The sequence below is a fragment of the Marinobacterium zhoushanense genome (genome assembly GCF_014641945.1).
GTDB lineage: Bacteria > Pseudomonadota > Gammaproteobacteria > Pseudomonadales > Balneatricaceae > Marinobacterium_D > Marinobacterium_D zhoushanense.
In genome coordinates, this window is sequence record NZ_BMIJ01000003.1 from 226,395 (window position 1) to 282,729 (window position 56,335).

Consider the following 56,335-nt stretch of genomic DNA (forward strand, 5'->3'; position numbering starts at 1 on the left):
TGCGGGGCATGCTCGACAAGGCACTTAAGGATCCCGAGCGCGGTCTGGGGGCAAGGAACCTGCAGTTTGATGAGGGGGTAATCGATCAGCTGGTTGTAGCCGCTGACGGTGACGGCCGGCGAGCGCTGAATCTGCTGGAGATCGCGGCGGATCTGGCGCAGACGCAGGGCCAGGTTGAGCGGGTCACGGCGGATGTGTTGGCTGAGGTGCTACAGGCCGGAGGACGGCGCTACGACAAGGGTGGCGATCTGTTTTATGATCAGATCTCTGCGTTTCATAAGTCGGTACGAGGGTCCTCGGCGGACGGTGCGTTGTACTGGTACTGCCGAATGCTCGATGGCGGCTGCGATCCGCTCTATATCGCCCGGCGGCTGGTGGCGATTGCGTCAGAGGATATAGGCAATGCTGATCCCCGCGCCATGCAAGTGGTGCTATCCGCCTGGGATGCGTTCGAGCGTGTCGGGCCGGCAGAGGGGGAGAGAGCCATTGCTCAGGCGGCTGTGTACTGCGCACTCGCACCGAAAAGTAATGCCCTTTATCGTGCCTTCAATCAGTGTCGTGCGGATGTGAAGACCGATCCGAGTTACGAGGTGCCGGCGCACCTGCGCAACGCGCCTACATCGCTGATGCAGGACATGGGCTACGGTGCCGAATATCGTTATGCGCATGATGAACCCGGCGCCTATGCCGCCGGAGAGGCGTATCTGCCAGAAGATATCGCTGAGCGACGCTACTACCAGCCGGAAGCACGAGGCCTGGAGATCAAACTGGGCGAAAAACTGGAGCGTCTGCGGACGCTTGACCAACAGAGCGCACGCAAACGCTACGGCCAGACCAACAGATAAGGACGGCGGATGATTCACTGGATACTGGTGGCACTGGGGGGCGCAGTGGGCGCGATGGGGCGCTACTGGGTCAGCGGGGTGTTAAATAACGCTGAACACAAGCTGCCCCTGGGTACCCTGACGGTCAACGTATTGGGTTCGTTTCTGATGGGGGTTTGTTTCGTGCTGGTACTTGAGCGAGCCAAACTGTCGCCCGAGATGCGCCCGCTACTGATGACAGGCTTCATGGGCGCCTTCACCACTTTCTCAACCTTCTCCCTCGAGGCGGTCGCGCTAATTCAGGAGGGGCATATAATGTCTGCCCTGATTTATATATCATTGAGCCTCCTTTTGTGTCTGGCTGCGCTATATGCGGGGCTGGTGCTGACCCGTCTTATTTGACACGGCGGGCTCGGCGGTTAATCGATTATCTGAACATTAAGGTACCTTTTCTCCATGCTTGATCCGAAACTGGTCCGGGCCAACCCAGAGGCGGTGGCTGAGGCGCTAAACAAGAAGGGTTATGATTTCCCTGTCGCGCTATTTATTGAACTGGACAATAAGCGTAAGTCGATCCAGGTCGACACGGAATCGCTGCAGAACGAGCGCAACACCCGCTCGAAAAGTATCGGAAAGGCGAAAGCATCGGGAGAAGATATCCAGCCGCTGCTGGACGAGGTGAAATCACTGGGTGACCGTCTGGATGCGGCCAAGGCGGAGTTGCACCAGGTGCAGGCTCAGCTGGACGCTCTGCTCATGGGGGTGCCCAACATGCCGGACGCATCGGTACCCGAGGGCGAGACAGAAGATGACAACGTTGAGGTTCGCCGCTGGGGTACGATACCTGAGTTTGCATTCGAACCGCTGGACCACGTTGCGCTGGGTGAGCGAAACAAGGAGCTCGACTTCGAGACTGCCGCCAAGCTGACCGGGTCGCGCTTTTCGGTGATGAAGGGCGGTATTGCGCGCCTGCACCGCGCCCTGATCCAGTTTATGCTCGACACCCATATTACCGAGAACGGTTACAGCGAAGTTTATGTTCCCTACATGGTCAATGCAGAGTCTTTGGAGGGCACGGGGCAGCTACCCAAGTTCGAAGAGGACCTGTTCAAGCTGCCATTCGGTGATCGTTATTACTACCTGATTCCAACCGCGGAAGTACCGGTAACCAACATCGTGCGTGACGAGATCGTCGAAGCAGGGGAGCTGCCGATGCAGTTCGCTGCGCACACCCCCTGTTTCCGTTCCGAGGCCGGCTCAACCGGCCGCGATACCCGCGGTATGATTCGCCAGCATCAGTTCGAGAAGGTCGAACTGGTGCACATCGTCGAGCCGTCCAAGTCCTGGGAGGCGCTGGAGGCGCTAACCGGCCACGCCGAGGCGATCCTGCAGAAGCTGAATCTGCCGTACCGCCTGATTACGCTGTGCGGTGGCGACCTGGGTTTCAGTTCCGCCAAAACCTACGACCTGGAGGTGTGGCTGCCGGGGCAGGGCAAGTACCGCGAGATCTCCTCCTGTTCCAACATGCTCGACTTCCAGGCCCGTCGTATGATGGCGCGCTGGCGTAACCCTGAAACCGGGAAACCGGAGCTGCTGCACACGCTGAATGGATCCGGTCTGGCGGTGGGCCGCACCCTGGTGGCGGTGCTGGAGAACTACCAGAACGAGGATGGCAGTGTCACCATACCCGAAGCGCTTCTGCCCTATATGGGCGGTATGACCAAGCTGGGCTAAACCTGCGGCCGAATCGACGAAGCCCCGTGAATTCGGGGCTTCTCTTTTTAAGCCAATCGGCCCGGTTGCTGCAGCGTTTGACCTGTCACAAGGTTTCATTTCGGTTCTGCAGTATACTGCGCGCAAACCATGAGTAAGGGTTGGGAATGAACCAGCGGTATGATGTTTTGATTGTCGGTGGCGGTATGGTCGGATCGACCATTGCGTGCGCATTGGCTAACAGCGATCTATCGGTTGCCGTAATCGAGCAGCAGTACCCTCCCGCCTTTTCGCCCGAGCAGCCGCATGACCTCAGGGTGTCGGCGCTGAGTCTGGCCTCGGAAAATATCCTGCGTAATGTAGGCGCCTGGGATGGCATCCTGTCCCGTCGCTTGTGTCCCTATCGACGTATGCGGGTATGGGAAGCGAGCGATGAACGCGCGGCAACTGAGTTTGATTCATCGCGGATCGATCACCCCTATCTGGGCAATATCGTCGAAAATCGCGTGGTGCAGCTGGCGCTTTTGGAGCGCTTGGGACAGATAGACAATGTGGACCTGATCTGCCCTGCGCAGATCGAGTCTATCGATTATTCGCCCGGCGCCAGCCTGGTTCAGCTCAGTGACGGCAGGGAGCTGGTAGGGAGGCTCCTGGTGGCCGCCGATGGTGGTCAGTCACGTGTTCGCGATGCGGTCGGCATCGGCACCCATAAATGGGATTATGACCAGTATGCGCTGGTGGCATCCGTTGAAACGGCCTATGAGCAGCAGGACATCACCTGGCAACAGTTTACCCCGACCGGTCCCCTGGCGTTCCTGCCGTTGTCCGGACACAACGCTTCACTGGTCTGGTATAACACGCCAAATAACGTGCGCAGGCTAATGGAGTTGTCGGAGCGGCGCTTCATGGAGGAGCTGGTCGCGACCTTCCCGGAACGGCTGGGTCAGATCGACCGCTTGCTCGAGCGTGGCTTTTTCCCGTTGCGACGCCAGCATGCTCAGCGCTATGTCGGCGAAGGCGTGGCGCTTGCGGGCGATGCGGCGCATATGATCCACCCGTTGGCAGGGCAGGGCGTGAATATCGGCCTTCTGGATGCGGCAGCATTGGTTGAGGTAGTGCTGAACGCCAAGGCGGCTGGCGAGGCTTGGGATTCGTTAGAGGTGCTGCAGCGGTATGAGAGTCAGCGCCGGCGTCACAACCTGCTGATGATGCAAACCATGGATGCGTTCTATCGGGTATTCAGCAACGACTCCGCGCCACTCAAGCTGGTGCGCAATATCGGCTTGGGCTTGGCTGGCAAGCTACCTTTTGCCAAGGACAGGGTGATGCAGTTTGCGATGGGACTCGAGGGTGATTTGCCTCAGCTTGCCCGCTGACTACACGTGCTGGAATAAAAGCGCTCTGAAAGAAAAAATGGCTGCCATAGGGCAGCCATTTTTATTAGAACTCGGCGTCGATCAAGAAGCAGCGGTAGTTGCTGCGCTGGCCTTACGCGGAGTGGATTTAGCAGCGGCTTTCGGCTTGGCTGCATCCGGCATGTAGTTGCTCGGATCAAAAGCGGACAGATCGAACTTGGGCAGATCGAACTTGGGCATATCACCAAAGTAGGAGGGCATTTCAATCTCAGAAACGCTTTTCTCAATCAGAGCGGTCAGCTGCTCTTTGGCTTCGGTCAGAACAGCCACTTCTTTTTCGGCGGTGCCAGTGATCTTGCTTTCCAGCTCTTTGACGTATTTAACCTGAAGTTCAAACGCCTCTTTCGGCTCTTTGACTTCGGTCAGAGCTTTAACCTGAGCCAGTCCGCTGGTTACGAAATCGGAGAAGTACTCAGACTGCAGGGAGATCAGGGTCTCAGCAGTCTTTTTATTGATTTCAGCCATCTCTACAACCGGCGCCATCTTGTCTTTCATCTCTTTCAGCATGTCGTCGTACATGTTTGCATCCTCAGATAAATTTTATTTGGGTGGCGTTTGTGCAGTGCATCAATTCAGCCACACCTTAGTCGTGGAATACCCCGAAGTCAAGCACTGTTGGTGCGATGCACAATAAGTGATTGATCTCGAAATTGCTTAGTATTGGGGGTATCCGTCCCCGACCATTAACAGCGATCCCGCATTGCAAAAAAGATGGCCGACTAGCGGCCATCGAACGGATTGACTACTGGGTAGAGCAGGGAACCCGATCGTCTCCGGATTACTTCGCCTTGATATCCATCGGCTTCATGAACTTCTGGAGTTCAGCGAAGTAAGGAGAAGTGCTCAGCTCACTGGCAGCCTTTTCGATGATGCTGGTCAGCTCTTCCTTGGCTTCGGTCAGCGCAGCCATCTCTTTCTCGGCAACGTCGGTCAGCTTGGCTTCAACTTCTTTCAGGTACTTAACCTGAGCTTCGAATGCAGCCTTAGGCTCCTTGGTGGTGCTCAGGGCCTTCATTTGAGACAGGCTGGAGTTGACGAAATCGGAAACGTACTGAGACTGCAGAGCGATCAGCTTCTCAGTGGTTTTCTTGTTGATCTCGGCCATATCCATAACCGGTTTCATCTGGTCTTTGATCTCTTCGTACATGGTATGTACCTCTTGAATTGTGGTGGAGTCGTTTATGTTGCGTTGCAGCATTTATGTTCACTTTATGACCACGGGCGACAAGTGTCAATCGCTTTTTTGTGCACTGCACAACAATTATTTTGATCGCCCTGAGGGTGGTGATTGATTTGATTTATCAGATTCGGTGGATCGATATTGTGCAGTGCAGCATGATCTGCAGAGCTGGGATCCCGCTTGCTGTGCTGGAAAGGGGGGAGCGAAAGGATACAATGTGGGCAGAAGCGGTGCGAGCCACTGCGCCCAGATCAGCAATCGGAGTGAAGCCATCATTATGCAATCCGTATCGAGTCATCCAAGCTTTCGCTTCCTGCGTACTCAGCAGATCCACTCGCTGAATGTTGAAGTACAGGAGTTTGAACATATCGCCACCGGCGCCAAGCACTACCATATAGCAGCAGAACGTGACGAAAACGTGTTTCTGGTCGCTTTTCGCACGGTGCCGGAAGACTCCACCGGTGTGGCCCATATTCTTGAACACACGGCGCTCTGCGGCAGCGAGCGCTACCCGGTGCGCGACCCGTTCTTCATGATGACGCGCCGTTCGCTCAACACCTTTATGAACGCTTTTACCAGCTCCGACTGGACCGCCTACCCCTTTGCCAGCCAGAACCGCAAAGACTTTTTCAACCTGCTTGACGTGTATATGGATGCGGCGTTTTTCTCCCGCCTCGATCCGCTCGACTTCGCGCAGGAGGGACATCGCGTAGAGTTCGCCGAGGCCGGTAATGCGGATTCGGACCTGGTCTATAAAGGGGTGGTGTTCAATGAGATGAAGGGGGCGATGAGCTCTCCTGTCTCGACGCTTTGGCAGACACTGACCCGCTACTTGTTTCCGACCACCACCTATCATCACAACAGCGGTGGTGAGCCGAGCTGTATTCCGGATCTGAGCTACGAGCAACTCAAGGAGTTTTATCGTAGCCACTATCACCCCAGCAATGCGGTGTTTATGACCTTCGGCGACATCGACGCGCAGGAGCTGCAGCGCCGCTTCGAAGAGCTGGCCCTGCATAAGTTTCAGCGCAGTGAGCATGAGATCCATGTCGAAGATGAAAAGCGTTATTTTGCGCCCCTGAGGGTAGAGGAAGCGTATGCGCTGGATCAGGAGGATCTCAGTGGTCAGACTCATCATGTGCTTGGCTGGCTGCTGCCGAAGTCGATCGATCTTGACGAACTGATGCAGGCGCATCTGCTGTCGCGTGTGCTGCTCGATAACTCCAGCTCGCCTCTGCGCGGTGCTCTGGAGTCCTGCGACCTGGGCAGTGCGCCGTCGCCGTTGTGCGGTTTGGAAGACTCCAACCGCGAGATGAGCTTCATGTGCGGTCTGGAGGGAAGCGACCCGGAACACGCCGCCGCCTTCGAACAGCTGGTTCTGGATACGCTGGAACAGGTTGCCCGCGACGGCGTACCCCAGGATATGGTCGAGGCTCAGCTGCACCAGTTGGAACTGAGCCAGCGTGAGATCACCGGTGACAGCTATCCTTTTGGCCTGCAGCTGATCCTGGGTGCGCTCTCTGCGGGTATCCATCGGGGTGACCCCCTGGCGGCTTTGAACGTGGATTCGGCACTGGAGAAACTGCGCGAGGCGATCAAGGACCGAGACTATATCCCCTCCCTGATTCGGCGCTGGCTGCTCGACAATCCGCACCGAGTCCGCTTGACCCTTCGCCCCGACAACGAACTGGCTGTTCGACGTGATGCCGCCGAAGCCGAAAAACTGGCGGCGATCAAAGCGGCGATGAGTGACGAGGAGAAGGCAGAGGTCATCGATCTGGCCAGCAAGCTGGAAGCACGCCAGATGCAGAGTGACGATGAGTCGATCCTGCCGCGGGTAACCCTTGAGGATGTGCCGACGGAGATGCATCTACCCAAGGGTGAGCCGATGAACCTACCGAAGCTGGATGGTACCTGGTATTCGGCCGGCACCAACGGTCTCGTCTACCAGCAAGTGATCCTGGACCTGCCGACGATGACTGATGACGAGCAGGAGTTGATGCCGCTCTATACCCACTGCCTGACGGAACTCGGGTGTGGCGAGCGTGACTACCGCCAGAATCAGGCCTACCAGAGCCAGATTACCGGTGGTTTCTCCGCGTACACTTCGGTGCGGGGGCGCCCGGACAATGAGCAGGATGTTACCGGTTACCTGGTGATGTCGGGTAAAGCGTTGGCGGTCAATCGCGATGCCTTGGCTGACCTGATGCTGGAGACGCTGGATGGCGCTCGCTTTGATGAAACCAAGCGTATACGCGAGATAGTGGCGCAGATGCGCAGTCGTCGTGAGCAATCGATCACCGGTCAGGGACACAGCATGGCGATGCTGGCCGCCTGTGCGGGCTTTGCCCCCTCTGCGCAACTGGCACATAACGCGCGCGGCCTGGAGGGGGTGCGTCGCATCAAGGCGTTGGATAAGTCCCTCGATCAGGCGGAGGCACTGGATCAGCTGTCGCAGCGATTGATCGCTCTGCACCGAAAACTGCAAGGCGCACCGCGCCGTTTCCTGATGGTGGGTGAGGATGAGTATCGTGAGGCGCTGACCAAGGCTGTCGAACAGCGCTGGGTGGATATGAGTGTGGCAGAAGGGTTCAAGGCGTTCACCCTGCCGCAAACGCGCAAGGGTGTCAGTCAGGCTTGGCTTACCAGTACCCAAGTCAACTTCTGCGCCAAGGCGTTCCCCACCGTCACCGTGGATCACGCGGATGCAGCACCGTTGACGGTGCTCGGTGAGTTCCTGCGCAACAACTATCTGCACCGCGCCATTCGTGAGCAGGGCGGCGCCTATGGTGCCGGCGCCTCACAGGATAGTGGCGATGCCGTATTCCGTTTCTTCTCCTATCGTGATCCGCGTATCGGCGGTACGCTGGACGACTTCGATGCCTCGGCACGCTGGATCAGGGAAACGGAGATCGATCCGTTGAAGCTGGAGGAGGCGGTCCTCGGTGTGATCAGCTCTATCGATAAGCCGGGATCGCCCGCAGGGGAGGCGAAGCAGACCTACCATGCGAGCCTGTTCGGCCGTACCCCTGAGCAGCGGCAGAAGTTCCGCCAGGAGATATTGGGTGTCGGCATCGATGATCTCAAACGTGTCGCTCAGCTCTATCTGAAACCGGAAAACGCCAGTGTGGCGGTGGTCACCAGCAGCAAGGGGGCGGCGGAGCTGCCGGAGAGTTTCGCACGGATCGAGATTTGACCCGGACCCCCTCCTGAGGAGACCTTTCCAGCGCCGCCCCACCGATGTGGGGCGGCGTCATTATTGGAGCAGCGATTGAAAAACTCATTGGTAACCGCCGCGCTTTTTGTTGTGCTCGCCGAGTCGATGCTGGTTGGCAGTGGTCTGATCATCCGCCAGGTCAGTGATCAATTGCCGACACTGGTGATCGTGTTCATGCGCAACCTGATGGGGCTACTGATCATGATGCCGATGATGTTCAGAGCGGTTGACCAGTTGGCGACGGCGAATATCCACCTGCACCTGATGCGTGCGATCGTCGGCATCAGCGCCATGGCCTGTCTCTACTACTCCTGGTCGGCGTTGCCGCTCGGGCAGGCGGCACTGCTGAAGCAAACCGCACCCTTCTTTGTGCCCCTGATCGCGTACTGGTGGTTAGCCGAGGGGGTTTCCAGACGGGTGAAATTTGCGTTGGCGGTTGGATTTTGCGGAGTGGCATTGATCCTTAATCCACAGCAGGGCGTCATCGAGTTTGGGATACTGATAGCGTTGCTCGGCGCTGCACTCAGTGCGCTGGCCAAAGTGACCGTACGCAGGATGCATCTGACCGAGCCCCCCAGGCGTATTGTGTTTTACTTCGCTCTTTTTGGCGCCCTGTTTTCGGCGCTGCCGGCGGCACTGAATTGGGTCACTCCGGGCGCTGTCGAACTGCTATGGCTGCTCGGGCTGGGCGCGACCTCGACCGCAGCGCAACTGTCGATGAGTCGCGCCTATACTATGGTGCCAGCGGCGCAGCTGGGGCCATTTACGTACAGCTCCGTGGTGCTGGCCGCAGTGATCGGTTGGTGGCTATGGGATGAAAGCATCGCGCTGATGACCGTCGTTGGGATGTTGCTCGTATTTGCCGGCGGGATGCTAACCTTAAACCGGCCCGGCAAAAACCGGAGGGCCGACCCGGAAGTCAAGGAAACAGAGGAAACAACGAGAGTAGTGTAATGCGCAGGCTGATCTTATCTTGGCCCTTAGTCGTGGCGGTCTATTGCCTGCCGGTCGCTGCAGCTGAGCCGGTGTTGGAAGGCGAAAGCGCCGGCATGCGGTTCCGTGTCGAAGCGCTGGTCCAGGGCGGCGGTGTTCCCTGGGGGATGACGTTTCTGAACCGACACCGGCTGCTGTTTACCCGTCGTGAGGGGGGCGCGGCGATCCTGGATATCGACAGCGAAACACTGACCGAACTGACAGGTACTCCGAGGGTGATGAGCGGCGGTCAGGGCGGATTTCTCGATGTTGCCGTGCCGCCGGGGTACACGGAAGGTGGATGGCTCTATTTTACCTGGGTGAAGAACCGGGCGGGTCAGGGTGTAACCGTCCTCTCCCGCGCCCGCTTACAGGATACGCGCCTGACCGATTGGCAGGAGCTGCTGGAAACCAAGTCCGCCACCGACACCGGTCGACATTTTGGCAGTCGAATCGCGTTCGATAATGGCGGGCATGTGTACTTCACCGTCGGTGACAGGGGGCATCGCCCCAACGGGCAGGATCTGCAAACGCATGCCGGCAGTGTGCTGAGGTTGAAGCTGGATGGGACTGTACCGTCCGATAATCCCTTTGTCGGTCGCGCAGGGGCGCAGCCGGAGATCTGGAGCTACGGCCACCGCAATTCCCAAGGACTGGCCTGGGACGCCGAGCACGGTCGACTCTGGGAGATCGAGCACGGTCCGCGTGGGGGGGATGAGATCAATCTGATTCTGTCAGGCGCTAACTACGGCTGGCCAGTGCTCTCCTACGGCAAGGAGTATTGGGGGCCGTTCGATGTGGGTGAGGGTACCGAACGGGCGGGGATGGAGCCCCCGGTGAAGGTGTATATTCCCTCAATCGCGCCGGGCAGCCTGCTCTATTACAGCGGAGATGCCTTCCCCGCCTGGCGGGGTAACCTGATTGCCGGTGCGCTTAAATTGACGCACCTGAACCGCGTGGAGCTTAATGAAAAGGGAGAAGCGGTTGCCGAGGAGCGACTGCTAGGCAGTCTGGGAGAACGGATTCGGGCATTGATTCAGGGCCCTGAGGGCTGGCTCTACTTCTCCACCGACAGCGGTCGCATTCTGCGACTCCGCCCTAAATAGCGCTAGCGTGCGCGTTGCTGGATCACCAGCGCGATACCACCGAGAATCGCCGCAGACGCCAGCAGCAACCTGAGACTTAACACCTCATCCAGCAACAGGACTCCGGCGATGGCGGCGATAACCGGGGCGCTCAGTTGCACCGTGGCAGCATTGGTCGCGCTGAGGTGCGGCAGTGCCGTATACCAGATCCAGTAACCCAGTGCCGATGCCAGTGCGCCTGATGCGACAGCCCAGAGTGTGCCAGGCAGGTCGGCGTTGAGCATGCCTGCTGCCCACCCAAGAGCTAATAGCATCAGCGCGAATGGGATCGAGCGGATAAAGTTTCCGGCGGTGGCCAGTGATGGATCGCCGGCGCCTTTTCCGCGTAGTGAATAGACCCCCCAGGCAAACCCGGCAGCCGCCATCAGCAGGGACGCGGCCAGCGGCGGCGCCGTGAGCCCCGGCAATACCAGGCCGACCAGGCCGGCCAGCGCCAGAAACAGGCCCAGCCATTTCAACCCGGTAAAGCGTTCTCCGGTGTAAAGGCCGTAGCCGATCATAGTTGCTTGTACCGAGCCAAACAGAATCAAGGCGCCGGTACCGGCCGCCAGATCGATATACGCGAAGGAGAACAGCGCCGCATAGGCAAAGAGCGCCAGCGCGGAGGGCCAACTACCGGAATGGTTACGCTGCTGCCCGCGTATTACCAGCATCATCCAGAGCATTAACGCGCCAGAGAGCAGTCGCACGGTAGTAAAACTGGCCGCGTCGATATCGGTTTCGCGCAGTGCCACACGGCAGAGCAGGGAGTTGCTGGCGAACGCGATCATGGCGACCACGGTCAACAGTGCTAGTCGCCCTAACGACATCCTTGTAGCTCCATAGTTGCTAAGAATTAGTTGCCGAACACCTGCTTCAACAGATCGGTACTGCGGGCCAGCGGCTGCTCGCGGATCTTTTTCTCCTCTTCGGCCAGCATCAGAAACAGGCCGTCGAGGGCTTTGCCTGTGACATGATCGGCGAGGTCCAGATTCATATTGCCCAGCATTGGCAGCTTGGAGCCGGCGGAGTCGACCAGTAGCTGATAAGCACTGGTGACACCGTACTGCGCCATAGACTCCTCGATACGAGGCTTGAACTTCTCGCCGAGGCGGTCGTAGGTTTTGGTTTTGAAATACTCGGTTGCGGCGTTGTCGCCGCCGTTGTATATCCGGCGCGCGTCGTCGATCGTCATCGCTTTGACCGCCTCGACGAAGATCGGGGTGGCTTCAGTAACCGCTGCTTCTGCTGCGCGGTTCATGCTCAGCTCGAAGGTGTCCACCTGATTGCCCAGGCCAGCCGCTCTCAGCAGGCCGCTGGCGGTTTCTATATAGCCGGGCATAGGGATGCGCACTGACGGGTTGCCGAGATAGCCATCCTGTGCCGACAGGGTCTCGACGGCACGTTGTGTGCCTATCTCCAGTGCTTCGCGAAGTCCGGCCGAGAGAGTGTCGGTATCGAGATCCGTAGCGGTGGAGCTGCTACTCTGAGGTTGAGTGCTCTGCTTGATCAGTTCCTGCCCTTGGTTAAGCAGGTCTTTTAGGCCCGCATGAGCCGGGGACCCTAGAAGGGTGGTACAAATGACCATGACGGTCACTGAAAACTGGCGGGGCATGCGTCACTCCATTGTCGGGTAGCGAATCAGTAGAGAGAGTATAGTGAATCCATAACTTTGGAGCGGTGGAATTTTTGCCCAAGAGGTTAATCGAGGTTTGAAGAACCGGACATGAAGACCTACAGAATTCGCCACAGCACCTGGTATGGCTTCAATGGGGAGGTAAGACTGCAGCCCCATCGGCTGAGAGTGCGTCCGCGGGAAGATCACGACCAGCGGATACAAAGCTCTCAACTGGAGGTACGCCCGCTACCGCAAGAGGTACGCTGGTACCGCGATGTCGAGGATAACTCGGTAGCGACATTGCTGTTTGATACGCCCTGCAGGGAGCTTGAGATATTGAGCGAAGTGGAGGTTCAGCAGTTTGACCAGGCACCACTGGACTTCATGGTTGAAGAGTATGCGGTGAACTATCCGTTCAATTACATGCAAGACGATCTGGAGGTGCTAGGGCCGTTTATGAAGCGAAAGCCCGCCTCGAATGAGCTGGCCCGATGGGTGGCTGGATTATGGCAGTCCGATCGGACAATTCAGTCATATGCGCTGCTCGATCGAATCTGCCGTTCAATAAGCACTGGATTTAACTATCGGGTGCGCGAGGCTCCAGGGGTGCAGAGCGCCGAGGACACACTCGCCATTGGCAGTGGCTCCTGTCGGGATTTCGCCAACCTGTTTATGGAAAGTGTACGCTACCTGGGTTTCGCCGCCCGTTTCGTCAGCGGTTACCTGTATGTGCCACCCGGGCCGGAATCCTTTGGTACCACTCATGCCTGGGTGGAGGTGTATATACCGGGCGCTGGCTGGAAAGGGTTCGATCCTACCGGGGGCGAGGTCGTCGGCATCAACCACATACCGGTTGCGGTGGCGCGCAGTCCCGAGACGGTGACACCGGTCGAGGGGGCTTTTATCGGGCCGGAGGGTGCCGAGTTGAAAGTGGGTGTTTGGGTCACGCTGCTCGATCCGCCCGGATAGCTCAACGCCAATTGATCCAGTAGCTGTATTCGATGCGACTGGAGTTGCGCAATGTCTGTTGAAACTGTGCACTTGGAGTCACCTCGCACTGTACGCTCTTGAATTCCGCCTCGCTCCAGCCGCTCATGCTGTCGATAAACTCGCGTCGGTATCCCCAGCGTCCGCAGGAGAGCACGTTGTCATACCCCTGATTGCGCTGGCAGACGACGCAGGTCTCGAAACTCACGTCGATATCCTCGCCTTCGATGCCGAAACGGGCCGATACGAAAGGGGTGTCGTAAATCGCCACGGTGGAGGCCCTGATCGGTCGCCCGCTCCAGGGCTTGTCGCGATCATCCTCCGGCGCAAGGTGGGTGCCGTAGCCATGCTCCAGCCCGGGGTTGTCATAAAAGGGGCTGTTGAAACCTTCGGGTACATCGATCTGTACCGCCTCCTCGCCGTCAAATAGCCGCGCGGTTGTCTTACGAACCTGAAGTATACGGTAGCGGTCGCAACTGGCGCTGTTCTGGCCCTGTATATTGCCCGTCGCGTTGGCCAAAAAATGGATCTCCAGTCCCACGCCAGTGGAGTTGTCGCCGGGTATGTAGCGCGCGTCTTCGCGAGCGCTGTGATACCACTCTCTTGAGAACGCCAGTATGCCGACGCTTTGCTCGCGATAGAGGACAGGGCAGATTTTGCCGACAGTAAGCTCCTCCGCCTCCGCGACGGAGGTCGAGATATTGATGGAGCAGGCCGACAGCAGACTGGCAGGGAGGAGAATCCATTTCATCGCCGTTCCTCGTAAGGTGAACAGGATCGGCTAGCAGCAGCTTTCTCAGTATAGACAGGGGCCCGCCCATGTCAGAAAAACTTCTGAACGGTTACAGGTCGAGTTTGCACCGCGGTGGCGACCACTTCTATGGTTATTGAAAGCTCATTCGGGAGAAAGATTATGGCACTGCGCAACCAGGTACAGCTGATCTGCTATCCAAACCGGATGGGACGCAATCTCAGAGATCTGATCGGCATACTGGATGTTCATCTGAAAGACGCCATCGGCGGCGTACATATCCTGCCGTTCTACCCCTCCAATGCCGATGCCGGCTTCTCTCCGTTAACGCACAAAGAGGTTGATCCGATATTCGGTGATTGGAGCGATATCGAGTATATCGCCAGCCGCTATGATCTCTGCGTCGATCTGATCCTCAATCATATTTCCGACCAGTCGCAGGAGTTTCAGGATTTTATCGAGAAAGGGCGCGATTCAGCCTATGCCGATCTATTTATCGATGTTGATAAGCTCGAACCGATCAGGCACGACGATCTGGCCAAGATCCATATCCGCAAGGAGAGGGAGCCGTTTAGAGAGGTACGCTTTGCTGATGGAACCAAGGGACGCGTCTGGTGTACGTTTACCGAGCACCAAATCGACCTGAACTACGATGCCGACGTCACCCGAACGCTGATGGGGGATTACATCGCGTTTCTGGCAGCTAAAGGGGTGAAGCTCTTCCGTCTCGATGCCTTTGGCTACACCACCAAGCGAATAGGTACCAGTTGTTTCCTGGTCGAGCCGGACGTCTATCGCAACCTGGACTGGTTCAACAGCGTTGCGCGCATGCACAACGCAGAGCTGCTACCAGAGGTGCATGATCACTGCAGCTATCAATACGCGATCGGTCGGCGCGATATGCGCCCCTACGGCTTCGCACTGCCGCCGCTGATGCTCTACACGATGCTCGATAACAACAGTACCTACCTCAAACACTGGTTACGTATGGCACCGCGCAATATGGTGACCGTGCTTGACACCCATGACGGCATCTGCATCCCGGATGTGGAGGGTGTATTGCCGGACGACAAGATCAACGGACTGATCGATATCGTTGACGCCCATAGCGGCGATCCCATTCTGCGCCGCTCCGCGGTCAACGCGCACAGTGTCGGTGCCATCTATCAGCTGACCTGCACCTTCTATGAGGCGTTGCTGTGCAACGATGACGCTTACATCGCCGCCCGGGCAATACAGTTATTTGCACCGGGTATTCCTCAGGTCTACTACGTGGGCCTCCTGGCCGGACGCAACGATTATGAGCTGATGGAGAGCACCGCAGAAGCAAGAGAGATCAACCGCCACTACTACTCTCTGGAGGAGGTTGATGAGGCGGTCCGAACACCGGTGGTACTACGGCTGTTAAAGTTGATGCGATTTCGCAACAGCCACCCGGCGTTTAGCGGTCGATTTGAACTGCACTCATCGAGCGACAGCAGTGTCTCGATGGGATGGCGCCATGCAGAGCACTACTGCCATCTGTTTGTGGACCTTAACTTCAAGACAACCAGAATAACCTTCACCGACGCTGGCACTGAAAGCACTATGCAGTGCTAAGGCAGTGTGAAGTGGGAGGGCGCTCGTTTCATCTGTTCCCCCAAGGTGGTTTAATCGACGGCGCGTGCTAACGCGTTATCGACTGTATGAAAATAGGAGGTTTCATGCGTCACAGCTTCAAAACCGCTCTTCTATTCGCTTGTGGACTTTCGATGGGAGGCTGCGCCACACCGACAACTCAGTCAGTATCCCTCAACGCTAACCTGACCAACGACGAGATCCTTTATCAGCAGGAGCTGAAGTTGCGCAGGGTAATGGAGTATCAGCAACGGATCGAACGGATCGGGGCCCCGCTGTTGAAAGCGGCACTGCCATTTTGTGAGGACAACAGGACGGGATACCTTGGCTTAAAGGTCGACAACATATCCGCCTGGCCTGATGAGTATCGCAAAATCGCGCTGAAGACACTGGAGCTGGATGAAGCGCTGAAGGTTACCGGTGTTACGCCAGGCTCAGCGGCAGAGCGTGCCGATGTGCGTGTTGGTGATATGCTGCTGGCGGTGGATGGCAAGACGACCATCGGGGGGCCCGGCGCTGTCGATGACTACAAGCAAATGGTTCAGCGAGCGGGCAATGTGTCGATCAAGCTTGATCTGCTGCGAGGGGAGGAGCGGCTGACCCGGGAGCTGAAACCGGATCCCGCCTGTAATTACACCCTCCATGTGGTCATGGATAACGCCATCAACGCATACGCCGACGGGCAGAATGTCATAATCACCTCCGGCCTGATTCGCTTTGCCGAGAGTGACGCTGAGGTGGCTATGGTGCTGGCGCATGAGATCGCCCATAACGCGATGAAGCATCTGGAAGCAAAACAGTCGAATATCTCCGCGGCGAGCCTGCTGGACATCCTGGTTGCGGCGTACGGTGTGAATACTCGGGGGCTGTTCGCCAATCTGGGAGGGCAGGCATTTACCAAAGAGTTCGAGCAGGAGGCCGATTATGTCGGGCTCTATATCCTGGCACGAGCTGATGTGCCGATGAATGGCTTAAGCGATTTCTGGCGCCGGATGGCGGCTGAAAGCCCTGACGCCAATAGCAACTCGATCTTCCGTACTCATCCGATCAGCGCCAAACGCACTCTGGCGATTGAACAGGCGTCTGCCGAGATAGACGGCAAGCGAACAAGGGGTGAACAGCTGCTGCCCAAGGCGCGATAAGCCTGTGAACCGGAGATTAAAAAGGCTCCGCGAGGGAGCCTTTTTAATTGCGGGGAATACTTACTGTGTGAGCCCCATCTGTTTGGGCAGCACGTTCTGCTCAAACTGGGTGTTAACCCCCCTGGCGACCATCGATTTAAGCAGCTGCAGATTGTTGGCCTCAATCTCCTGCGGAGACTCCTGATAGTCCTGATTGAGCCAAATCATCGCATCGCCATCAAAGGTGATCGAACCGTCCCGAGTATCAACCACTTTGACATCGCTGCCGGAGATCAGCGTTACCTTGCTGATCAGGTCCAGCACCTGGACGTTGAACATGCCTTGAGAGATCAATATCAGGTACTTGGCTCCCTGGGCCGCCAGCGCGTCGCGATAATCGGTGGACAGTTGCAGGGGCGGTACCGTCTTGCTGGCGGCAATCGCTTCCGATGCCTTGAGCTGGTATAGCGCTATATCCTTTTGCAGATGTTCGTACTCGGTGGCGCTGAGCAGCTCTTTGGCGACCACGGCATTTACGCCGAGGCGTTTGAACTGCTGCTGATACTCATTGGATATGTCGGTATCGATATCCCAAAGGCCATCAAAGGACACCAGATTGGCGCGGTTTTCGATCCAGAGTACTTTATATACCTGCTCGGTATAGTTCAGCTTCTTGCTCGGATAGAGATAGGCAACGGCCACCTTGCCCTGGTTGAACTCGTTGACCGCTTCACTGGACATCGGCTTGACGCTACCGGCACAGCCGACCACGAGCACAGAGACCAGAAGTAGAAAAAGTGTCCTTATGTTCATCAAAATCATCCCTTTGTCTTGCTGAATTAATTCGGATAGCGCACGTCGATGAGCTTTTCGCTCTTGTCGAACACATAGATTGCCGCAGCATCCTTGAACTGGTATTCACCCGTGTCGCCGGTCGAAATACTGTCCATCTGTGCCGATGCGGGGCCGGTGACGACGGGGACCATGATCCCGGTAAGTTTGGCCTTCTCTCTGTAAGCCCAGTACTCCAGCCCCAGAGCCTCGGACTTGCTGATGTCAGCGGGGAGTCCAAGTACATCCGCGACCTCCTGTTTTGTCGTTTCGCCAACGAAAAAGGAGGTGGTCCGGACATCCTGTTTATTGCCAATGGTGGGGGCACAGGCGGTAAGCAGAAGAGTGCTGCATAGCAGCAATACACGCGGGTTCATATAGCCATTCCTTTGCCAGAAAATGATTTTTAATAATTTTATAAGCGGTGGTGCAATACTAACACAGCGATTATTTCATAAAAGTCAACGCGGCAGCTGAGCTCGGTTACCGTCCTCGCCTTGGCTAGCGAAGGCCAAGACGCTGCATCAGCCGATAGAAGTTGCTGCGGTTGAGCCCCAGGCTGCGGGCGGCGGCCGCCATATTGCCCCGGTGCTCGGCCAGGCGTTGCTCAATCAGTTCCTGTTGGAACCTGTCTGTGGCTTCCTTCATCGCCAGTCCCGCATCCACGGGCAAGGGGAGTGCTGCTGTCATGCTATCCTGACCGACGGGCATCGAGGGTTCCAGGTCGAGGTGAGCGCGCTGCAGGATGACAGTATCGCCCTGGGTGTGCGCCCGCGCTTTCAGCGCGGCACGGCTGAGCAGATGCTCCAGCTCGCGCACGTTGCCGGGCCAGTTGTAGCTCAGTAATGCCTGCTGCGCCTCGGGGGAGAGGCGCAGCGCTCTGATACCCAGTCGCCGCTGACTGGTCTCGAGCAGAAAACCCGCCAGCAGCAGCACATCGCGCCCGCGCTCGCGTAGTGGCGGCACCTCAACTGGGTAGACTGAGAGACGATGGTAAAGGTCGGCACGGAAGCGACCGTCCGCCACCTCCTGCTTCAAGTCGCGGTTGGTGGCGGCGATGATGCGCACATCGACGCTAAGGTGGCGGTCGCTGCCGACCCGCTGGATCTCGCCGCTCTGCAGGGCACGCAGCAGCTTGGCCTGGATCGACAGCGGCAGCTCGCCGATCTCGTCCAGAAACAGGGTGCCGCCGTTGGCGATTTCAAACTTACCCGCGCGGTCGCTGAGGGCACCGGAGAAGGCCCCCTTCGCATGGCCGAACAGCTCGCTCTCGGCGATATTTTCCGGCAGTGCCGCACAGTTCACATAGACCTGAGGCTCTTCCGCCCTGTCTGACTGACTGTGCACCTGGCGCGCTACCAACTCCTTGCCGACCCCTGTCTCACCCTGCACCAGCACCGTCAGGTTGGAGCGGGCGACAATGGCGATCTCCTGCCGCAAACGCTTGATCGGCTCACAGTCACCGATGATCTCGAAACCCTGAGTCTCCTCGCGAAGTGCCTTGGCGACCTGGTGTTCCCGTTCGGCTCGGGCGGCCAGTGCCGCCATGCGGTCGGCGGCCTTTACCGTGGCTTCGGTCAGGCCGATGAAGGTGCGCAGCTCAGTCGGATCGATGCGATCGAAGGTATCCGGTTGCATCGCATCCAGCGTCAATACTCCCCAGGGGCGGTCGTCTATGTAGAGCGAGGCGCCCATGCAGTCATGAACATGCAGCTGGTGATCTTCAGTTGGGATCAAGCCGTCATAGGGGTCAGGCAATTCACTATCGGCGGCAAACCGAACCGGCGAGCGAGAATGCAGCAGCCGGGACAGTCTGGGATGCTCGTCGATGCGAAAGCGGCGACCCATCGTATCCGGGCTCAAACCCTCTATCGCCAGCGGTTTCAACTGCTCCCCCTCAAGCTTGAGCAGCGCTGCCGCATCGCAGGGGAAGATCTTCAGCATCGCTTCGAGTAGGCGTCTGTAACGCAGGCTCACCGGTATATCGCGCGACAGGTCGGCCACGATACCAATCAGGCTTTCGCTGAAATAATGTGTAGTCATTTTGATATCTCGTTGTCTATCAGACAACTTTAACATAGATGTCAATATAACAACATACGATCTAAATTACTTTTAAAACAAAGAGATAATGGTTGGCACGCGCCTTGCGATAGCAGTGAACAACACTTTCCTATCAGCAAAGGGGCGTTTTATGCATCCGAACAGATTAAGAGCAAGGAGGGGCCAGCATGAGTGAAATCTTCACCAAGGGCATGGCCCGCAACATTTACTACGGCGGGGGATTCTTCTTCTTGCTGCTGCTGGTCGGGCTGACGTTCGACACCCTGCGGGAACTGCCTAAACGTGACCATCGTGAAAACATCACCGAATCCGTCGCACGCGGCAAGGCGGTGTGGGAGGAGAACAACTGCGTCGGCTGCCACAGCCTGATGGGCGAGGGCGCTTACTTCGCTCCCGAGCTGGCCAACGTCTACGACCGTTACGGTAACGGCAACGAGGCGGCGTTCACCCAGTTCATGCAGTCGTGGATGGCGATGCAGCCGCTGCCGACCGAGGGGCGTCGCAAGATGCCGCAGTTCCATCTCAGCCAGCAGCAGGTCGAAGACCTGTCCGCTTTCTTGATCTGGACCTCACGTATCAACGACAACGACTGGCCGCCCAACAGGGAAGGCTGAGCCGGAGGATGCCTGGATGAAATTCGAATCCCAACGGGTTGCCAAACCCTACTTCATATTTGCGCTGATGCTGTTTGTCGGCCAGATACTGTTCGGCCTGGTGCTGGGTCTGCAGTATATCGTCGGCGACTTCCTGTTCCCCTACATCCCGTTCAACGTAGCGCGGATGGTACACACCAACCTGCTGATCGTCTGGTTGCTGTTTGGCTTCATGGGTGCCTCCTACTACCTGGTGCCCGAAGAGTGCGATACCGAATTGCATAGCCCCTGGCTCGCGAAAGCGATGTTCTGGGTGTTTGCCGCCGCCGGCGTGATGACCATTCTCGGCTACCTGCTGGTGCCGTACTCCGAACTGGCCGAGCTGACCATGAACCATCTGCTGCCGACCATGGGGCGTGAGTTCCTGGAGCAGCCTACGATCACCAAGATCGGTATCGTCATCGTCTGCCTGGCGTTCATCTACAACATCGGCATGACCGTGCTGAAAGGGCGCAAGACCGTGATCAACATGGTGCTGATCACCGGTCTGATCGGACTTGCCGTGTTCTTCCTGTTCTCCTTTTACAACCCGAAGAATCTGGTGCTGGACAAGTTCTTCTGGTGGTGGGTCGTTCACCTTTGGGTGGAAGGCGTATGGGAACTGATCCTCGGTGCGATACTGGCGTTCGTGCTGATCAAGGTCACCGGCGTCGATCGCGAAGTGATCGAGAAGTGGCTCTACGTGATCATCGCGCTGGCGCTGATCTCCGGCCTGATCGGCATGGGGCACCACTACTTCTGGATCGGCCCTGGCCCGTACTGGCTCTGGCTCGGCTCCATCTTCTCGGCGCTGGAACCGGTGCCGTTCTTCATGATGGTGCTGTTCGCCTTCCGCGTGGTCAGCCAGCGTCGCCACCAACACGGCAATCGCGTCGCCACCCTGTGGGCGTTGGGTACTGCGGTAATGGCGTTTCTCGGCGCCGGCGTGTGGGGCTTCATCCATACCCTGGCTCCGGTGAACTACTACACCCACGGCAGCCAGATCACCGCCGCCCACGGGCACCTGGCGTTCTTCGGTGCCTACGCGATGATCGTGATGTGCATCATCTCCTACGCCATGCCGATCATGCGCGGCAGGCCGCAGGGCAATCCTGCCGTGGCGCAGAAACTGGAAACCTTCGCGTTCTGGACCATGTGCCTGAGCATGCTCGGCATCACCCTGGCACTGACCGTGGCCGGTGCTTGGCAGGTGGCGCTGCAGCGGCTGCCGGAAACCGGCGCGCTCAGCTTCATGAACACCCAGGCCAAGCTGATCCCGGTGTTCTGGGTACGTGAAGCGTTCGGTGTGGTGTTCGCCACCGGTCTGGTGGCCTACCTGGCCAGCTTCTTTGTCGGTCAGAAAGCGGCGGTTACTACCCCAGCGGTGGAAACCACAGCGACCGAAGCCGAAACCGAAATCAAGGCTCAGGGCGCCTGCTGCGGCAGCTGTAACTGAAACCTGAAGCCTTAAAGCAGAAAGCGGGCGGGGGTTAGACCCCGCCCATCGAAACTAAATCGAGGTGAGGCATGGAAGAGTTCGTAGGCGCTATCTGGCACCGTCTGGTCACCCGGCAATCGGCAACTGATTTTGCCGATGCGCGGGTCGATCTGGCCGAGCTCCAGCCTCAGCTCGCCCCCTTCTACCGTGGGTTGGGCGGTGCACCGGGCAAGTTGCTCGAAGCCGCCGAGCCCCGACCTTTCCGGGCACCGCGCAAACTGATCCAGCGTATAGCCGGTAGCCATAGACGCCATGCGGTGAGCTGGCAGGATGAGCGCAGCCTGCGCCTGCCACCCTCCATCGCGCTGTTCCCGGAACGCGAATTGAACGAGTCGCTCTATCTCTGGCTGACCGCCATGGCCGCGGTAACGCCGGTTATCCGACGCTGGTTCGGTGACAACCAGCGGGCCAGTCGGCATCTGCTGGAGGCGCGCCCGGGGTTGGGTAAACGCTACCGTGAGATGGTCGAAGCGGGTCTGCTGCTGCGGCCCGGTCCGGATCAACTGCAGGACGACGCCTGGGTGCGGGAGCTGGCAATCCGGCGGGCACTGCTACAGCCAGGCTCTGTCGAATCCCTGCCGCGTGCGCCCGGCGATGCCTGGCCGGTGCCGTTCTGGCTCTATCCGGCGCCCCTGCATGACCTTTCGGTGGTGGCCGAAGATGACAGCAGCGAACAGCAGGGTGAGCAGCCGCCCGCGCCGCCTGAGCAGGTGGACTCCGCCCGCCGCACCGCGCGCCGTCTGGACGACAGCAAGGAGACCGACGGCTTCCTGATCTTCCAGCTGGAGAGTCTGTTCAGCCGCGTGGAGCAGGTGGAGCTGGACCGCTGCCAGGAGGATAACCTGGACGATGACCTCGGTGCTGCCGAGGATCTGGACATCATCACCCTGTCGCGTCAGCGGCGCGCAGGTTCGGCCCGGGTCAAGTTCGATCTGGATCTGCCCGCGCCGCAGCAGGACGAGCTGGCGCTGGGCGAGGGTATCCGCCTGCCGGAGTGGGACTACCGCCGTCAGGCATTTAAAGAGGATTTCTGCCTGTTGCAACCGATGTTGGCCGACGATGCCGAGCCCGCCCCTCTGCCGGAGGCACTGAAGCCCGCCGCACGCACACTGCGCAACCGCTTCAGCTGCCTGCGGCCTGAGCGCAACTGGCTCAGACGGCAGCTGCAGGGCGACGAGCTCGATCTGGATGCCTGGCTGCACCTGATGACCGACGAGCAGCGAAGCACTGAGCCGGGTGCCTGCTATCGCCAGCGCCGCCCCAATCAGCGCGATCTCTCCTGCCTGCTGCTGGCGGATCTGTCGATGTCCACCGAGTGCGGCATCAACGAGCATGAGCGGGTGATCGACGTGATCCGCGACAGCGTCACCCTGTTCGCCGAGGCGCTAAGCGGTTCACGGGATCGCTTCGCGCTCTACGGTTTCTCGTCGATCAAGAACAAACAGGTGCGCTACCACCTGCTGAAAAACTTCAACGAGCCGTACGGCGATGCTGTGCGTGGACGCCTGCAGCGGATCAAGCCCGGCTTCTATACCCGGATGGGTGCCGCCGTTCGCCAGTCGGCGGCAATTCTGGAGCAGGAGCAGAGCAGCCAGCGACTGCTGCTGATCATCTCCGACGGCAAGCCCAACGATATCGACCACTATGAGGGGCGCTACGGCATCGAAGATACCCGTCGTGCAATCCAGCAGGCACGGGCGCTGGGGATACAGCCCTTCTGTATCACCATCGACGACGAAGGCAGCGATTACCTGCCTTATCTGTTTGGCGACAAGGGCTATGCCCTGGTCAGCGATATAAAACGTCTGCCCGAGATGCTGCCCCGTCTCTATCTGAACCTGACCGGGGCCTGCTGAGCTACCTGAATACTCCATACAAGGAGACTGACATGATCAAAAGCATCAACACCACGGCCCGCTACCTGCCGCAAGGCAACGAGGTCGATCTGTTTCACCACGCCGCGGCAAGCCAGTTGCCGGTGCTGCTGAAGGGACCAACCGGTTGCGGCAAGACCCGTTTCGTCCAGTACATGGCGGAACAGCTGAACCGGCCGCTGATCACCATCGCCTGTCATGACGACCTCACCGCCTCCGATCTGGTCGGCCGCCACCTGATCGGTGCCGAGGGCACCTACTGGCAGGATGGTCCTCTGACCCGCGCTGTGCGCGAGGGCGCTATCTGTTACCTGGATGAAGTGGTGGAGGCGCGCAAGGACACGACTGTTGTGCTGCACCCGTTGTCGGATCACCGTCGTGAACTGCCGATTGACCGCACCGGTGAACTGCTCAAGGCGCACCACGACTTCATGCTGGTGATCTCTTACAACCCCGGTTACCAGAACCTGATGAAGGGGCTCAAACCCAGTACCCGTCAGCGCTTCGTCGGTCTCAGCTTCGACTATCCGACGCCGGAGCGAGAGGTGGTGATCCTGTGTCAGGAGGCGGGCATCGACAAACAGACCGCTACCCAACTGGTCGCGCTGGGTAACGACCTGCGTCGACTCAAGGATCAGGACCTGGAGGAGGTCGCATCCACCCGCCTGCTGATCTACACCGCGCTGATGATCTGCTCAGGTTGCTCCGTGCGCGAAGCCTGTCGTGCCTGTCTGGCAGAACCGCTCAGTGACGACAGCGAAACGCTGGCCGCCATCGACCGCCTGATCAGCTGCTACTTCTGAGGTACAGATGAACACCGCTACGCAGGGAATCGCAGTCAAACCGCAGGTGCCGGGTAGTATCGCCGTCTGGGTGCTGATCTATGCCGAGCTGAGCGAGTTCGCGCTGTTCTTTCTCGTTTATCTGGTTACCCGCGCGCACAATACAGAGCAGTTTGCAGCCGGACCCGCGCAGCTGAATATCCTCGCGGGCACCCTGAACACCCTGGTGCTGGTCAGCAGCAGCTTCTGTGTTGCCCGCGCCATGAGTGCAATCCGGCGCAATGACCGGCAACGCTGTATCCGCTGGCTCGGCATGACCATCGCCTGCGGTGCGGCCTACTGCGGCATCAAGGGCTGGGAGTACCTGTGGAACGACGCGCAGGGGATCCACGCCCGCAGCAACCTGTTCTTCACCCTTTACTACTACCTGACCTTCAACCACCTGCTGCATGTGCTGGTGGGAATGGTGACCCTGTCCTGGCTCACCCTGCGTACCTGGCTGGGCAGCTATGACGCTGGGGATTACGAAGGGCTGGAGAACGGCGCCTGTTACTGGCACATGATCGATCTGGCCTGGATCATCCTGTTCCCGCTGGTCTATGTGATGGGATAGCCATAATGAAGATAAGTGACGTAAACAGCTGGCGCCTGCTGATTCTGATCACCCTGGTTAGCGCACTCATCGCCGAGACCGGCGGCATCACACCGGGCCTGATCCTGCTGATCTGTATCGCGGTGATCGTGAAAGGGCAGCTGGTGATTGATGTATTGATGTCCCTGCGTGGTCGCCACCGCGCCATCCGCGCCCCTATGCTGGCGTACTTCTATGTAATGATGCCACTGCTGGCGCTGGGACTGCTGTTCCCTGAATGGTTGGAGCGGTTGACGACGCTTTAGACCAACCCACAGCCCCATATCCTGAACCATGGTTGTCACTGTCGCGAAATAGGGGCAAACTCCACATAAGCGTCATACAGGCAGTAGACGCATATGCCATCGAGCAAGCATCCGAAGGGAATGAATATGGGTGTTCATCTAAACCATCCTCCGCTCGTAAACCCGTTTTCGGCTCGCACGGTTCCGTTGCGCCTGCCGTGTTTAGCCGGTATCCCGTGAGCTTTACACAATTACCTAGCAGTCATTTCGATACAAGAAAATAAGCACCTCATTGAATCGTCATGAGTAAAAATGGAGTTTGAAGAAATATGAAGTGTTTTATTCATCAAGAATCTGAATCCGTCGGTATATGCAAGGCATGCGGCAAGGCTCTTTGCGTCGAGTGTGCGATGGACACAGGTAGAGGACTGTGCTGTTCAGATGCTTGCGTCAAAGAAGTTGAAGAGCAGAATCAAATTATCGATAAAAGTAAGCGGCTATACGGCATAGGGAAAAAATCTTCAGTGATGCCTACTGGTCTGATAATGCATTTCTTCTTTGGTGCGCTATTTATAGGATTTGGTTTATTTCAAAGTAATCAAACGGGGGCAGTACAGTGGTTCTTATTACTGATGGGAATAGGCTTTTTAATCGTTGGTGTTATGGGCTGGTATAGAAACCGAAACTTAAATTTAAACTGTTGACCACAGCGTAAATTGCTCAAACTATCGCCATGGTTTACTTGGACTTCACCTGCAGTTTAGGTTCGGCACATTCATTATGCGTTCCTGAGGAAAATAAATGTACCAAAATAGACAAGCCCTGGCCTTGGGCTCCATCGTGTTTTTATTTATTGCCGGCGTCGTTGCACTCGTATCGGCTTTTTGGCTGTGGCCGAAATACAACGTGTATCGCCAGGAGCTCAATGGGCAGGCTGCACTCAGGGAGGCTGAGTGGTCGAAGCAGATTTTGATCGAGGAAGCGAAGGCAAGGGAGCAGGCATCCCTGATGCAGGCAAAGGCGAAGGTCACGCTGGCAGAAGCAGAAGGAAAAGCGATGATCGCGCGTGCCAAGGCGGAGGGGCAGGCGGATATCGAAAGGGCGAAAGCTGCAGCAGAGGCCAATCGAATCATTGGCGAGTCGCTCAAAGGGAATGAAGAGTACCTGCGCTACGTATGGATCAAGGGACTAAATGACGGCAAGGGCGAACGGATCTATGTGCCGACCGAAGCGGGCCTTCCGATTTTGGAAGCCGGCAAGGCAAAGTAAAGTCAATTTCCCTGCCTCGACAAGGAGTGTTCATGCGAAGAGTCGCCGTTGGTCTGATCAATCTCTACCAGCGTTATATCTCACCGTACAAGGGGTTCCGCTGTGCGCATGCGGCTCTGCACAAGGGGGACTCCTGTTCCGCTGCCATCAAGAAGATTATCGAGGCTGAGGGGCTTTGCCGCGGGTTTGGTCATATCCGGCAACGACTGAATAGCTGTAAACAGGCATACCTGCAACTGGTGGAGGAGGGAGAAAAGGAGAAACGGAAGAGGAAAGATAAAGAAAAAGGGCGATGGTATGACTGTTGTGACCCGAGTGCTGCATGCGATGTCGCCCATTGCTTCCCGGCTAGGCGTTGCGTCCTGCCGGATCTGCCATGCGACTGTTCACTGTTTTAAGCGCTGAGCCCGCAATTGGGCCTGGCCGTGGAGAGTCAGCCGCTAAGAGGGCAGCTGAACGCAGTGACGGCACCAATTCTGCCCCATCAATGTGCAATTGATGGGAAGGGCCGCGGTAATGGTGCGCCTGAGGGCACCATTCGATCCGGATACATTCATGCATATCGATAAGAAATAGATATAAAACATCTGTTTATAACGCTATCGCTGTACGCCGAGTGGTCATCCATAATATTTATGTGATTGGCATATTTCTTGTCTGCTTCCTGACAATTCTTATAAGGGGTTGCAGGAGGCATCGTGAAATTTATCAATGATTTAGGAAAATATCGCGCGATCGTGATCTCGGTCGCGCTCTTTATCTTTCTTGACGCGGGTGTATTGGTCCTCAACTTTTACATCTCCAGTCAGATTGCCGATGACGCGACCAACGTAAACTTGGCAGGCCGACAACGCATGTTGTCCCAGAAGGCCACCAAGGCGTTGTTTGATTATCGCCAGGAGTATCTGAGCGGCGGCTCAGGCGAAGCTCCATTCCGTGAGATGCTTGCGGCGGTATCGCTATTCGATAAGACCCTCCAGGCGTTCGATCAAGGAGGCGAAACACTCAACGCCAGCGGTCAACCGATCTATCTCGCGGCTGTGACAGGGGCTGAATCGCGTGCCACGGTGGCGCAGAGTCTGGAGATCTGGCAACCGATACTCAGAGACTTCCATGCACTGGAAAAATTGCACGCTGATCCCTCATCCTACGCCGTATTCCTAAATCAGCTGGTCGACAGCGCCAGAGCCAACAATCTTGGTCTGCTGAAACTGATGAACGACCTGACCAACCAGTTGGAAACGGTTGCGCGAAACAAATCTGAAACCCTGCGCATGATTCAGGCAGCGGCCATTACCCTGGCGATACTCAACTTCTTCCTGATTCTATTTCACTTCATTGGTCAGCTGAGACGAAGCGATGCTGTGGCCGATGAGGCGCGGCGGGAGACGCAGGAGATTTTGAGCACTGTGCGTGAAGGTCTGTTGCTGCTGGACGACCAGTTGGTGATCGGCAGCCAGTACTCAGGATCGATCCCCGAGATCTTCGGTGAACAGGAGGTGGGCGGCACCTCCTTCCGGGACCTGCTGCAAAGCCTGGTATCGGAAGGCGACATGAACACCACGGAGGAGTACATCAAGCTGTTGCTTAACCATGAGGTGAAAGAGAACCTGATCGGCTCCCTCAACCCGCTGTCGGACGTGGAGGTCAGCGTGCCGAGCCGTAGTGGTGGCTTACAGGTGAAACACCTGTCATTTCGTTTCAACCGCGCCATCGAAGCGGGGCGTATCCGTCACATTCTGGTCACGGTGCTGGATATCACCGAGACCGTACGGCTGCGCGATGAGCTGGAGCAGGCGCAGGCGCGTCAGAGTGGTGGGTTGCAGATGGGAGTGCTCAAGGAGCTTTTGAAGTTGGATCAGACTGCTTTGGCCGGTTTCCTTTCGGAGACGGAGGGCGCATTGCTGGCGATCAACGAGATTCTCAGGGAGAAGGTTGAGGATATGTCCGGCTACCGTGACAAGGTGAACGGCAGCTACCGCATCATGCATAAGATCAAGGGCGATGCCGGTACCCTCGGCCTGCCTCATATCGTCGATGCTGCGCACAATTTCGAGGATGGACTGGAAGCGCTGCGCAACAACTCGGGTTTGAAAGGGGGGGATTTCCTGCCGCTTACCCTGTCGCTGAATGCCTTTCTCGAGCTGATCGCAGAGCTTAAGGAGATGGTTGCGTTGTTCCCGCAGCGCAAGGCGCCGGTGGCGGTAGTGGCGCCGTCGCGGTTGGAGGCGGACAAGATCGAACGGCTTGCGCGGCGTATAGCGCAGGAGCAGGGCAAGTCGGTGGAGCTGGATTTTGACTTGACAGGCCAGGAGCGCCTCTCTGCCGAACAGCTGAAACAGGTGCAGGAGTGTCTGATACAGCTGGTGCGTAACGCGGTGGTACATGGTATAGAGCCTGAGGTCGAGCGGCTGAGCGCCGGCAAAGGTGCAGTAGGGCGGATCGCCGTCAGCCTGCGGATGGAGGAGGAGGGGGTACGGATCGGTGTGCGTGACGATGGCCGGGGTATCGACCTGAAACGTCTGCGTGACAGGGCGCTGGCCAAGGGGCTGTATAGCGAACAGGAGGTGGAGACGCTGCCGCGTACGCGCCTGCTGAGCCTGATCTTCGAGCCGGGATTCTCCACCGAGGATAGCGTCCACGAACACGCCGGGCGCGGTGTCGGCATGGACCTGGTCCGCGCCGGTGTCAATCGGCTCAAAGGTCGCCTGCGTATCGCCAACAAGGCACGTCAGGCGTGCGAAATATCCTTCCTGATCCCCAATGAATCGCTGATGGAGCCGTCTCTGGCGGAGGTCGTATGAAACGGATGATGATTGTAGACGACTCCACTGTGATTCGGCGCCGGATCGAACGGACGCATGGCCTGGACAACTATGTGGTAGTGGGTTCGGCCAGCGATGGGCTCCAGGCAGTGGAGGTGGCACGGCAGCGAACGCCCGATCTGATCACGATCGACCTGACCATGCCCAACATGGATGGCATCGACGCCATCCCGATATTGGCAGAGGTCTGTCCGGGGGCCCGCATACTGGTGGTGTCTGCGCTGGCGGACAAGGCGACCGCCATCAGGGCGCTGAGCCGGGGCGCCCACGGCTTTCTGTGCAAACCTTTCACCGATGACGAGTTGCGCGATGCCCTGCATGAACTGGTGTCCGACTGACGATAAGGAGCTGTAGCCATGAAATCGGAAACCTTAAGCCAGAACCTGGATCAAGAGGCGATCGAGGTCTTTATCGACAGCCTGGCCCATTTCTACCGCCAGATCGGTGTGGATGAAGCGCAGATCGGCGTGCCCTACCTGCTGGACTCGAACAAAACGATCATCTCCGACTTTACCGGCATAATCGGCGTCTCCGGCAAGCGTAAGGGGTGCGTTTACTACACCTGTCCAAAAGCGATGCTGAGCTATATCTTGCTGGCGATGGGTGAGAAGGAAGTCAGCTCCTCCTACTTGTGCGATCTGGTAGGAGAGATCGCCAATACCATTGCGGGGAATGCTCGCAAGGCCTTCGGTTCAGACTTCATGATCTCTGTTCCGGTGGTGGTACAGGGTAAGCCTGAGCGGATTCAGTTACCGGAGTCGACGCGCAGCGTGGTGATCCCCGCCAAATGGAAGTTCTACGAATCGATTATCGTGGTTGCACTGGAGTAGTGCACCTGCCGATGCATCGACACTGTCTCGACAAATATCGGTAATAAAAAGCCAGTTGGAGTTCCAACTGGCGGTTTTCGTTGTGGCGTTTGTTTTTACTTTTGCGACTCGAACACCTCGATATAGCCATTCACTGGAAATTGCCTAACGAGGCTGCGAATACCCTCGCCGAATACCACTCAGCGTGAGACAACCTCGCTGCCTTCTCGCACAAAAGAGCATCCGACTTTGCGTGCTCGATTATTAAGGATTGCGTCATCGACTCCGATATAGACGTTTGGATAGATCGCCCCCTTTACGGTTACGATGGCATCGCTTTTCGCCTGATTACGTGCGTTTAATCGCACTCGGATAGATTTGATTCTCTTGGCTTTCTGCTCATAAGACTGCAAGGTTGCCTTGATCTTACGGCTCATATCGTTATTGATTGACGCCTTTTGCGCCGGGTTTTCGGATGCTTTGAGCAGTTTTGCCAGTTTTTCGCAGTTCTCCAGGCAGTTTTTGTGTTCCGCCCGGAGTTGCTCCTCCAGCTTGCGCTTACAGTTGATTCTGCCCGCTCTAACCACTGTGGGGACATTCGCATCACTACCCAGACTGTTGACGGCAATTTCGTTTCTGGCCATGGTCTTGCCGCCGATGATACAGCCTTTACTTCCGGGTTGAGTCAGATAGACACTGCCTTTCGCAGATAGATGACTTTGCATCACAAACTCACGAATGATGATATCGCCGGCAGCATGAAGATAAGCCAGATTGGCATATTTGGCTCTGATATTGCCTCCCGCCACGACATGCGCCTTGAGAATAAGCTCTTTGTTCTGATCGCGCCCCAGATCCTCTCCGGCGACACCGCCGACAATGGTTAGATTCCGACCGGCAATAACGGTCGCTTTTTCAACCATGCCACGGATAAAGATGTCGCCTGTCGCCTTGAGTGAAAAGCCGCTGGTGATATCCCCTTTCACTTCAACAGAACCATCGAAATCGATATTGCCGCTTGCGATATCGATCGCATCGACTCTTAATGTCGGATCTACAAAGACACCTTTGTCGATCAGTATGGGGTGTCCTTTCACTGCTGCGATCAATTGATCGGGGTTATCCGTGTCGATAATCGCGCCATCTGCGTCAGGATTAAACTCCAGCTCACAACCCGGCTCGGGCGGGAGCGTCTCACCCACCACGTTCAACCCTGGTACACCAAGCGTAGGCGGCGTTCGCCGCATCAGGATTTCACCCTTTTCAACTACGATAAAATCCTGCACCTGGTGAAAATCGACTTGATCCTCTTCCGAGTAACCTTCAAGCAGCTTCTTGCACCCTTCAACGAGCCCTTCGAACTGACTGTCAACTCCATGCTCCGGTTCAATGCCACGCGCGACACAAAGACGCTCTGCCTGACCTGCTTTAATTACCTGATCCAGTACCGCATGGTCGATACATTTCTCTTGAATTCCCCGCTCCTGCAGCTCTTCAAGCAACCATTCACGGGTAATTTTCTTGCCGCCATATGCGGGCATCGCAGTGAGGTAAACCGCCATCTTATCGGGCTGCACCACCCATTCCAGCTCGGCATCGCGCCGGTGAGCAATGGTTGCGCTGCCCTCCTTACCCTGAAGGGCTAGAGTAATCAGCTCCTGCATGTCGGAGTCCGACGTATAAAACTCTCCGTAGCCTTGCTCTTGCAATAGTGACTGAAGCGTGGGTAGGTCGAGTTTTTGAGCAGTCGGCGCGGGCGCTAGCGTTGCCAGCACAGACTGAGTGTCTGGATCGAAAGTGAGCATCACCGCCGAAACCGTAGATTGGTTTACAGCAGCGGCATCGGTAGGGGGATCTGCCGCGGATGTAGACATGGGGCCTTTATAATTTTCTTAGTGGCTAAAATTGGTTGATTAATAAACAATCAAACGTTCTATGTCTCTTTTATCATACAAAAGTCTAATGAGCAAACTGATGCTGGGGAGAGCGTTATAAAGGCGCCATTTTCCGGCTCAACACTCTCCACCTAAACGCTCAAGATCCGGTTCGTGGCAGTGGCGCAGTATATGGGCGCGGGTGGCGTCGCGCAGCGATAGCGCCTGAGTCCAGCGGTCGCCTTGCTCGGGGGCATGGAGTGGCGCGCCGATCTCTACACCGATCTCGCCCCGATAACCGTACCAGCGCTGTCCGCGCAGGATCGAGCGGGTACCGCTGAGTGCGATCGGTACGACCGGTATGCCTGCCTCGACGGCGCAGATAAAGGCGCCCATCTTGAACGGCATCAGGCCGGGGCTGTCTTGCAGGGTGCCTTCGGGAAAGAACAGCAAGCGGTGCCCTTGCTGCGCCATGTTGTTGGCCTCGCGGGCGTCGCTCAGGCTCTGCTGCGGATCCTGACGATTGATGTAGCGCACTGCCAGCCGGTCCAACAAGGTGCGCAGCAGCGGCTGGGTACGCAGCTCCGCCTTGGCGACGAAGTGCACCGGCTGCGGCATCGTCGCGACCAGAACGAAGGCATCCAGGTAGCTGGCGTGGTTGGCGACCAGCACGCAGGCGCCGTTCGCCGGGAGATTTTCGGCGCCCCGGATCTCGAGCGGGGTGCGAGTAAGCCAGGCCCAGCATCGTATGATCCGATGCAGGGCTTGCCAGCGCCTTGTCAGATTCGGCAATAGCAAAATCGCGGCGAATGCCGCCGCGGACAGTGACAGCCCGGTCAGCAGCGCATAGCCGGCGAACAGGTGGCGACCGAGGACTCGGCGCAGACGCTGCAGTAGAGGTGAGGCGGACTTCAGCAGCAGGCGGAGTAATTGGTGTCCGGGGGAGTGGGTGCGATAGTCGCCGCGGCTGTAGCGTTCGCGGCAGTCGGAGCGGCGCAGCTTGCCGCTCGAGGTCTTGAGCAGAACCCCCGGCGGAATCAGCACCACTTCGTCGGGCGGCTCGCCGATCAGGCGGCTGACGGCGCCGGCTGCTTCGCGTCTGAGATGTTCGCGTTCGCCGTCGTTGTCGGATCGGGTCTCTGCCATGACGATCAGCCGTTCGGTGCCGCCGGCCTGGTCGCACACACCGAAGGCGGCGACGCGCCCGCGGCGAAAGCCGTCGATGGCTCCCACCGCGGACTCCAGCTCTTCGGGATAGAGGTTGCGTCCGCTGCGGATGATCAGGTCCTTGCTGCGTCCGGTAATGTAGAGGCCACCTTCGGCCAGGTATCCCAGGTCGCCGCTGTCGAGCCAGTCGCCATCGAAGAGCCGTGCCGTCGCCGAGGCATTGCGGTAGTAGCCGCTGCAGGCCGACGGGCCTTGGAACTGCAATCGGCCCTGGTGCCGCTCCGGCAACTCGCGCCCGCCTTCGTCACAGATGCGGATTCGATGCGCCGGTAGTGCCTGACCGCAGCCGACGAACTCGAACGCCTCGGTGTCTGAGTCCGCTGCGGGTAGGGCCTGGCCGTCGCGCATCAGCGGGCCGCGCTGTACCCGATCGATCCGGGGTTCGCTGCCGGGCGTGGGGAAGACCAGGGCTACGCTGCTCTCAGCAAGGCCATAGACGGGATAGATCGCCTTGGCGTTGAGGCCGCAACGGGCGAAGCGCCGCTGGAAGGTGCGCAGGGTACTGGCGTTGATCGTTTCGGCACCGTTCATGGCGAGGCGCCAGCGGCTCAGGTCGAGTTCGGCCAGCAGGCTGTCGGGGACCTTGTTCAGGCAGAGTTCGTAGGCAAAGTTCGGTGCTGCAGAGAGGGTGCCGCCGTGGCGGCTCAGTGCCTGAAGCCAGCGTGCCGGACGGCCGAGAAACGCCTCGGGCGGCAGGCTAACGAGCAGTGCCGCGTGGTAGAGGCTGCCGAGCCAGGCGCCGATCAAGCCCATGTCGTGATAGAGCGGCAGCCAACTGACGAACACATCCCGACTGGTGGCGTCGATCGCCTTGCCGGCGGTGCGGATGTTGGCCAGCAGGTTGGCGTGGCTCAGGATCACCCCCTTGGGGCGGCCGGTACTGCCGGAGGTGTATTGCAACAGGGCGATATCGTCGCGCTGCGGTATGACCGGCTCTGCGATGGGCGTCCCGCCCTGAGTAACGCGCTCCAGCGTCGCCGTGGTGACCACGGCTAAAAGGGTTGGTACCTGCGCCTTGAGCAGTTGGCACAGGGCGGTTGCTTCGACCGGTGCGATCAGCAGCTTGGCCTGACAGTTGTCGAGAATCGATGCCTGGCGGACGAGATGGTCCTCGAGCTGGCTGGGGCGCATCGGCGGGTAGATCGGTACCGGTATGGCACCGGTCATCAGAATGCCGAAAAAGCTGACGAAGTAGTCGCGCCCCGTCGGCAGCATCAATGCTACGGTCTGGCCGGCTGCGAGTCCGTGCTGCCGCAGCCCGGCGGCGACGCAAGCGGCGCCCTGCCACAGTTCGCCATAGGTCAGATCCGGGCTGCTGCCCTGGTCGTTGTAGAAATGGATGTGGGGTCGGTCGGGATGCCGTTCGACATGCCAGGCCAAGACCTCGACAAGGCTGTCGGCCTGGCTTGGCAGCCCTTCGGTGCGCTCCAGGGGAGTCGAAGGGGCGGGGTGGGACTGTGGTCCGGTAGGGGAGGCGCGCGCCAGCAGGCGCAGCAGGTCGCGGGGTGTTTCGATTTCGGCGAAGGTGCGCTCCGGCAGACTGACCTCGAACTGTCTCTCGATGCGGGACAGAAGCTCCGCCCGGCTCAGGCTGTCGAGCCCGAGATCGCCGTCGAGGGTGCTGTCCAGCGTTGCCGGATCGGTCCTCTGATTGGGGTGCAGCTCCGCCCCCAGCTCTTCGATCAACTGCAGCAGTGCCGCCTGTCTTTGCCGCGCGTCGGGGCGCTCCGTCGGCATCACCGGCTCCGGTGTCTTCTTACGTTATCTCTAGCATAGGCGATCGGGCAGTATCGCGGTCGGCGTTGTTCGTGAACTGCCTGCCCATACCTCGGCGGGTATCGATTCTTGACTACGCTTTAGTGTTCCAGGTGATGCTTGGACAAAAGGCATGTCCGATGAGATGAGTGGGAAGGATAAGTCATGAGCTTACCAAGTATCGTACAACGGGGTTGGGATATGGTCGTGCAGGAGTTCGATGGCCGGGCGGTTTGATGCCATTGTTCCATCCACGCAAGAAAGGACGTATGGCTTATGGCCAGGAAACGGCCACAGTTCCGATGATGCCGTAGCAGCACAGCCCCCCGTTAACCTCTGGAGAGCGCTTGGATGATGGGGCAATCAGTACCGCTCTCGGCATCGCACTGCTGTATCAGTCCGGCCAGAGCCTGCTGCATGGAGGCTAGGTCGGCCATCTTCCGCTCGATCAGGGCAAGCTTGCGGGTGGCCATCTCCTGCGTATTCGCGCAGCGGTTGGAGTTATCCAGCGCCAGCAGTTCATCGATCTCGGACAGGGTGAAGCCCAACGCCTGCGCACGCTTGATAAAGCGCAACCGCTCGACATGCTCGATCGGGTACCGCCGATACCCGTACTGGGGTTTGGGCGGTTCGGTCAGAAGGCCGCGCCGCTGATAGTAGCGGATCGTTTCGACGTTGACGTCCGCCGACTTGGCCAGTTGGCCGATGCTGAGTAGATCCGACATTGCGCTCTCCTTGATTCCGTACTTGGGTACGGAGTTTATACTAGTAGTCGAGCAAAAGACTTCAAGGGGCTGACCATGCCGCTGCTCTCCGGCAAAAACTCACTGATAGCGAGCGCTCTGGCCGCCATCGGGGCGTCTGTCTGCTGTGTCGGGCCGTTGGTTTTACTGATACTCGGTATCGGTGGTGCCTGGGTGTCCAATCTGACGGCGATGGAACCGTTTCGACCCTACTTTATTGCGTTGACACTGTTGTTTCTTGCAGCGGCGTTCCATCGGCTCTATCTGGTACCGTGGCGCTGCGAAACCGGTCGCATCTGTGCCGATCCCGGCGTTCTAGGCAAGCAGCGGCTGCTGTTCTGGATCGTCACCGCGCTGCTGCTTGGCCTGCTGGCGGTGCCTTGGCTGGCGCCGCTATTCTACTGAGAGGAGATTCCCATGCGTAAGCTTCTGTCAGCCGTACTCCTGAGCCTACCCTTGGCGACCCTGGCCGGACCACCGGAAACGGTCACTCTGGCGGTGCAGAACATGACCTGTGCGCTCTGTCCGATCACGGTGCGAAAGTCGTTGGAAAAGGTGGAAGGGGTCAGTGCGGTCGAGGTCGATTTCGACAGCAAAACGGCGACCGTTACCTATGATCCGGAGCAGGCCCGACTGCAGGCGCTGACGGAAGCAACGACTAATGCGGGCTATCCGTCCACGGTGCAAGAGTGAGGGGCGAATGAGCGAGATACAGCTCGAGTCGGTGCTGACCTGTCCCCACTGCGGTCATGCCGTGAAGGAGGTGATGCCTACCGATGCCTGCCAGTACTTTTACGAGTGCCGGAACTGTAAGCAACTGCTGCGGCCGAAGCCCGGCGACTGCTGCGTATTCTGCTCCTACGGTTCGGTCAAGTGTCCGCCGGTGCAGCAGCAAAAAAATTGTTGTGAGGGTCCTGGGTAAGATATCGCCGGCCGGTCAAGTATCCTGATGTGGCCTCGGTGGTACTGAACATTACGCGTGACATAGAGCAAGGATAGACGGGTGGCGTTACACGGATCGAGGACCGCCGTTGAATCGGGACAGGCGCCAACTACACCTGTCCGTGTGGATTTAGCGTTCGATCAGGGAGATCTTTGTACCTTCGATCGTGATGCCGGCCATCAATCCCTGTTGACTGAAGATGAATGCGTACGCGTCATCTTTCAGGGATGTCGTCGATAGGTTCTTGGCAATACCTTCATCCACCAGAACGACGGTAGGACCTACGCCGAGCTCCCAGCCCTTCGATTCTTCAAGATACTTCACGGCATTGTCGCTCATCAGAAAAACGGCGTAGGCATAGGTCTGCGCGCCGATCTGCAGTCCCCAGGAGCCGCTGACCGAGTTGTAATAATCGACCACGGTCGAGCCTTTCATCAAAGCGCCTTCCCCGTAGCTGCCGCCGAATACTAAACCGGCCTTGAGCATATTGGGGAACACCAGTACCGCCTTGGCTTTGCGTGAAAGGATCTCGGCTACCGGTTGGACTCTATAGAGTGTCTGCAACGCCTGTCGGCAGTCCTGGTTCAAGTCCTCTGCTGTCGCAGCCCGTGCCGAGTTTATCAAGGCCATCGGTAGTACTGACGCCATCGCGAGCAGTAACACGAAGAGATAACGTTGAATTCCAAACATTTTTTGTCCCTCCCGACTTGGGATGTGTTCGAAATGGGCTAATGAAAAAGTGAATTTACCCACTTACAGTCTAAGCGCTAGTGAGTATTGAGTCAGGGGTGGTTCGTTGCGAGAGCGGGGGAGCAGCAAAAGAAAGCCGGTGGAATAGTGCAATTCCACCGGCTTCTATGTGTTTCGGATAAGTCGCTTTGAAAGAGCTTACCGGTTAACCTTGCTCCGGCTCGTAGCCCAAGTTAGGTGCCAGCCAGCGCTCGGCGTCTTCCATACTCATGCCCTTACGCTTGGCGTAGCTCTCCACCTGGTCTTCGCTGATCTTGGCGACACCGAAATACTGCGACTGCGGGTGGCTGAAGTACCAGCCACTGACGGCAGCCGTGGGTAGCATGGCAAAGCTGTCGGTGATGGTCATACCGACCTTTTTCTCCACGTCGAGCAGTTCCCAGAGCAGACCTTTCTCGGTGTGATCGGGGCAGGCGGGGTAGCCCGGCGCCGGACGAATACCGGTGTACTGCTCCTTGATCAGCGACTCGTTGTCGAAGCTCTCATCGGCGGCGTAGCCCCAGAACTCCTTTCGTACCCGCTCATGCATCCGCTCGGCGAACGCTTCGGCGAGACGGTCGGCCAGCGCCTTGATCATGATGCTGTGGTAGTCGTCGTGGTCCGCTTCATATGCAGCGACGATATCGTCGATGCCGATACCGGCGGTGACGGCGAAGGCGCCGACCCAGTCCTCCTTGCCGCTCTCCTTGGGCGCGACGAAGTCGGTCAGGCACATATTGGCCTTGTCATTAACCTTCTGCATCTGCTGTCTGAGGTGGTGAACACGCATCAGGCGCTTGCTGCGGCTGTCATCGCTGTACAACTCGATATCGTCGTGTCCCACCGAGTTGGCCGGGAACAGGCCGATCACGGCGCGCGCTTTGAGCTTCCTGTTGTCGATGATATCGCGCAGCATCAGCTTGGCGTCTTCATACAGCTTGCGCGCTTCCTCGCCGACGATCTCGTCATCAAGGATGCGCGGAAAACGACCGGCCAACTCCCAGGACTGGAAGAACGGCGTCCAGTCAATGTACCGGGTCAGCTCTTCCAGATCGTAGTCATCGAAGACGTGGATGCCGGGCTTGATCGGCTTGGGCGGGGTGTAGTTATCCCAGTCGATCTTGAAGCGGTTTTCGCGGGCCGCTTCCAGCGTGACACGGCGCTGGTCGTTCTGGCGCGCGGCATGGCGCTCGCGCACCGCCTGGTAGTCTTCCTGAATCTCCTTCACGAAGGCTTCGCGGCGGGTGTCGGAGAGCAGGTTGGAGGCGACGCCCACCGAACGCGACGCGTTGGTGACGTGTACCACCTGGTTGTTCTTGTAGTTGGGCTCGATCTTCACCGCCGTGTGTGCCTTGGAAGTGGTGGCACCGCCGATCAGCAGTGGGATATCGAAGCCCTGGCGCTGCATCTCCTTAGCTACATGCACCATCTCGTCCAGTGACGGGGTGATCAGGCCCGAAAGTCCGATAATGTCGGCGTTCTCTTCGCGGGCGGTCTTCAGAATTTTTTCTGCGGGCACCATGACGCCGAGATCGACGATCTCGAAGTTATTGCACTGCAGGACCACGCCGACGATGTTCTTGCCGATATCGTGCACGTCGCCCTTTACGGTTGCCATTACCACCTTGCCGGCGGAGCTGCTGGCACTGCCGGCCTTCTCCTCCTCGATGAACGGCATCAGGTAGGCCACCGCCTTCTTCATCACGCGGGCGGACTTCACCACCTGGGGCAGGAACATCTTGCCGGAGCCGAACAGGTCGCCGACGATGCCCATGCCGTCCATCAACGGACCTTCGATCACCTGCAGCGGGCGCTCGTAGTTGTGGCGGCACTCCTCGACATCCTCGTCGATGTAGTCGGCGATACCCTTGACCAGTGCATGGGACAGGCGCTTGTTGACCTCCCAGCCGCGCCATTCCAGATCCTGTTGTACCGAGGAGGCGGACGCGCCGCCGCGGTATTTCTCGGCCAGCTCCAGCATCCGCTCGGTACCGTCTTCGCGACGGTTGAGCACGATATCCTCGACATGCTCGCGCAGATCTTCCGGCAGGTCGTCGTAGATCGCCAGCTGGCCGGCGTTGACGATCCCCATGTCCATACCCTGCTTGATGGCGTGGTAGAGGAATACGCAGTGGATCGCTTCGCGTACCTTGTCGTTGCCGCGGAAGGAGAACGACACGTTGGAGACACCGCCCGATATCTTGGCGTAGGGCAGGTGCTGCTTGATCCAGCCGGTGGCGTTGATGAAGTCCACGGCGTAGTTGTTGTGCTCTTCGATACCGGTGGCGATGGCGAAGATGTTGGGGTCGAAGATAATATCTTCCGGAGGGAAACCAACCTTGTCGACCAGCACGCGGTAAGAGCGCTCGCAGATCTCGATCTTGCGCTGATAGGTATCGGCCTGACCGGTCTCGTCGAACGCCATCACTACAACGGCGGCACCGTAGCGGCGGATCTTGCGCGCCTGCTCGATGAACTTCTCCTCACCCTCCTTGAGGCTGATGGAGTTGACCACGCCCTTGCCCTGGATCCGTTTCAGGCCCTCCTCGATCACCTCCCACTTGGAGGAGTCGAGCATGATCGGTACGCGGGAGATATCCGGTTCGGAGGCGATCAGGTTGAGGAAACGGTTCATCGCCGCGATGGCGTCGAGCATCCCCTCATCCATGTTGATGTCGATGATCTGGGCTCCGTTCTCCACCTGCTGGCGCGCCACGTCGAGTGCGGTCTCGTAGTCGCCCTCCTTGATCAGGCGGCGGAACTTGGCGGAGCCGGTGACGTTGGTGCGCTCGCCCACGTTGACGAACAGCGTCTCGGCACCGATGTTCATCGGCTCCAGGCCGGACAGGCGACACTCGACGGCTATCTCCGGGATCTGGCGTGGCGCCTGGTCGAGCAGACCCTCGCGGATCACGCGGATATGCTCCGGCGTAGTACCGCAGCAGCCGCCGACGATGTTGACAAAGCCAGACTGCGCCCATTCGCGGATCTCGTCGCGCATCTGCTCCGGAGTCTCGTCGTACTCACCGAAAGCGTTGGGTAGACCGGCGTTCGGGTGCACGGAAACGAAGGTGTCGGCAACACGGGAGAGTTCCTCTACGTATTGGCGCAGCTCCTTGGGACCGAGTGCACAGTTGAGTCCGATGCTGATCGGGTTGGCGTGACGCACCGAGTTCCAGAACGCCTCGGTGGTTTGGCCGGACAGGGTACGGCCGGAGGCGTCGGTGATCGTGCCGGAGATCATCACCGGCAGACGGATGCCCTGGTCGTCGAAGTACTGCTCCACGGCGTAGATCGCCGCCTTGGCGTTCAGCGTATCGAAGATGGTCTCGATCAGGATGATATCGGCGCCGCCCTCGACCAAACCGTCCACCGACTCGGTGTAGGACTCCACCAGCTGATCGAAGGTGACGTTACGGAACCCCGGGTCGTTCACATCCGGCGAGATGGTCGCGGTGCGGTTGGTCGGGCCGAGCACCCCGGCCACGTAGCGCGGGCGGTCCGGCGTCTGTGCCGTCATCTCGGCGCAGGCTTCCTTGGCCAGACGGGCGGCGGCCACGTTGATCTCGCGCGACAGCGTTTCCATCTCGTAATCCGCCATCGCGATCTGTGTGGCGTTGAAGGTGTTGGTCTCGATGATATCGGCACCGGCCTTCAGGTACTCCAGATGGATATCGCGGATCAGATCCGGCTGGGTGAGCACCAGCAGGTCGTTGTTCCCCTTTACATCCAGATGCCAGTCGGCGAAGCGCTTGCCGCGATAGTCCGCTTCCTGCAGGCCGTGTGACTGAATCATCGTACCCATACCGCCGTCGAGAATCAGGATACGGTCGGCCAGGGTTTTACTCAGGGTGTTGTATAGGGAGTTCAGCAAAGTGGTGTCGCTCACGTGTCGCTTTCCATCCGGGTGACTTCAAAAAGGGGAATATTGTACTGCAAATAGGTTGGGCTATGTCTGAGACCGCTTCATCTTTCTTTGAATATGGCTCACGTGGAGAGGAGCTGCTGTCGGTTCGAAATCTATTTAAAGAAGGCTGTTGTTGACCCCAAGATTTAAACCTATCGGTCAAGATCGGCGACTTTCTGGAAATCTGTACCGTAACCGCCTAATATGTCGCCCCGTTTGGCCCGGTTAAGCGGTGCCGTTTCGGATAGAGCCGTCATGCTCTCCATTTTGATATTCAGGGGGTAGAAAGATGCTGCAGACCTTCCTTAAAGCCAAGTTGCACCGTGTAACCGTAACCCACGCCGAACTTCACTACGAAGGCTCCTGCGCCATTGACGGCGACCTGCTTGATGCCTCTGGCATCCGTGAATACGAGATGGTCCATATCTATAACATCAACAACGGCGAGCGTTTCACCACCTACGCTATCCGTGCCGAAAACGGTAGCGGCGTTATCTCCGTCAATGGTGCTGCCGCGCATAAGGCAAGCAAGGGCGATCTGCTGATCATAGGCGCCTATGTGCAGTTGACCGAGAAAGAGATCGACACCTTCCAACCGACTCTGTGTTATTTCGAAAACGCCGAGAATGACAGCGGCGTTGGCGTCAACGATGACGCGTTGCGTGCCCGCAACAAGATGACCGGCATGAAGTCGGCCATCCCGGTGCAGACTGCGGATATGTGATAGCTTCTCTGCTCACATTCTGCTCAAGTAAAAGCCGCTTTTAAGCGGCTTTTTTGCACAATTCTGTAAGCAGAAATGCAATGCTAACTCCTCTCGTGGTAGTACATTGCCCAATCCCCAGAGGTCACTCGGGGTGTGTCGCCAAGGTACTGGTTGTAGATATACAGCCAGCTCGCACCACGGGAGGTCTGGACCTGTTCCCTGATATACAGGCTCCCCTCTATATTCTCGGGGTAGTACCACTCCAACCGATCCAGCTTTTCAATATGGTGATGCTGCACTTCATACAGCTCAACCACGATCTGCGTATGTTTTGCTCTGACCGCCGCGGGAAAATGACCAAGGTCGTACAGCGCAAAGCCGGAAAGACACTCCCTGCCGACCAAACGTGCCTCATGAAGTAGATGATGGTTGTGTAGCCCTGCCCGGAGGCTGCCGTATACGGCGACTAAGCGAGTCATACTGCAAAAACTCAATCGAAAAAGAACGGTGATCTGACCCTGCACAGTGATACCACCGACGCCGTTAACAGTATGTACCGCCTAATGGGTAATTACCGCCAACGTTTAGCATTGGCCCCGTTTTGACACCGGGAGATGCCCGTCTATGCTGAAAGCCACAACCGATGTAAGGACTAAACAAGGTTCCCGCAATGGCTTCCAGTACGCACAACCCGGACCGCCCCGATGCCGCTTCCGACCGGTATCCGGTTATCCATAAGGGACCTGTTCCGGGTAGGGTGGAGCCCAATCTACAGGACTATGACGCGACAAGGGCAGGTTTTACGTGGCAGGCGATCCGTGCGGAGTTGAACGGTCTGCCCAACAATCAGGGAATCAATATCGCCTACGAGGCGGTGGATCGCCACCTCGCGAAGGGGCGGGGCGACAAGATCGCTCTGCGCTGGCTCGGTAAGACGGGCGACTGCCGCGAGTTCAGTTTTGATGACCTGTATCGCCAGACCAACCGCGTTGCCAACCTGTTACAGACACTCGGTATCCAAAAGGGTGACCGGGTATTCGTGCTTTGTACCCGTATACCTGCACTCTATATCGCGGCCTTGGGTACGCTGAAGCATCGTGCCGTATTCTGTCCGCTGTTTTCCGCCTTCGGACCTGAGCCGATCGCCGAGCGGGTCAATGCAGGCGACGGCAGGGTGCTGGTTACCACGCGTCGGTTATATGAGAAGAAGATCGCGCCTTTTCGAGACAGCATGCCCAAGCTGGAGTTTGTGCTGCTGGTGGATGAGGCCGGCGAAGAGGTAGACATTCCCGGCACTCTCGATCTGCTCGCCTTGATGGGCGAGGCCAGCGACGCGTACACCATCGGGCCCACCGACCCTGAAGATATGGCGCTGCTGCATTTCACCAGTGGTACCACCGGCAAACCCAAGGGGGCGATCCATGTGCATCAGGCTGTACTGATGCACTACATGACCGGCAAGTATGCGCTGGATCTGCACGAGGACGATATCTTCTGGTGTACCGCCGATCCCGGCTGGGTAACGGGTACCTCCTACGGCATCATCTCACCCTTGTTGCACGGCGTGACCATGTTGGTGGACGAGCCCGATTTCGATGGCCCACGCTGGTATAGCATCCTTCAGGAGCAGAAGGTGACGGTGTGGTATACGGCGCCCACGGCGATCCGCATGCTGATGAAGCTGGGGACCGATCTGGCCAAACAGTACACACACCCAAGTTTGCGTTTCGTCGCCAGTGTGGGTGAGCCGCTTAATCCAGAGGCTGTGGTCTGGGGCCAGCAGGCGCTGGGCCTGCCGATCCATGATAACTGGTGGCAGACCGAAACCGGCGGCATCATGATCGCCAACCTACCGGCGCTGGATATCCGTCCCGGCTCCATGGGACGCCCGCTGCCTGGTGTCACCGCCTGCATCGTGCGTCGGCTGGAAGGAGGCGGTATCGAAGAGGTCGACGCGCCGGGCGAGGAGGGGGAACTGGTGCTCAAGCCGGGCTGGCCCTCCATGTTTCGTGGCTATTTGCACAATGAAGAGCGTTACGATCGCTGCTTTGTCGACGGCTGGTACCTGACCGAAGACCTGGCGATGCGTGATGCCGACGGTTACTTCTGGTTTGTCGGTCGTGCCGACGATGTGATCAAGTCTGCCGGCCATCTGATCGGCCCGTTCGAGGTGGAGAGTGCGCTGATCGAACACCCGGCGGTGGCAGAGGCCGGGGTGATTGGCGTGCCGGAACCGACGCTGGGTCAGATGGTGAAAGCCTTTGTCAGTCTCAATCCCGGTTACGCGCCGAGTGAGGCGCTCAAGCGTGAACTGCTTGGCCATGCGCGCAAGCGATTGGGCGCCGCGGTGGCGCCGAAGGAGATCGCTTTCGAGGAGAAACTGCCGAAGACGCGCAGCGGAAAGATCATGAGACGCCTTCTGAAGGCGCGGGAGACCGGTGAAACCCTGCGCGATACCTCGACCCTTGAGGATTGAGGTCGAGTGCGTCAATTGGAGAGCCGTGCGATGAACGAAGCGCCTAAACCACTACCGGATAACGTCGATGGCGAGCATGCGCTTGCGCTGTTTACCGAGATGGTGCGTGTGCGCCGTTTCGAGGAAAAGTGTGCGGAGATGTACAGCAAGGGGGCGATTCGCGGCTTTCTACACCTTTATATCGGCGAGGAGGCAGTGGGTACCGGCATCATGCAATCCGTAGCACCCCAGGATGCGGTGGTTGCCACCTATCGCGAACACGGCCACGCCCTGCTACGTGGTATCCCGATGAACGTCGTGATGGCGGAGATGTTCGGCAAGCAGGAGGGCTGCTGCCGTGGCCGCGGCGGATCCATGCACCTGTTCGACAAGGACACCCACTTCATCGGCGGTAACGCCATCGTTGGTGGCGGAATGCCCGTGGCTGTGGGGTATGCGCTCGCGGCCAGTATGCGCGGCCAAGACGCGGTAGCCTGGTGTATCTTCGGTGAAGGCGCCATGGCCGAGGGCGAGTTTCACGAGTCGATGAACCTGGCTGCGCTATGGCAACTGCCGGTGGTGTTCTGCTGCGAAAACAACTTCTACGCCATGGGCACAGCACTGGAACGCTCCGAGTCGGAAACACGTCTCGTGGAGAAGGCACGCAGTTACAAGGTGACCGCCGAGGTGGTCGACGGTATGGATGTGTTGGCGACGGAAGCGGCGGCAAGACGGGCAGCAGAAAGTACCCGTACCGGCAATGGTCCCTATTTTATCGAGTTCCAGACCTACCGCTTCAGGGCGCACTCCATGTTCGACGCCGAGCGCTATCGCTGCAGGGAGGAGGTGCATGAGCATGAGCTGCACGGCCCGTTGCGCATCTTTGCCGCTCGTCTGCAGGCATCCGGTCTGCTGGATGACGAGAAGCGTGCCGCGCTGGAAGCGGAGATCGCCGCCGAGATCGATGCCGCCGTAGCCTTTGCCGAGGCGGGTACGCCGGAGCCGGTCGGCGAGTTGACCCGTTATGTCTACTCGGAGGCGCATGTATGAACAGCACGGCAACCGAGGGGATGCGCGAGATCACCTACCGCGAAGCGGCACGGGAGGCCCTGCACGAGGCACTGACCAACGACGACCGCGTTTTCTTGATGGGCGAGGACGTGGGCCGGTATGGCGGTTCCTATGCCGTGAGCTTGGGCTTTCTTGATGAGTTCGGCCCCGATCGCATCCGTGACACGCCGCTCTCCGAGTCCGCCTTCGTCGGAGCGGGGATAGGCGCTGCCATCGGCGGCATGCGCCCTATCGTCGAGGTGATGACGGTCAACTTTAGCCTGCTGGCAGCCGACCAGATCATCAACACCGCCGCCACCTACCTGCACATGTCCGGCGGCCAGTTCAACGTGCCGCTGGTGATCCGCATGGCCACCGGTGGCGGTCTGCAACTGGCAGCGCAGCACTCGCACAGCCTGGAGAACCTATATGCCCATGTGCCGGGGCTGAAGGTGGTGGTTCCCGGCACGGTGGAGGATGTGCGCGGCATGCTGCTTACCGCGCTGGCCGATCCGGATCCGGTGCTGATCTTCGAACATATCCTGCTCTACAACCGCAAGGGCGTGCTACCGGTGCAGGCCGGTGCCGTCGACATCGATCAGGCCCGGGTGCGTCGTGAGGGTACTCAGGTGAGCTTGATCACCTACGGCGGATCCCTGTGGAAGTGCCTGGACGCAGCCGAGGTGCTCGAGCAACAGGGTATCGATGCCGAGGTACTGGACCTGCGGACCCTTCGGCCGCTGGACGATGCCAGCATCATGGCGACGGTGACGAAAACGCGCCGCGTGGTGATCGTTGATGAAGGCTGGCGCAGCGGCGGGATCTCGGCAGAGATTACCGCCCGTATCCACGAGCAGGCGTTCTATGAGCTGGACGTGCCGGTACAGCGAGTCTGCACCGCGGAGGTGCCGATCCCTTATGCCAAACAACTGGAAGAGGCCGCTCTGCCGCAGGTGAGCGATATCGTTGCAGCAGCGCAACGGGTGGTGAACGGCCATGGCTGACTTCATCATGCCCGCCCTGGGTGCCGACATGGAGGAGGGCACGCTGGTCGAGTGGATGGTAAAGCCCGGTGACCAGGTGAAAAGTGGCGACGTGGTAGCGGTGATCGAGACCGTCAAGGGCGCCATCGAAACCGAGATTTTTGAAAACGGTACCGTCGGTGAATTACGGGTGAAGGTAGGAGAAACGGTGCCGGTCGGAACGGTTCTGGCCACCATCCTTGGCAACGAAGAGGAGAAGGCCGAAGCGGCTGCCTCCGCACCGGCAACGCCGGTGCACGCGGCGCCGGAGACAGCGCCGAAACCACAGGTTCCCGTCGCCCCTAAGGCGCCTGCCGGTGCGGTACGTGCGTCCCCAGCGGCGCGCAAGCTGGCCATGGAAGCCGGAGTGGACCTGGCGCGGCTAAAAGGTACTGGGCCGGGCGGTGCCGTCACGCTGGCTGACGTACAGGCCGCGGCTGGGGCCAGCAGCGTCGCCGAACCGCCTTCAGCGCCCAAGCGAGGCTTCGACCCCGAGGCGATGCGCCGGGGCATTGCCGCCGCCATGGCGAAGTCGAAGCGTGAGATTCCGCACTACTATCTCTCTACTCAGATCGATATGACCCGGGCGCTGCAGTGGCTCTCCGCGGCCAATGCCAAGCGCAAGATTGGTGATCGTCTGCTGCAACTGGTGCTGCCGTTGAAGGCGCTGGCATTGGCGCTGCGTGAAGTACCGGAGTTGAACGGCTTTTACAGTGAAGGTGCGTTCCAGCCAAACGAGCAGATCCATATCGGCGTGGCGATCGCGTTACGCGGTGGCGGGCTGGTGGCGCCGGCGCTGCACGATGTGGATAAAAAGTCACTGGATGAGCTGATGCGCGACCTCAACGATCTGATCACTCGCGCGCGCACCGGCATGCTGCGCAGCTCGGAGATGACGGATCCAACCGTTACTCTTACCAATATGGGTGATACCGGTGTGGAGGGGATCTTCGGCATCGTCTATCCACCCCAGGTAGCGATCGTTGGTCTTGGGCGGGTGGTTGAGCGGCCCTGGGTGGTAGAGGGCACGCTCGAGCCACGGCCTATCATGCTGGCGTCGCTGTCTGCCGATCACCGTGCCAGCGACGGCCACAGAGGCGGCATCTTTTTGAACACCTTTGACAAACTGCTGCAGAAACCGGAGGCGTTGTGAGCGCAATGGAAAATACCCCTGACCAGGTCCGCGCCATCCTGCAGCGGGAGCTGGGTAATATCGCCCCCGAGGCGGACCTTGACACTCTGGCGCCGACGGTAGATCTGCGCGAGGAACTGGATATCGACTCCTTCGACTTCGTCCGTTATATCGCGGCAGTGAGCGAGGCGTTAGACGTGGATGTGCCCGAACAGGACTATATGCAGTTCTCCACTCTGCAAGGGGCGCAAAACTACCTACTCAATCTGCCTTGAGAGCGAAGCTGGCCCCAGCTTGTGTGAATCGCTTCCACGCGCGGCTCGGTACAATTGTTACCCCCACAATCGATTGTCGCACTGACAAAAATGGCGCCGGATCGTCTCGACCGCCGTATATCCCGCTTGTAAGCTCAAAGAACGTCAGGTGAGGTGAACTGAACGCGCCGTTCATATGGAGGCGCCAATCGGGAGGCTGGGATGCGCAAAACGGAAAAGCTTTATTATCAGGATCCCTATCGGGTTTCGACAACGGCGACAGTCGTCAAGATCGATGAGGAAGGGGTGGAGCTGGACAGCACGGTGGCCTACCCCGAAGGAGGCGGACAGGAGGCCGATACAGGACTAATCGAGCACCCTGCCAGCGGAACCATCGTGGCGTTCGCCGATGTCCGGCGCCGATTCGGGGCCGACGTGAGGATCGAGGGCGATAAGTATATCAACGTGGATGGCGTGATCTCGCATATCGTCACCGAGGTGGATCGGCAGCTCCTAGGCGGCTTTTCGATCGGCGATCAGGTGATTGTTCGTATCGATCCGCTGCGGCGTGAGAAGCTGAGCACCTCCCACAGCGCCTGTCATCTGCTCTATCTGGCGGTGATGGAGGTGCGGCCTGGTATAGAGCAGAACCTGATCGGCTGCCACGTGCGTGAGGGTCAGGCGCGGTTCGATATGCTGACTGACGAGCGCTTCGATGAGGAGGAGATCAGCCGCATCGGCGAGATCGCCAATCGCTATGTCGACGGGAATCATCCCATCAGTCTCTATGCGAGCGATAGCCACCCCGATGCGCGCTTTTGGGCGTGTGCTGGGCAGGTGGTGCCCTGTGGCGGTACCCATATAGAACGTACCGGACAGATCGGTCGCCTGACGATCAAACGCAAGAATATAGGTAAGGGCAAGGAGCGGTTGATTTGCGTGCTTCCAGAGCTGGAGTATTCTGTGGCTCGTTATCGATAGCGCCTGTTAAATAGAGCTGCGCTAAGTCGATGGAGGCTAGATCAGCAGCACGACCAGCCCCAGTGCGTAGAGCAGCAGGACGGCCAGACTCTCGAAGCCGATCCGGGCAAACCCCTGCTCCTCCCGCCGGATCAGCCCCATCATCAGAAAGGCGGACATCAGCAGCGTCAGCACGGTCCAGGCGAGCGTAGTATCGGAGATGGCGTGGTAGATGGAACCGTCGCGGTAGGCGATATCGGAGGCGGCAGTAAACAGGGTATCGAAGGCGTTGCCGCCGATGATGCCGCCCACCGCCAGCGTCAATGCTCCCTGTCTGACGGCGGCCAGGCAGGTAACCAGCTCCGGTAGCGAAGTGCTGGTCGCGGTCAGCAGTACACCGATCATCGTTTCGCTCAGCCCGGTCTGCTCGGCGATCCCCGAGGCGACGTGTTCCAGCAGCCAGCCGGAGGTGCCCAGTACCAGCATCAACGCCAGAAACTTCACTAGCAGAAGGGGCAGTGAGAGCCTGATGTTGCGAACTTCCGGTATGTCCGGGCGGGTCGAGCGAGTCTTGGTTGCCCGCCATAGCGGCGTATCGCGCACCCGTTTGACCAAACCAAGGCCGTATAGGTACAGAAGGAGCAGGCAGAAGGTGATCGGGTGGATCTCCCACAGCGTAAAATCGGGCAGTAGCGGCGCCAGCGCGATCAGTGCCAGCAGCGCGATCAGTAGCGAGGTCTGCATCATGTTCTCCGCCGAGGCGGCGGCATGTTCCAGGTTGGCGCGGCGGTAGGTGATATCCGCAATCGCCAGAAAAACGGTCTGCACGGCGATTCCGCCCAGCGCATTGCTGACCGCCAATTCGGGGTGACCGTTCCAGGCCGCCGTTACCGACAGCACCGATCCGGACAGCGAGGTGGCGGCGCCCATCAGCACGCCGCCGGCTAACGCCTCACCGATGCGGATTCGGTCCGCCAGCTGATCGACGATACGGGTAATACGGGTGCCTGTTCCCAGTATTACCAGGACGCAGGCCGCAAAAAGAACCAGGTTGAACGTGAGTGATCCAGTCTCGAGAAAAGCCAAGCAGCTTCGCCTCCTGTTGCATCCAGTCCAATCAAGTGTAGTCCGGACCGATTCGGATGGTGCATAGAGGCTATCCCGAGCTGGATCGCCGGTCGGCGATATCAGCTGAATTGTTGCGCCAGTAGCCGGTAGCTCTCCATTCTATCCGCCTGGCTATGGGTCACCGTTACCAGCGCCATCTCGTCACACTCGAAGGCCTTGGCCAGCGCTCTCATCTCGTCCCAGCACTGCTCCGGGGTACCCACGGTGTAGCCACCGAGAATATGGTTGTATTCGGCTTGCAGCGACGGGGGCAGGTCACGGTACCGGTCCTGCACCTGCGCCGGGGTCAGGAAATCCTCTCGCTGCCCCATCTGGGCTGCGAGTTTGCGGTAGACGGCGGTCCCTGCACGAAGCCTGGCTTCCTCCTCGGTTTCGGCGCAGATACAGGCAATGGCCAGCATAAGCTTTGGCTTACCCTCGTGACCCGCTCTTGTCCACTCGTCACGGTACTGAGCGAAGATAGAGGGATGGCAGTTGTCGGGATCGATAAAACGGGCCAGTGCCAGATTGTAACCCAGATGACCCGCCAGACCCGCGCTGCCTCCGCTGGACCCCAGCATCCAGAGCTCCGGAGCCGGCCGGCTGTCCGGCAGCACGTTGATACGGCTGTAGGGATGATTGTCTGGAAGGCTGCCGTTTATGAATCCCTCCAGCAGTTGTGCCTGCTCCGCGTAGCCATCGCCGTGCAGCGGCTGATAGGGAAAGGCCAGGGCACTGGAGGTGAGACCCGTGCCGCCGGGGGCGCGACCTACCCCCAGGTCGATGCGCTCAGGAAACAGGGTGGCCATCATCTTGAAACTCTCGGCCACTTTCAGCGGACTGTAGTGGGAGAGCATGACGCCACCGCTGCCCACGCGAATGTTGCGCGTGACGCTGGCGATATGCGCGACCAGGATCTCCGGGCAGGGGTTGGCGAAGTGAATGCTGTCGTGGTGTTCCGCCACCCAGTAACGGTAATAACCCAGCTCATCGCAGAGTCTAGCCAGCTCCACCGTCAGCGAGGGTGCTTGATGTCTGGCATGGGAGCCGTGTACAGGGGACTGGTCGACAACAGACAGCTTGAGTTTCATTCAAACCTCCTCAATTAAGTTAATATGTTAACTTAATGCGATGGAGAGATGAAAGTGTATCCTGCTCAGCCGTACAGGAATCGCCCGCCCGAGGCGTTGAGCACGGTAAACAGGCCCAGTGCCAGGTTGATCGCAATGATCTGCCGGATCTGGTTAAGTGCTTTGCCTCCCGCGGGCCAGTCCTCGGCATCCACCGCCTTTTTCAGACGCTGGAAGGGTGCAAAGTATAGGTGCAGGAAGAGCAGGACCATCAGGTAGCCAGTTCCGAGCATGATATGGACATGGAGACCGGCATTCTTGAAACCGCCCATCAGTGCGATCATCCAGTGGCCTGTGACGGGCAGGGCGATAATGGCGACCCAGACCCAGGGGAAAAACCGCTTGAACAGGTTCGCCCAGAGCGGCAGCCGTTGCGGTGGTTCAAGAAGAGCGCCCGCTACCGGACGCAGGCAGACGTATGCCAGAAACATGCCGCCGACCCAGATTACTGCCGCCAGCATGTGCAATGAAAGCGCGAAAGCCATAAGAGTATCCCTGCTCGATAGATTCCCTGTTGATACTAACAGCAACCGTCAGGGCTGCTGAGATTATTTGTAGACGATCAGGTTTGACGCAGGTCGCGTGTTTCGTCGAAGTTGCTGCCCAGCTGTCGTCGGATCTCCTGTTCAATCAACCGTTCTATTCGCTGCCGCTCATCGTAGGGCAGCGCGGCTAACGACTCCTCGGTCAGCCCCATATCCTTGAGCATCAGGTAACGAATCCTCTCCGCGGTGCTCATGCTGAGGAGCTTTATCAGCTCTTCACGGGCGTCGGGTGGCTCTGATGGAGAGGCCGCCGTTTGCGCCAGCATATCGCCCGAGGAACGCTGCTCCTTAGCGTCACGCCGTTGCCTCTCCGCCTCCTGCGCCAATATATCGGCAAACACACTGTCAGCAGACGACTTGCCTGTTGTGTTCGAGCTGAGAACCGGTGAGGGCAAGGGTGGTTTGTTCACCTTGAGCATGCTGCATACCTCCTCATTAGGGTTAGGGTACAAGGTAAACAGCAAAAGATGTGCCCGACCTGGTTAATTCAATTTTTCAAATATTTAGCTATAACTCCTATAGCTGATGCGGCAAGTTTCTTCAGCTGAGGGGCATGCACTTGCCACCTTCATTTCAATTAACTTCACGCGGAAGTTCGGTTATCCGTACTGACGGTTAGTCCTTGATGTGCAAAGCAATTAATGCCGGAAGGTGATAGCTATGCGACCGACAATTGGAGTCGGCATACCATTAAAATATGTCGTATATCTGCTGCCGCTGTTTTTGATAGTGGTGGGTTTGTTCCTATGGTTCGGCGGGCTGGGCTCGGACGCGCAAAATAGCAGTGGCACTGGCTCGGTTGAGGTCCTGAGCGATTCGGACACGGCCCGGTGGTTGAGGCTACCGCCCGTTGATGAAATCGATGAACTGAGCAGCGCATATATCGCTGTCGATGAGAAGCGACGGGCTCGTGTATTGCAAAATCTTGCGGAGTTCAGAGCGACTTACCAGCAGCTGGCGCCCTTTCTTGAGATAAAGGCTGTGCCGGGAGAGGCGAGAGAAAAGCTGGCGCAGCGGCTCGGTCAGGCTCTGGGCCACTACGGATTAGGCCGGGCCGTAAAAGATGATGCAGATTCGTTTCCGGATAGACGGCGGGCGGCGCTGGTGCTGCGTGGTGCTCGGGACGATGCGGAGATCATCAAGCGTCTGCTCGCTGCGCTTTCGCCCTACCTGTCTGGCGATGTGCTGGTGCAATTCAATGACGACCAACGGATAGATCGCCTTCAGCTATATCTGCTTGGCGATCCTGGGTTTACCAAGGAAGGGGTGGCCGTGTTCAGTAATCTGGTCAGTGGGACAGGGGGGATGCCCTAGCCCCTATGGGACTAAGGCTATGCCTGGCGTCTCATCGCCGCGGATATCGCGTATCCGGGTTGGTATTGGTTGAAAGTTAAGGCAAAGTGTCGGAGCGTTCATCAACCTTGGAACAGCCATGAGCTCGAAAAACGCCGCGGCCGCAATCGATACCGCATCTATCGAGGACCTGCCTGATCTGATCGATCTGTTTGACCTGTATCGTACCTTCTATGATTACGCATCGGACAGGGACAAGGCGGCGCTTTTTCTGCGTGAGCGACTGGAGCAGGGCAGTAGCATAATCCTGCTGGCCCGCCTGCAGGAGCAGGCAGTGGGCTTCGTACAGTGTTACCCCGCACATTCGTCGTTGGAGTGTCGGCCCAGTTGGCTACTGAGCGACCTCTATGTTGCTGAAACGTTCCGGGGACTGGGGATAGGTTCAGCACTGTTGGAGGCGGCCCAAAATATAGCCAGAGAGGCTGGCTGCTGCGTGGTTGAGTTATTTACAGCCAAAACCAATACGGCGGCGCGTCAACTCTACGAGATGCAGGGCTACCGGGAGGACCGGGAATTTCTGCATTACGAGCTCTTTCTCTAATGCAGTCAGCGTTGTCCGGCGATCATGAACTGGCTTTTACCGTTGTGCTTTGACCGGTACATCAACTGATCGGCCAGCATGAGCAGCTCACTACCGTTTTCACTGTGATCAGGATAACAGGCCGCACCTAGGCTGAGTGTGACACTGAGGTCGCGGTAGCGCGTCGCGCCCTCTTGTGTAATACGCGCCAGGATATCCGATAGCATCTCGTCATCACCGCAGTTCGACAGCAGAAAGGCGAACTCATCGCCGCCAATACGAGCCAGTACATCACACTCCCGGACAAGATTTTTCAATTTCGAAGCGAGCAGGCAGAGCAGCTCATCTCCCGCTTCATGGCCGAAGTGATCATTAATCTGTTTGAATCCGTCCAGATCGATATACACCACCGCCAAGCGGTTGCCGGTTCGTTTGCTTGCTGCAATCGCCTGATTAAGGTGTTCGGCTAAAAGCCTGCGGTTTGGCAGGCCGGTCAGAGAGTCGTGCATAGCCATGTGGCGAAGCTGTTCCTGCTGCCGCTTAATCTCGCGTATATCGGTACATACCAGAATGTACTCGCACCTCTCGCCCTGAGGTTCGCCTATGGTGGATACCGACGCCAGTACCGGGATGGTGTCTCCAGTGTGATGCTGAAGAGTCAACTCGCCTCTCCACTCATCGTCGCTTAGCGGTGCCGAGCGCATCAGGTCCCTGAGTGATAGCGGGCTTTTGTCCTGTGGGTCGAGAAACAGTTCGCCGGCGCTCATCGCTGTTACAGCGTCGGAATCGTAGCCGGCCATTTCGAGCAGTGCCGTATTGGTACGCAGCAGTTTCTGTTGATGGTCGAAAACGAGAATCCCCTCCGCGCAGTGTTTAAACACCGCGTCAGCCAATTGCAGCTGTGCCTCCGCCAAGCGTTTCTCGGTGATATCGATAACACTGCCCCACATGTACTTGATCTCACCATGCTGGTCGAGATGCAGGTAATTGCGCTCCAGCAAATGACGAATCTCCCCCTGGCGCACTATGCGATACTCAATCTCATAGGGGCTGGACGAGGCGTGGGACGTACTTATCGCGTGATCTACACGTGCTCGGTCATCTGGGTGTACCACTTGCAGATAGGCTTCGTAGCTGGCACTGAAACGCTGGGGATCAAGACCGAACATCTCGTACACGCTGTTGGACCAGCTGAGACGGTCTTTTTCCATATCCCACTCCCAGGTACCCACCCCAGCATCGCGTTGAACTTGTGCCAGCATCTCCTCGTTTTCAATGGCAGGATACAGGACCGCCAAGACGCTACGCCGGGAACTGTTCTCATGAAAGAGTGTAGTAAGCTCGATTCTGACCGGGATTGAACGACCGGACTTGTGGCGGGCGGCCAGGGCGTTCAACTGACCCATGGCCCTGGCATTGGCGGACTGGATAAACATCTCCCGCCAATGCTTGTGGTGGTGGCGCTGCTGTTCCGGCACCAGCATCTCGACACCAAGTCCGATCAGCTCTTGTTCATCGTAGCCAAGCAGGCGTGACGCTGCGGCGTTGGCGTAACTGATGGTGCCGTCGCTCTCGACCTTCATTACGGCGTTTGGGAACCGGTTGATGAGTGCAACTGCTCCAGCGTTGCTGCGCTTAGACCTGATCCAGAACCATAGTTGCAGGGCTGCAACCACGCACAGAGCGCTTAACGCTAACCAATCGAAATCCATCTGTCGTTTGCATCAACACTATTGTCCATGAAGCGCGAGCATAGCGGCAAGATCCGGGGTATTACAACCTTACTGTGTGCTATCCGGTACAGAATCTTCATAGGGTTCAATTTGATAGGCTTCCAGGCGGTAGCCGGCGGTACCCAGTTCATTGCTGAAACGTTCCACGGTCAGACGACCGGTGATCCAAACGGCGTCATACAGACTTTCAATACGGGTGCCCGGTTCGAAATGGGTATCGATAATCTGGTTTGCAGGCGGCGGCGGTGTATGTATGCAGGCGCCGAAGTAGGGCACCAAAAAGAAGCGGTCTATACGCTGGTCTTCGCCACCGAGGGGAACGACGAAACCGGGGATACGCACCATGCGACCGTCCATCTCCTCAACGACAGGCGCAGAACTGAGCACTTGCTGCATATGATCCAGCATCGACTGGGCGCCGCTGTCGAAGTCGTCCAGGTTATTGATGTCCACGTCTGAGCCGTACAGATCCTCGTAGGAGAGGTCGTAGTCCTGTGGCATCAGTTCGTCCCAGGTAATCTCCGTGACCTTATTGCCGTTAAGGTTGGCGGCCTGTGCAGATGCGGCCAGCCAAAAAGCGAGGAACAGGTGGATCCATTTACGCATAGTAAGATGTCTGCAAAGGTTCAGGTTCGGGGCGTCAGCCCATCCGCGAGAGTATAACGCCAGGCTTGCCAGGCGGGTATGGTGCCGGCCAAGGCGCCTGCCGCGAGCACCATAGCCAGTATCTGCCAGAGTCCGTCTGGCCAGCCCAGTGTCAGGTAAAGGCCAAATGCTTCTGATAATCCCTGTTGAGCCAGTATCAGCAGGGTCCACAGCAGTGACAGACCGACAGCGATACCTGCCGCTGTCAGCAGCACCGCTTCCATCACCACGAGACAGAGCAGATTAAACGGCGACGCGCCGATGGCGCGCAGTAGCGCCAATTCGCGCCGCCGTTGCTGCAAACCGGTCAGCAGAACCCCAAGCATCCCGGTCAGGCCCGCCAGCACGACACAGGCCGATACCGCCAGCAGTGCTTTTTCCGCACTGCCGATCACCTGCCACAGCTCCTGCAGGGCGACGCCGGGCAGGATAGCAAGCAGCGGTTCCGCCGAGAACCGGTTGATCGCACGCTGCATCTGAAATACCTGGGTCTTTGACTTCATGCCGAGCAGAAACGCCGTGATCTCCTTGGGCGTCAGGTCTGTT

General features: G+C 58.3%; 55 protein-coding genes (2 of these 55 only partly in view). 34 read left to right on the plus strand and 21 right to left on the minus strand.

The annotated features are described in order from the left end of the window. The 4 genes from IEX40_RS08180 to IEX40_RS08195 all read left to right on the plus strand — a co-directional run. Window positions 1–845, plus strand: the 3' portion of a protein-coding gene (locus tag IEX40_RS08180; RefSeq protein WP_188747139.1) for a replication-associated recombination protein A. It extends 508 nt beyond the left edge of the window; 845 of the gene's 1,353 nt are visible here — the last part of the coding sequence; its start codon lies off the left edge, out of view; it ends in the stop codon at window positions 843–845. 9 nt (window positions 846–854) lie between these two features. Then, complete coding sequence (gene crcB, locus IEX40_RS08185; protein WP_188747141.1) at window positions 855–1,226, plus strand: fluoride efflux transporter CrcB; 372 nt, start codon at window positions 855–857, stop codon at window positions 1,224–1,226. A gap of 54 nt (window positions 1,227–1,280) precedes the next feature. Further along, complete coding sequence (gene serS / locus IEX40_RS08190) at window positions 1,281–2,558, plus strand: serine--tRNA ligase (protein WP_188747143.1); 1,278 nt, start codon at window positions 1,281–1,283, stop codon at window positions 2,556–2,558. A 146-nt stretch (window positions 2,559–2,704) separates the two neighbouring features. Further along, window positions 2,705–3,913 carry a UbiH/UbiF/VisC/COQ6 family ubiquinone biosynthesis hydroxylase gene (locus tag IEX40_RS08195; protein ID WP_188747145.1) on the plus strand — a complete coding sequence of 403 codons (1,209 nt, stop codon included), beginning with the start codon at window positions 2,705–2,707 and terminating at the stop codon, window positions 3,911–3,913. 81 nt (window positions 3,914–3,994) lie between these two features. On the opposite strand, the gene IEX40_RS08200 is transcribed toward IEX40_RS08195, so the two are convergent. Both IEX40_RS08200 and IEX40_RS08205 read right to left on the minus strand, forming a co-directional pair. Next, the gene (locus IEX40_RS08200; protein ID WP_188747147.1) at window positions 3,995–4,471 is read right to left on the minus strand and encodes a phasin family protein; all 477 of its coding nucleotides are present in this window, start codon (window positions 4,469–4,471) and stop codon (window positions 3,995–3,997) included. Window positions 4,472–4,730: 259 nt separating this feature from the next. Further along, window positions 4,731–5,150, minus strand: a complete 420-nt coding sequence (locus tag IEX40_RS08205; RefSeq protein WP_188747149.1) for a phasin family protein — start codon at window positions 5,148–5,150, stop codon at window positions 4,731–4,733. Between the two features lie 259 nt (window positions 5,151–5,409). Here IEX40_RS08205 and IEX40_RS08210 point away from each other — a divergent pair, with 259 nt between their 5' ends. The 3 genes from IEX40_RS08210 to IEX40_RS08220 all read left to right on the plus strand — a co-directional run bounded on the left by IEX40_RS08210 (window position 5,410) and on the right by IEX40_RS08220 (window position 10,427). Beyond that, the gene (locus tag IEX40_RS08210) at window positions 5,410–8,328 is read left to right on the plus strand and encodes an insulinase family protein (protein ID WP_188747711.1); all 2,919 of its coding nucleotides are present in this window, start codon (window positions 5,410–5,412) and stop codon (window positions 8,326–8,328) included. A gap of 75 nt (window positions 8,329–8,403) precedes the next feature. After that, complete coding sequence (locus tag IEX40_RS08215; RefSeq protein WP_229680647.1) at window positions 8,404–9,303, plus strand: DMT family transporter; 900 nt, start codon at window positions 8,404–8,406, stop codon at window positions 9,301–9,303. Then, window positions 9,303–10,427, plus strand: coding sequence for a PQQ-dependent sugar dehydrogenase (locus IEX40_RS08220; protein WP_188747151.1), 1,125 nt, complete (start codon window positions 9,303–9,305; stop codon window positions 10,425–10,427). Before IEX40_RS08215 ends, IEX40_RS08220 begins: the two co-directional genes overlap by 1 nt. A gap of 2 nt (window positions 10,428–10,429) precedes the next feature. Here IEX40_RS08220 and IEX40_RS08225 read toward each other — a convergent pair whose 3' ends face one another. Next, window positions 10,430–11,275 (minus strand): EamA family transporter, encoded by an 846-nt coding sequence (locus IEX40_RS08225; protein WP_188747153.1) that lies wholly within the window; start codon window positions 11,273–11,275, stop codon window positions 10,430–10,432. Window positions 11,276–11,301: 26 nt separating this feature from the next. Next, window positions 11,302–12,060, minus strand: coding sequence for a DUF4197 domain-containing protein (locus IEX40_RS08230; RefSeq protein ID WP_188747155.1), 759 nt, complete (start codon window positions 12,058–12,060; stop codon window positions 11,302–11,304). A gap of 111 nt (window positions 12,061–12,171) precedes the next feature. Here IEX40_RS08230 and IEX40_RS08235 point away from each other — a divergent pair, with 111 nt between their 5' ends. Continuing rightward, window positions 12,172–13,032, plus strand: a complete 861-nt coding sequence (locus IEX40_RS08235; RefSeq protein ID WP_188747157.1) for a transglutaminase family protein — start codon at window positions 12,172–12,174, stop codon at window positions 13,030–13,032. Window position 13,033: 1 nt separating this feature from the next. Here IEX40_RS08235 and IEX40_RS08240 read toward each other — a convergent pair whose 3' ends face one another. After that, window positions 13,034–13,801: a hypothetical protein gene (locus tag IEX40_RS08240; protein WP_229680648.1), complete on the minus strand. Its 768-nt coding sequence runs from the start codon at window positions 13,799–13,801 to the stop codon at window positions 13,034–13,036. 162 nt (window positions 13,802–13,963) lie between these two features. On the opposite strand from IEX40_RS08240, the gene gtfA reads away from it, so the two are divergent. Together gtfA and IEX40_RS08250 are read left to right on the plus strand one after the other, a co-directional pair. Further along, entirely contained in the window at window positions 13,964–15,400 is a 1,437-nt protein-coding gene (gtfA, locus tag IEX40_RS08245; protein ID WP_188747159.1) for a sucrose phosphorylase, read from the plus strand. A gap of 104 nt (window positions 15,401–15,504) precedes the next feature. Then, entirely contained in the window at window positions 15,505–16,560 is a 1,056-nt protein-coding gene (locus IEX40_RS08250; RefSeq protein ID WP_188747161.1) for a M48 family metallopeptidase, read from the plus strand. A 60-nt stretch (window positions 16,561–16,620) separates the two neighbouring features. Here the strand turns inward: IEX40_RS08250 and IEX40_RS08255 are convergent, their stop codons facing one another. The 3 genes from IEX40_RS08255 to norR all read right to left on the minus strand — a co-directional run bounded on the left by IEX40_RS08255 (window position 16,621) and on the right by norR (window position 19,413). Then, the gene (locus tag IEX40_RS08255) at window positions 16,621–17,352 is read right to left on the minus strand and encodes a hypothetical protein (protein ID WP_188747163.1); all 732 of its coding nucleotides are present in this window, start codon (window positions 17,350–17,352) and stop codon (window positions 16,621–16,623) included. Window positions 17,353–17,378: 26 nt separating this feature from the next. Continuing rightward, window positions 17,379–17,747: a hypothetical protein gene (locus IEX40_RS08260; protein ID WP_188747165.1), complete on the minus strand. Its 369-nt coding sequence runs from the start codon at window positions 17,745–17,747 to the stop codon at window positions 17,379–17,381. Window positions 17,748–17,871: 124 nt separating this feature from the next. Next, window positions 17,872–19,413 (minus strand): nitric oxide reductase transcriptional regulator NorR, encoded by a 1,542-nt coding sequence (gene norR, locus IEX40_RS08265; RefSeq protein ID WP_188747167.1) that lies wholly within the window; start codon window positions 19,411–19,413, stop codon window positions 17,872–17,874. Window positions 19,414–19,601: 188 nt separating this feature from the next. Here norR and IEX40_RS08270 point away from each other — a divergent pair, with 188 nt between their 5' ends. The 12 genes from IEX40_RS08270 to IEX40_RS08325 all read left to right on the plus strand — a co-directional run bounded on the left by IEX40_RS08270 (window position 19,602) and on the right by IEX40_RS08325 (window position 30,020). Continuing rightward, entirely contained in the window at window positions 19,602–20,048 is a 447-nt protein-coding gene (locus IEX40_RS08270) for a c-type cytochrome (protein ID WP_188747169.1), read from the plus strand. A 16-nt stretch (window positions 20,049–20,064) separates the two neighbouring features. Next, complete coding sequence (locus IEX40_RS08275; protein ID WP_188747171.1) at window positions 20,065–21,522, plus strand: cbb3-type cytochrome c oxidase subunit I; 1,458 nt, start codon at window positions 20,065–20,067, stop codon at window positions 21,520–21,522. 71 nt (window positions 21,523–21,593) lie between these two features. Next, complete coding sequence (locus tag IEX40_RS08280; RefSeq protein ID WP_188747173.1) at window positions 21,594–23,420, plus strand: nitric oxide reductase activation protein NorD; 1,827 nt, start codon at window positions 21,594–21,596, stop codon at window positions 23,418–23,420. Between the two features lie 32 nt (window positions 23,421–23,452). Beyond that, window positions 23,453–24,241 (plus strand): CbbQ/NirQ/NorQ/GpvN family protein, encoded by a 789-nt coding sequence (locus tag IEX40_RS08285; RefSeq protein WP_188747175.1) that lies wholly within the window; start codon window positions 23,453–23,455, stop codon window positions 24,239–24,241. Window positions 24,242–24,248: 7 nt separating this feature from the next. Continuing rightward, window positions 24,249–24,833 (plus strand): cytochrome c oxidase subunit 3 family protein, encoded by a 585-nt coding sequence (locus tag IEX40_RS08290; protein WP_229680649.1) that lies wholly within the window; start codon window positions 24,249–24,251, stop codon window positions 24,831–24,833. 5 nt (window positions 24,834–24,838) lie between these two features. After that, a complete protein-coding gene (locus IEX40_RS08295) occupies window positions 24,839–25,117 on the plus strand; it encodes a thiosulfate reductase (protein WP_188747177.1) in 279 nt (92 codons plus the stop codon). Window positions 25,118–25,425: 308 nt separating this feature from the next. Then, window positions 25,426–25,800 carry a hypothetical protein gene (locus tag IEX40_RS08300; RefSeq protein ID WP_188747179.1) on the plus strand — a complete coding sequence of 125 codons (375 nt, stop codon included), beginning with the start codon at window positions 25,426–25,428 and terminating at the stop codon, window positions 25,798–25,800. A gap of 97 nt (window positions 25,801–25,897) precedes the next feature. Further along, on the plus strand, window positions 25,898–26,365 hold the full coding sequence (locus IEX40_RS08305; protein WP_188747181.1) for an SPFH domain-containing protein: 468 nt from the start codon (window positions 25,898–25,900) through the stop codon (window positions 26,363–26,365). Between the two features lie 32 nt (window positions 26,366–26,397). Then, on the plus strand, window positions 26,398–26,763 hold the full coding sequence (yidD, locus tag IEX40_RS22265; RefSeq protein WP_188747182.1) for a membrane protein insertion efficiency factor YidD: 366 nt from the start codon (window positions 26,398–26,400) through the stop codon (window positions 26,761–26,763). Window positions 26,764–27,063: 300 nt separating this feature from the next. After that, window positions 27,064–29,169, plus strand: coding sequence for an ATP-binding protein (locus tag IEX40_RS08315; protein ID WP_188747184.1), 2,106 nt, complete (start codon window positions 27,064–27,066; stop codon window positions 29,167–29,169). Continuing rightward, window positions 29,166–29,528, plus strand: coding sequence for a response regulator transcription factor (locus tag IEX40_RS08320; protein ID WP_188747186.1), 363 nt, complete (start codon window positions 29,166–29,168; stop codon window positions 29,526–29,528). Before IEX40_RS08315 ends, IEX40_RS08320 begins: the two co-directional genes overlap by 4 nt. A gap of 18 nt (window positions 29,529–29,546) precedes the next feature. Further along, window positions 29,547–30,020: a chemotaxis protein CheX gene (locus tag IEX40_RS08325; RefSeq protein WP_229680650.1), complete on the plus strand. Its 474-nt coding sequence runs from the start codon at window positions 29,547–29,549 to the stop codon at window positions 30,018–30,020. Between the two features lie 179 nt (window positions 30,021–30,199). Here the strand turns inward: IEX40_RS08325 and IEX40_RS08330 are convergent, their stop codons facing one another. The 3 genes from IEX40_RS08330 to merR all read right to left on the minus strand — a co-directional run bounded on the left by IEX40_RS08330 (window position 30,200) and on the right by merR (window position 35,580). Next, window positions 30,200–31,873, minus strand: coding sequence for a flagellar assembly protein A (locus IEX40_RS08330; protein ID WP_188747188.1), 1,674 nt, complete (start codon window positions 31,871–31,873; stop codon window positions 30,200–30,202). A gap of 138 nt (window positions 31,874–32,011) precedes the next feature. Beyond that, complete coding sequence (locus IEX40_RS08335) at window positions 32,012–34,837, minus strand: AMP-binding protein (protein WP_188747189.1); 2,826 nt, start codon at window positions 34,835–34,837, stop codon at window positions 32,012–32,014. A 347-nt stretch (window positions 34,838–35,184) separates the two neighbouring features. Then, on the minus strand, window positions 35,185–35,580 hold the full coding sequence (gene merR / locus IEX40_RS08340) for a mercury resistance transcriptional regulator MerR (protein WP_188747191.1): 396 nt from the start codon (window positions 35,578–35,580) through the stop codon (window positions 35,185–35,187). A 75-nt stretch (window positions 35,581–35,655) separates the two neighbouring features. Here merR and IEX40_RS22300 point away from each other — a divergent pair, with 75 nt between their 5' ends. Genes IEX40_RS22300 through IEX40_RS08355 form a run of 3 tightly spaced genes read left to right on the plus strand, consistent with a single transcriptional unit; the run spans window position 35,656 to window position 36,520 of the window. Beyond that, entirely contained in the window at window positions 35,656–36,003 is a 348-nt protein-coding gene (locus IEX40_RS22300; RefSeq protein ID WP_188747193.1) for a mercuric transporter MerT family protein, read from the plus strand. Between the two features lie 12 nt (window positions 36,004–36,015). Continuing rightward, on the plus strand, window positions 36,016–36,291 hold the full coding sequence (gene merP / locus IEX40_RS22305) for a mercury resistance system periplasmic binding protein MerP (protein ID WP_188747195.1): 276 nt from the start codon (window positions 36,016–36,018) through the stop codon (window positions 36,289–36,291). A 7-nt stretch (window positions 36,292–36,298) separates the two neighbouring features. Continuing rightward, window positions 36,299–36,520 (plus strand): GDCCVxC domain-containing (seleno)protein, encoded by a 222-nt coding sequence (locus IEX40_RS08355; RefSeq protein WP_188747198.1) that lies wholly within the window; start codon window positions 36,299–36,301, stop codon window positions 36,518–36,520. A gap of 150 nt (window positions 36,521–36,670) precedes the next feature. On the opposite strand, the gene IEX40_RS08360 is transcribed toward IEX40_RS08355, so the two are convergent. Together IEX40_RS08360 and metH are read right to left on the minus strand one after the other, a co-directional pair. Next, window positions 36,671–37,231, minus strand: coding sequence for a lipid-binding SYLF domain-containing protein (locus IEX40_RS08360; RefSeq protein ID WP_188747200.1), 561 nt, complete (start codon window positions 37,229–37,231; stop codon window positions 36,671–36,673). Between the two features lie 205 nt (window positions 37,232–37,436). Then, window positions 37,437–41,159: a methionine synthase gene (metH, locus tag IEX40_RS08365; RefSeq protein ID WP_229680651.1), complete on the minus strand. Its 3,723-nt coding sequence runs from the start codon at window positions 41,157–41,159 to the stop codon at window positions 37,437–37,439. A gap of 307 nt (window positions 41,160–41,466) precedes the next feature. On the opposite strand from metH, the gene panD reads away from it, so the two are divergent. Next, window positions 41,467–41,901: an aspartate 1-decarboxylase gene (gene panD / locus IEX40_RS08370; protein ID WP_188747202.1), complete on the plus strand. Its 435-nt coding sequence runs from the start codon at window positions 41,467–41,469 to the stop codon at window positions 41,899–41,901. Between the two features lie 83 nt (window positions 41,902–41,984). Here panD and IEX40_RS08375 read toward each other — a convergent pair whose 3' ends face one another. Beyond that, window positions 41,985–42,362: a gamma-glutamylcyclotransferase family protein gene (locus IEX40_RS08375; protein WP_188747203.1), complete on the minus strand. Its 378-nt coding sequence runs from the start codon at window positions 42,360–42,362 to the stop codon at window positions 41,985–41,987. 191 nt (window positions 42,363–42,553) lie between these two features. Here IEX40_RS08375 and acsA point away from each other — a divergent pair, with 191 nt between their 5' ends. The 6 genes from acsA (at window position 42,554) to IEX40_RS08405 (ending at window position 48,777) form a co-directional block, all read left to right on the plus strand. Beyond that, window positions 42,554–44,359: an acetate--CoA ligase gene (gene acsA, locus IEX40_RS08380; RefSeq protein WP_188747205.1), complete on the plus strand. Its 1,806-nt coding sequence runs from the start codon at window positions 42,554–42,556 to the stop codon at window positions 44,357–44,359. 6 nt (window positions 44,360–44,365) lie between these two features. Continuing rightward, window positions 44,366–45,388 carry a pyruvate dehydrogenase (acetyl-transferring) E1 component subunit alpha gene (gene pdhA / locus IEX40_RS08385; RefSeq protein WP_229680652.1) on the plus strand — a complete coding sequence of 341 codons (1,023 nt, stop codon included), beginning with the start codon at window positions 44,366–44,368 and terminating at the stop codon, window positions 45,386–45,388. Continuing rightward, window positions 45,385–46,392: an alpha-ketoacid dehydrogenase subunit beta gene (locus tag IEX40_RS08390; RefSeq protein ID WP_229680653.1), complete on the plus strand. Its 1,008-nt coding sequence runs from the start codon at window positions 45,385–45,387 to the stop codon at window positions 46,390–46,392. Before pdhA ends, IEX40_RS08390 begins: the two co-directional genes overlap by 4 nt. Next, the gene (locus IEX40_RS08395) at window positions 46,385–47,563 is read left to right on the plus strand and encodes a dihydrolipoamide acetyltransferase family protein (RefSeq protein WP_188747207.1); all 1,179 of its coding nucleotides are present in this window, start codon (window positions 46,385–46,387) and stop codon (window positions 47,561–47,563) included. The genes IEX40_RS08390 and IEX40_RS08395 overlap by 8 nt, the downstream gene beginning before the upstream one ends. Window positions 47,564–47,568: 5 nt before the next feature. Then, window positions 47,569–47,817 (plus strand): acyl carrier protein, encoded by a 249-nt coding sequence (locus IEX40_RS08400; protein WP_188747728.1) that lies wholly within the window; start codon window positions 47,569–47,571, stop codon window positions 47,815–47,817. 201 nt (window positions 47,818–48,018) lie between these two features. Continuing rightward, complete coding sequence (locus IEX40_RS08405) at window positions 48,019–48,777, plus strand: alanyl-tRNA editing protein (protein WP_188747209.1); 759 nt, start codon at window positions 48,019–48,021, stop codon at window positions 48,775–48,777. A gap of 36 nt (window positions 48,778–48,813) precedes the next feature. On the opposite strand, the gene IEX40_RS08410 is transcribed toward IEX40_RS08405, so the two are convergent. The 4 genes from IEX40_RS08410 to IEX40_RS08425 form a co-directional block, all read right to left on the minus strand. Then, window positions 48,814–49,842 carry a sodium:calcium antiporter gene (locus IEX40_RS08410; RefSeq protein ID WP_188747211.1) on the minus strand — a complete coding sequence of 343 codons (1,029 nt, stop codon included), beginning with the start codon at window positions 49,840–49,842 and terminating at the stop codon, window positions 48,814–48,816. Between the two features lie 101 nt (window positions 49,843–49,943). Continuing rightward, window positions 49,944–50,954 (minus strand): MsnO8 family LLM class oxidoreductase, encoded by a 1,011-nt coding sequence (locus tag IEX40_RS08415; protein ID WP_188747213.1) that lies wholly within the window; start codon window positions 50,952–50,954, stop codon window positions 49,944–49,946. Window positions 50,955–51,019: 65 nt separating this feature from the next. Continuing rightward, a complete protein-coding gene (locus tag IEX40_RS08420; RefSeq protein ID WP_188747215.1) occupies window positions 51,020–51,478 on the minus strand; it encodes a CopD family protein in 459 nt (152 codons plus the stop codon). A gap of 77 nt (window positions 51,479–51,555) precedes the next feature. Next, complete coding sequence (locus IEX40_RS08425; RefSeq protein ID WP_188747217.1) at window positions 51,556–51,957, minus strand: hypothetical protein; 402 nt, start codon at window positions 51,955–51,957, stop codon at window positions 51,556–51,558. Window positions 51,958–52,198: 241 nt separating this feature from the next. On the opposite strand from IEX40_RS08425, the gene IEX40_RS08430 reads away from it, so the two are divergent. Continuing rightward, window positions 52,199–52,852 (plus strand): hypothetical protein, encoded by a 654-nt coding sequence (locus IEX40_RS08430; protein WP_188747219.1) that lies wholly within the window; start codon window positions 52,199–52,201, stop codon window positions 52,850–52,852. A 118-nt stretch (window positions 52,853–52,970) separates the two neighbouring features. After that, complete coding sequence (locus tag IEX40_RS08435) at window positions 52,971–53,432, plus strand: GNAT family N-acetyltransferase (protein ID WP_188747221.1); 462 nt, start codon at window positions 52,971–52,973, stop codon at window positions 53,430–53,432. A 5-nt stretch (window positions 53,433–53,437) separates the two neighbouring features. Here the strand turns inward: IEX40_RS08435 and IEX40_RS08440 are convergent, their stop codons facing one another. The 3 genes from IEX40_RS08440 to IEX40_RS08450 form a co-directional block, all read right to left on the minus strand. After that, entirely contained in the window at window positions 53,438–55,123 is a 1,686-nt protein-coding gene (locus tag IEX40_RS08440; protein WP_268235769.1) for a sensor domain-containing protein, read from the minus strand. Window positions 55,124–55,192: 69 nt separating this feature from the next. Then, window positions 55,193–55,750, minus strand: coding sequence for a DUF3299 domain-containing protein (locus IEX40_RS08445; protein WP_188747225.1), 558 nt, complete (start codon window positions 55,748–55,750; stop codon window positions 55,193–55,195). Window positions 55,751–55,770: 20 nt separating this feature from the next. After that, window positions 55,771–56,335, minus strand: partial view of an ABC transporter permease gene (locus IEX40_RS08450; protein WP_188747227.1) — the final stretch only. Its footprint extends 689 nt past the window's final position; only the last 565 of its 1,254 coding nucleotides appear in the window; the start codon falls outside the window, past its right edge; it ends in the stop codon at window positions 55,771–55,773.

What these genes read in the sequence shown, in the direction of transcription:
- IEX40_RS08250 (WP_188747161.1), top strand. Translation starts at nt 15,505, where the DNA reads ATGCGTCACAGCTTCAAAACCGCTCTTCTATTCGCTTGTGGACTTTCG.
- IEX40_RS08235 (WP_188747157.1), top strand. Translation starts at nt 12,172, where the DNA reads ATGAAGACCTACAGAATTCGCCACAGCACCTGGTATGGCTTCAATGGG.
- IEX40_RS22300 (WP_188747193.1), top strand. Translation starts at nt 35,656, where the DNA reads ATGCCGCTGCTCTCCGGCAAAAACTCACTGATAGCGAGCGCTCTGGCC.
- IEX40_RS08420 (WP_188747215.1), bottom strand. Translation starts at nt 51,478, where the DNA reads ATGGCTTTCGCGCTTTCATTGCACATGCTGGCGGCAGTAATCTGGGTC.
- IEX40_RS08275 (WP_188747171.1), top strand. Translation starts at nt 20,065, where the DNA reads ATGAAATTCGAATCCCAACGGGTTGCCAAACCCTACTTCATATTTGCG.
- acsA (WP_188747205.1), top strand. Translation starts at nt 42,554, where the DNA reads ATGGCTTCCAGTACGCACAACCCGGACCGCCCCGATGCCGCTTCCGAC.
- IEX40_RS08440 (WP_268235769.1), bottom strand. Translation starts at nt 55,123, where the DNA reads ATGGATTTCGATTGGTTAGCGTTAAGCGCTCTGTGCGTGGTTGCAGCC.
- IEX40_RS08360 (WP_188747200.1), bottom strand. Translation starts at nt 37,231, where the DNA reads ATGTTTGGAATTCAACGTTATCTCTTCGTGTTACTGCTCGCGATGGCG.
- merP (WP_188747195.1), top strand. Translation starts at nt 36,016, where the DNA reads ATGCGTAAGCTTCTGTCAGCCGTACTCCTGAGCCTACCCTTGGCGACC.
- crcB (WP_188747141.1), top strand. Translation starts at nt 855, where the DNA reads ATGATTCACTGGATACTGGTGGCACTGGGGGGCGCAGTGGGCGCGATG.
- IEX40_RS08445 (WP_188747225.1), bottom strand. Translation starts at nt 55,750, where the DNA reads ATGCGTAAATGGATCCACCTGTTCCTCGCTTTTTGGCTGGCCGCATCT.
- IEX40_RS08435 (WP_188747221.1), top strand. Translation starts at nt 52,971, where the DNA reads ATGAGCTCGAAAAACGCCGCGGCCGCAATCGATACCGCATCTATCGAG.
- IEX40_RS08335 (WP_188747189.1), bottom strand. Translation starts at nt 34,837, where the DNA reads ATGCCGACGGAGCGCCCCGACGCGCGGCAAAGACAGGCGGCACTGCTG.
- IEX40_RS08395 (WP_188747207.1), top strand. Translation starts at nt 46,385, where the DNA reads ATGGCTGACTTCATCATGCCCGCCCTGGGTGCCGACATGGAGGAGGGC.
- IEX40_RS08195 (WP_188747145.1), top strand. Translation starts at nt 2,705, where the DNA reads ATGAACCAGCGGTATGATGTTTTGATTGTCGGTGGCGGTATGGTCGGA.
- IEX40_RS08225 (WP_188747153.1), bottom strand. Translation starts at nt 11,275, where the DNA reads ATGTCGTTAGGGCGACTAGCACTGTTGACCGTGGTCGCCATGATCGCG.
- panD (WP_188747202.1), top strand. Translation starts at nt 41,467, where the DNA reads ATGCTGCAGACCTTCCTTAAAGCCAAGTTGCACCGTGTAACCGTAACC.
- IEX40_RS08415 (WP_188747213.1), bottom strand. Translation starts at nt 50,954, where the DNA reads ATGAAACTCAAGCTGTCTGTTGTCGACCAGTCCCCTGTACACGGCTCC.
- gtfA (WP_188747159.1), top strand. Translation starts at nt 13,964, where the DNA reads ATGGCACTGCGCAACCAGGTACAGCTGATCTGCTATCCAAACCGGATG.
- IEX40_RS08230 (WP_188747155.1), bottom strand. Translation starts at nt 12,060, where the DNA reads ATGCCCCGCCAGTTTTCAGTGACCGTCATGGTCATTTGTACCACCCTT.
- IEX40_RS08330 (WP_188747188.1), bottom strand. Translation starts at nt 31,873, where the DNA reads ATGTCTACATCCGCGGCAGATCCCCCTACCGATGCCGCTGCTGTAAAC.
- IEX40_RS08255 (WP_188747163.1), bottom strand. Translation starts at nt 17,352, where the DNA reads ATGAACATAAGGACACTTTTTCTACTTCTGGTCTCTGTGCTCGTGGTC.
- merR (WP_188747191.1), bottom strand. Translation starts at nt 35,580, where the DNA reads ATGTCGGATCTACTCAGCATCGGCCAACTGGCCAAGTCGGCGGACGTC.
- IEX40_RS08390 (WP_229680653.1), top strand. Translation starts at nt 45,385, where the DNA reads ATGAACAGCACGGCAACCGAGGGGATGCGCGAGATCACCTACCGCGAA.
- IEX40_RS08375 (WP_188747203.1), bottom strand. Translation starts at nt 42,362, where the DNA reads ATGACTCGCTTAGTCGCCGTATACGGCAGCCTCCGGGCAGGGCTACAC.
- IEX40_RS08325 (WP_229680650.1), top strand. Translation starts at nt 29,547, where the DNA reads ATGAAATCGGAAACCTTAAGCCAGAACCTGGATCAAGAGGCGATCGAG.
- yidD (WP_188747182.1), top strand. Translation starts at nt 26,398, where the DNA reads ATGCGAAGAGTCGCCGTTGGTCTGATCAATCTCTACCAGCGTTATATC.
- IEX40_RS08300 (WP_188747179.1), top strand. Translation starts at nt 25,426, where the DNA reads ATGAAGTGTTTTATTCATCAAGAATCTGAATCCGTCGGTATATGCAAG.
- IEX40_RS08295 (WP_188747177.1), top strand. Translation starts at nt 24,839, where the DNA reads ATGAAGATAAGTGACGTAAACAGCTGGCGCCTGCTGATTCTGATCACC.
- IEX40_RS08290 (WP_229680649.1), top strand. Translation starts at nt 24,249, where the DNA reads ATGAACACCGCTACGCAGGGAATCGCAGTCAAACCGCAGGTGCCGGGT.
- IEX40_RS08240 (WP_229680648.1), bottom strand. Translation starts at nt 13,801, where the DNA reads ATGAAATGGATTCTCCTCCCTGCCAGTCTGCTGTCGGCCTGCTCCATC.
- IEX40_RS08260 (WP_188747165.1), bottom strand. Translation starts at nt 17,747, where the DNA reads ATGAACCCGCGTGTATTGCTGCTATGCAGCACTCTTCTGCTTACCGCC.
- IEX40_RS08270 (WP_188747169.1), top strand. Translation starts at nt 19,602, where the DNA reads ATGAGTGAAATCTTCACCAAGGGCATGGCCCGCAACATTTACTACGGC.
- serS (WP_188747143.1), top strand. Translation starts at nt 1,281, where the DNA reads ATGCTTGATCCGAAACTGGTCCGGGCCAACCCAGAGGCGGTGGCTGAG.
- IEX40_RS08400 (WP_188747728.1), top strand. Translation starts at nt 47,569, where the DNA reads ATGGAAAATACCCCTGACCAGGTCCGCGCCATCCTGCAGCGGGAGCTG.
- IEX40_RS08200 (WP_188747147.1), bottom strand. Translation starts at nt 4,471, where the DNA reads ATGTACGACGACATGCTGAAAGAGATGAAAGACAAGATGGCGCCGGTT.
- IEX40_RS08425 (WP_188747217.1), bottom strand. Translation starts at nt 51,957, where the DNA reads ATGCTCAAGGTGAACAAACCACCCTTGCCCTCACCGGTTCTCAGCTCG.
- IEX40_RS08430 (WP_188747219.1), top strand. Translation starts at nt 52,199, where the DNA reads ATGCGACCGACAATTGGAGTCGGCATACCATTAAAATATGTCGTATAT.
- IEX40_RS08280 (WP_188747173.1), top strand. Translation starts at nt 21,594, where the DNA reads ATGGAAGAGTTCGTAGGCGCTATCTGGCACCGTCTGGTCACCCGGCAA.
- IEX40_RS08320 (WP_188747186.1), top strand. Translation starts at nt 29,166, where the DNA reads ATGAAACGGATGATGATTGTAGACGACTCCACTGTGATTCGGCGCCGG.
- IEX40_RS08405 (WP_188747209.1), top strand. Translation starts at nt 48,019, where the DNA reads ATGCGCAAAACGGAAAAGCTTTATTATCAGGATCCCTATCGGGTTTCG.
- IEX40_RS08210 (WP_188747711.1), top strand. Translation starts at nt 5,410, where the DNA reads ATGCAATCCGTATCGAGTCATCCAAGCTTTCGCTTCCTGCGTACTCAG.
- IEX40_RS08285 (WP_188747175.1), top strand. Translation starts at nt 23,453, where the DNA reads ATGATCAAAAGCATCAACACCACGGCCCGCTACCTGCCGCAAGGCAAC.
- norR (WP_188747167.1), bottom strand. Translation starts at nt 19,413, where the DNA reads ATGACTACACATTATTTCAGCGAAAGCCTGATTGGTATCGTGGCCGAC.
- IEX40_RS08220 (WP_188747151.1), top strand. Translation starts at nt 9,303, where the DNA reads ATGCGCAGGCTGATCTTATCTTGGCCCTTAGTCGTGGCGGTCTATTGC.
- IEX40_RS08305 (WP_188747181.1), top strand. Translation starts at nt 25,898, where the DNA reads ATGTACCAAAATAGACAAGCCCTGGCCTTGGGCTCCATCGTGTTTTTA.
- IEX40_RS08205 (WP_188747149.1), bottom strand. Translation starts at nt 5,150, where the DNA reads ATGCTGCAACGCAACATAAACGACTCCACCACAATTCAAGAGGTACAT.
- IEX40_RS08355 (WP_188747198.1), top strand. Translation starts at nt 36,299, where the DNA reads ATGAGCGAGATACAGCTCGAGTCGGTGCTGACCTGTCCCCACTGCGGT.